Below are 56,073 nucleotides of genomic sequence, written 5' to 3'. Positions count from 1 at the left end.
GGGTGATTGCGCTTTTCGATGGCGGCATAGAAGGCGTCGCAGTCCACATGCGCCATGGTCAGCGTATCGCGCTCTGCATGGCGCAAAAGGCGGGTCGAACCGCAGGCGCCGCAGCGCCCGTCGCCGGCCGGCGTCAGACCGGCGCAGTCGCGACACAGGGCCGCAATCGCGGCATCCGACGTCGGTTCGGCCATGATCGGTTCTCTGTGTGGCGGCATTCTTGGTTGTGGACGGGGCTGTGGATCGGACTGTGGCGGCACCTTACGCTTCGTTAACCATTCTTGCATAACCTAGTGCGGCGCGGCTGTCGCACGCGCATATCCCGCCGTGTCTGGGCGGCAGGCGACCGGCTGAGGGGCGGATAATGGCCAAGAAGGTGCTCATTGTTGAGGACAACGAACTCAACATGAAGCTCTTTAACGATCTGCTGGAGGCGCACGGCTACACCACGCTGCAGACTCGTGACGGGCTGAACGCGCTGGCCATGGCCCGCGAACACCAGCCGGATCTCATCCTGATGGACATTCAGCTGCCGGAGGTTTCCGGCCTGGAGGTAACCCGCCAGCTCAAGGATGATGCGGAGCTGAAGGCGATTCCGGTGGTGGCTGTCACGGCCTTTGCCATGAAGGGCGATGAAGAAAAGATACGCCAGGGCGGATGCGAGGCCTATATCTCGAAGCCCATCTCCGTCGCCCAGTTTCTGGAAACCGTTGCCCGCTATGTCCAGTAGCCTTCAGCGGCACCCAGCAGCATAGCGTCAGCCAGCCCACCGGACCTGATTCATGTCGGCCAGAATCCTCGTTGTTGATGACATCCCGGCCAATGTTCGCCTGCTGGAGGCAAAGCTGCAGGCGGAGTATTTTGAGGTCATCGCTGCGGAAGATGGCCCGTCGGCGCTGACCATCGTGGCCCGCGAGATGCCGGACATCATCCTGCTGGACGTCATGATGCCGGGCATGGACGGGTTCGAGGTATGCCGCCGCATCAAGCATGACCCGTTGGCTCAGCATATCCCCATCGTCATGGTGACGGCGCTCAGCGAGCCGGAAGATCGTGTGCGCGGCCTGGAAAGCGGCGCCGACGACTTTCTCACCAAACCCATAGATGACAAGGCCCTGTTTGCCCGCGTTCGCTCGCTTGTCCGACTGAAGATGATGACCGACGAATGGCGTATGCGCGAAGAAATATCCCTTACCCTCGGCGATGGCGACGGTGATGTCCGGCCGGTTATGGAGATTGACGCCAGCGATGCCCGTGTCGCGGTGGTTGGCGACCGCGATGGGTCATTTGACCGTATGGCTCAGGCCATTTCTCGCGACAGTGACCGCCTTGTTCATGTGCCCGTCATCAGCGGCGGCGGCGCCGACCTCGACATTGCCCTTGCCGAATCCTGCGAGGCGGTGGTTATCAACTGTACGCCTGGTCGCGGCGCTGATCCGTTGCGTGTGCTGGCGCACCTTCGCTCACAGGAACAGTCGCGGACGATTCCGGCCATTGTGGTGGTGGATGACCACGACTCCGATGTCATCGCACGCTGCCTTGATCTCGGCGCCAGTGATTATCTGACCCGGCCGGTGGATGCCAACGAGGCCATCGCCCGGATTCGCACTCAGGTTCGCCGCTTTCGCTATCAGCACAGGTTGAAGCTCAGTTACCGGCAGAACCTGTCCATGGCCTATCGCGACGAGCTGACTGGGGTCTACAACCGGCGCTACCTGGCTACCCACCTCAATGCTGTGGTCGGCCGTATGCGCGATGCGGGCAAGCCGCTGTCACTGCTGATGCTGGATATCGACCACTTCAAGGCGACCAATGACCGGTATGGCCATCTTGCGGGCGATCAGGTCCTGGCGGAAGTGGCAGACCGGGTCACGTCATCATTGCGCGGTTTCGATACGGTGGCGCGCTTCGGCGGTGAAGAGTTCGTCGTTGTCATGCCGGATACCGCGGCTGAGCCGGCCTTCATGGTGGCCGAGCGCCTGCGCCGGCGGGTGGCGGATAAGCCCGTTGTTCTGGCCGATGGCGAAGCCGTATCCGTGGCTATCAGCATCGGCGTTGCGACGGCGCCATTGAGCAACGCTACAGGGGAATCGCTGCTCGAACTGGCGGACACCGCGCTGTATCAGGCCAAGGCCGCCGGTCGCAACCGGACGGTGGCTGCGGCGCCCGGTTCCGCGCCCGCTTCGGCGCGGCGCACGGCCTGAGCCCCAAGCCCGAATCAAAACGCCCGCCGGGCAGGCGGGCGCTGACGCTTGAAAAGCCGTTCAGGCCTACTTCATGCGGCCTTCCTTGAACACCACATGCTTGCGCGCCTTGGGGTCGTACTTGCGAAACTCAAGCTTGCCTTCGGTCTTGCGCGGGTTTTTCTTCGCCACATAGAAATAGCCGGTATCGGCTGTGCTCTCCAGCTTGACGAGAATGGTCGCCGGTTTCGCCATTGCGCTGTTCCTTTGATCATTGGCCCGTCAGGCGCTGGCCATGGGTGGCCTGCGATCCTGGCTGACCAGGGGCATGAGACTGTCACCGGCCCGACCGGGCCCGGCGACGCAGCGCGCAGGATAGGGCCGGCCGCGCGCCTGTCAAGCGTGGCGTGGTGGTGGCTATCGGGCTATCAACGCCGGCCGGGACACCGCCGGCCAGCGGCTGGCGGTCAGCGGCTGGCCGCCTGATGGCTCGCCGCCAGCAACCGGTTGTACAGGCCGCGGTCGTTCAGCAGGCCAAGCGCCACCGCCATATCGCTGTCGCGCAGGCTGGGGTCGGCGGTGCAGTAGCTGCGCAGCACCGCCCGCCGTTCCGCCGTGGCCACCGGTTGAATTCGCCACTGGGTTGCCTGGATGACATGGCTTTCCATGGCCCGTGTCGCGGCGGCGATCTGGGCCGATGCCGGCCCCTCATTGCCGGCCGTACATATGTCGGGCAACAGGCCAAGGCCATGGATGGCATAGCCCGATGGGGCGACGAAGCGCGCCCAGGTGAGGGTCAGCTCGCCATCATTGGGCAGGCGGGTAATGCTCTGGATCGATCCTTTGCCGAAGGAATTGGTGCCGACGATCAGGCCGCGGCCCCGGTCCTGCAGGGCGGCGGCGACCACTTCGGCGGCGGACGCCGAATTGCCGTTGATCAAAACCACCAGGGGCAGGCCGCGCGCAAGGTCCTGGCCGCCGGCGGCGAAGTTCTGGTCGGCGTCGGGATGGCGGCCGTCTGTGGTCAAAATCACGCCGCTGGACATGAACAGGTCGGCCACTTCAATGGCCTGGTCGAGCAGTCCGCCAGGATTGCCACGCAGGTCAAGCACCAGACCCTTCAGCGCCGTGTCACTATGGTCAATGCCGCCCAGAACACCGGCCAGGCGACGGGCCGTTTCCTGGTTGAATCCGGTCAGGTGAATGTGCAGCACGTCGTTGGTTCGACGGGCTTCCACGGTCGGCAGGACAATATGCGAACGCTCAACCGCCACATCAAAGGGTTCAGCTACGCCGTCCCGTAGCACCTTAAGCGTCACGATGGAGCGCGGCGGGCCACGCAGCAGATTGACCACTGTCGTCGGCGACAGGCCGGCCAGCGGCCGCTCATCCGCCGCCAGAATCATATCGCCTGGTACCAGCCCGGCGGCGGCGGCCGGAGTCTCCGCATAGACCAGCCCCACCCGTACGCTGTCTTCGCCGACGACGACGGCGATGCCGATACCGTCAAACCCTTCACGCTGGGCGCGCTCTTCCCGTGCCCTGGCCGGGCTGTCATAGCGCGAGAACGGGTCGAGGATCGAAACCGCGTTCTGCAGAATGGCGTCATACAGCGTTTCCGCATCCACCCTGGCCAGAATGTCTGATGACTTGCGGCCGTCCTGCAGGATGGCGATGGTCATTTCGGCCCACTTTTCGGCGCCGGCGCGGGCCGAGGGCTTGGCGCGGAACGATATTTCGCTGCCCTTGTAGTAGACCGTGTAGCCGCCGGCCGATTCGGCCAGTCGCAGATCGGGATCGATGTCGTGAAGACCGCTCAGTCCCGCCGTGGCGATGGCCTCCAGGGTCACGGGCTCCAGGTAGCGCGTGGTGATCTGGCTGTAGCCGGCGCCGATCATGCGCTCAGCCGAGGCGCGGTTGAATCCGTCGCCGCCGAATCCGCCGGCACAGGCCGCCAGCAGCAGGCTGACGGCGACGCCGGAAAACGCCACGCGAAGGCGCATGTCCTGGATAGCTTTCATGGGCGCGCGGATCATAGCCGTCAATTCATAGTCCTGGGTTAATACTCTGCCGTGCAACCGGGCTCATGAACAGGCGCTTAGCGGCCGCGCGGCCGCCGGCCGCCGGTGTTGGTGCTGCGCCGCACCCGAGCCGGGCCGCGGCGGTGCCGCGACTGTCGTCCGCCGCCCTCGCCAACGATCTCGCAGATGATGGATCCGGTCACCGGGTTGGCCTCGATCAGGCGGACCGTCACCGCATCGCCCAGAATATAGTCCGCCGCCCCGCCGCGTCCCACCAGGCCGTGGGGTGCGGCGATATAATCTCCGGCCGGCAGGCGTGAACGTGGCACAAAGCCGTCCGTGGCGTGGTCGCTCAGGCGCACATACAGGCCCGCCGGCGATGCGCCGGCGACCCGCCCGTCGATCTCCGTGCCGGTGGCCGATGTCAGCATACGCGCCGCATAGCGCGTAATCGCCTCGCGCTCGGCCACCGCTGCCCGCCGTTCGGTGGTGGACAAGTGCGCGCCCAACGCCTCCAGATCCGCCGTGCTGTCGCCTGGCGTCACCGGCTCGCCGGCTGTCGCCAGATCCAGGCTGGCGATCAGGCCCCGATGCACCAGCAAGTCCGCATAGCGGCGGATCGGCGAGGTAAAGTGGCAATAGCGGGCCAGGGCCAGACCGAAATGACCGCTGGCCTTGGGTGTATAGACCGCCTGACTCTGGGTTCGCAGCACCATCATGTTTACCGCGTCGGCCAGCGCCGTGTCGCTCACCCGCTGCAGCAGATCGTTGAATTGTGCCGTGGTTGGCGTGGCTCGTCGCGGGAAAGGCACATCCAGCGTGGTCAGCAACTCGCCAAGGGCCAGGACCCGGGCGGCGTCCGGCGCATCATGCACACGATAGAGCGTCGGCCGCCGCCTGGTCTCCAGGGTCACCGCCGCCGCCACATTGGCCGCGACCATGAACTCCTCGATAAGCCGGTGGCTGTCATGGCGCGGCCGCTCGCGCAGGGCCCGGATACGGCCGTGCTCGTCCAGCAGAACCTGGCTCTCCGGCAGGTCGATTTCCAGGGCGCCGCGGCGCTCGCGATCATGTCTCAGGGCATGGAACGCCGCATAGAGCGGGGCCACCGCCGGTGCCAGCGCGACTTCCTCGCCATCCCCGTCGGCGGCGCGCTGCACCTGTTCATAGGTCAGACGGGCCGACGACCGCATGACCGCTCGGACAAAACGATGACGCAGCGCCTTTCCCCGGCGGTCGATCCACAGATGGACCGCCACGCATGGCCGATCCTCACCGGGCCGGAGCGAACACAAATCGGTACTCAGCCGCTCCGGCAGCATGGGGATGGCGCGATCTGGCAGATAAACAGAGTTACCACGCTCCTGCGCGGCGGCGTCCAGGGCGGAGCCGGGCCGCACGTACCAGGCCACGTCGGCGATGGCGACGACTAGGTGAAAGCCGCCGGTATTGTCTGCTGACGGATCGGCCTCGGCCCACACCGCATCGTCGAAATCCCGCGCGTCCGCGTCGTCAATGGTGACCAGGGGCAGCGATCGCAGGTCTTCGCGCGCCGTGTCGTCCGGCGGGGTAGCGCTGGCCGCTTCGTCCACAGCCGCCGGACTGAATTCGCTGGGGATATCGGCGGACAGCAAGGCTATCAGGCTCGGCCCGTGTGGTCCGGCGCTGTCGCCCAGACGCTCGACCACCTCCACTGTGACAGTCCGGCCACGGGTCGGGCCGCGCAGCACCGCGCGTACCAGTTCGCCGTTGACGCCGCCGCCGGTCCTGCCGCGTGGCACGCGAAAGCGGCCCTTGGCCCTGCGGTCGAGCGGTTCGATCTCGCCGGGGCCGTCATCGCGCGCGCCCTCGTCCAGGGCCAGTACGCCAACCACAACATCGGGGCGCGGTGTCTCCAGCCGGCGCATGACACTGGCCTCATAGCCGGAGTCGACCGCACTCAGCTTGGCCAGGACGCGGTCGCCGATGCCGGCGCTGGTCGCCCCCGGCGCCTCGCTGACCACCACGATCATCGGCATCGCTTGTTTGTCCGGCCAGTCCACCGGCTCGGCGATCAGGTCGCCGTCCGCCGTCATGCCGGTCAGCCGCAAGACCGCTACATCCGGCAGCGTTCCCGACACCGGGCGCCGGCGGCCACCGCTGCGCCCGTTCCGCCGGCCACCGTCCGGTCTGTGGGGCCGCCGGCTCACGAGGGCGTCGGGTCGCCGCCCGACGCGTCGCCTGACCTCGTCTGCTGCGGCGCGGCGGAACCAGGTGCGCTGGCCGTCGCCTTGACCGCGGCCTTTGTCTTGGGTTTGGCCTTGCTCTTGGCTTTCGTTTTGCTCTTGGCTTTCGCCTTCGCCTTGGGACCGGCTTTTACTTTCCCTTTTGCTTTCACTTTGCTCCTGGTCTTGCCCTGGCGCGCCTGCCGCGCGGCCAGCAGGGCAACCGCTTGCTCCATGGTCAGGGTGTCCAGATCAAGGTCGCCCGGTATGGTGGCGTTGGTTCGGCCGTGTTTGACATAGGGTCCATAGCGGCCTTTATGAATCGTCACCGGCTTTTCGTCGTCGGGATGGCCCCCAAGGTCACGCAGCGCCGCCGCCTGGCCGCGACCGGCCGGTGCGCTGGCCAGAAGGTCCACCGCGCGGTTGATGCCGATGGTCAGCACATCGTCGTCGCCTTTCAGCGAGACATAACGACCGTCATGGCGGATATAGGGGCCGAAGCGGCCGATGCCGGCATCTATGGCCTTGCCGCTCTCAGGGTGGGCGCCCAGGGTGCGGGGCAGGGCCAGCAGCGCCTGCGCCTCTTCCAGGGTCACCTGATCCGGCTCCAGGTGCTTAGGCAGGGACACCCGCTTCAGTGATGCTTTGTCCTCGGCGTCGCCCTGCTGCAGATACAGGCCATAGGGACCACGGCGGACGGCGATCACGGCGCCGCTCTCGGCCTTGCCCAGCTCACGCGGCAGGGCTTCCGTTGTGGCGCTGTCCTTGCGCCGGACGTGCAGCGGTTCGGTGTGGCGGCATTCGGGGTATTTCTCGCAGCCGATGAAGGCGCCGTTGCGGCCAAGCTTGAGGGTCAGGCGGCCGCCGCACAGCGGACAGGCGCGCGGGTTGAATGTGCCCTCCTCGTCGGCCGGAAAGAAATGCGGCCCCAGATCGCCATCCAGCGCATCCAGCACTTCGGTGATGGTCAGACCGCTGGTCTGCTCCACCGCCTGGGCAAAAGCCTCCCAGAAGCGCCGCAGCACGTCCTGCCAGTCCTCGCGCCCGCCGGACACATCGTCAAGCTGTTCTTCCAGATCGGCGGTGAAGTCGTATTGCACATAGCGTTGGAAGAACCGCTCAAGGAAGGCGGTGACAAGGCGGCCGCGGTCCTCCGGCACGAAGCGGCGGCGGTCCAGCCGCACATAGTCGCGATCCTGCAGGACCTGCATGATGCTGGCATAGGTGGATGGCCGGCCGATGCCCAGCTCTTCCATGCGTCGCACCAGGCTGGCCTCGGTAAAGCGCGGCGGTGGCTGGGTGAAGTGCTGCGTTGGTGTGACCTCGCGCGTCGCCAGGCTTTCGCCGCGGGTCAGCTTGGGCAGGCGTGCGCCGTCGTCATCTCCGTCGCCCTGTGCCGGCGTATCGTCACGGCCTTCTTCGTACAACCGCAGAAAACCGTCGAAGACAAGCGTCTGGCCGGTGGCCCGCAGGGTCACCTGACCATCGCCGCCGGCAATATCAACGCTGACCTGGTCAAAGACGGCATTCTCCATCTGGCTGGCCAGGGTGCGACGCCAGATCAGGTCATACAGCCGGCGCTGGTCGTTATCCAGCGCGCCGGCAACGCTGCCCGGTTTGCGCCGCAGGTCCGCTGGCCGGATGGCCTCGTGGGCCTCCTGGGCGTTCTTTGCCTTGGTGCGATAGGCGCGGGCCACGGCGGGCAGGTAGTCCTTGCCAAAATCGCTGGCGATCAGGCTGCGGCACTGGCCCACCGCATCGCCGGACAGGGTGATGCTGTCGGTCCGCATATAGGTGATCAGGCCGGTCCGCTCACCGTCCACGACCACGCCCTCATACAGACGTTGCGCCACCCGCATGGTGTGGGTGGCGGAGAAGCCGAGTTTGCGGGACGCTTCCTGCTGCAGTGTAGAGGTGGAGAAGGGCGGCTGCGGCGTTCGCCGCACCTGCCGGGTTTCGATCTCGCCGGTGCGCAGCGCCGCGCCGCGGACCATGGCCGCCGCCGCTTCGGCCGCCTCGCTGTTGTCCAGGTCGAAGCGGTCCAGTCGTTTGCCGTTAAGGTGAGTCAGGCGCGCGGCGACGGTTTCGTCGCTCCGCGTCGCCAGCGTGGCCTCGACGCTCCAATATTCGCGGGCCTTGAAGGCTTCGATCTCCGCTTCCCGGGTACAGATCAGGCGCAGCGCCACCGACTGCACACGACCGGCCGACCGGCTGCCTGGCAGTTTGCGCCACAGAACTGGCGACAGGGTAAAGCCCACCAGATAGTCCAGGGCGCGGCGTGCCAGATAGGCGTCGATCAGGCGCTGGTCCAGGTCGCGCGGCTCCGCCATCGCCTCCAGAACGGCCTTGCGCGTAATCTCGTTGAAGGTGACCCGGGCGACGGCCTTGCCGGCCAGCGCGCCGCGCCGGCGCAATTCCTCCAGCACATGCCAGGAAATTGCCTCGCCTTCGCGATCCGGGTCGGTGGCCAGAACCAGCCGGTCCGCGCCCTTCAGCGCTTTGATGATGTCGGCGATATGTTTGTCGGAGCGGCCGTCCGTCTGCCACGACATGGCGAAGTCGTCATCCGGCCGGACGGAGCCGTCCTTGGGCGGCAGGTCGCGCACATGGCCATAGCTCGCCAGGACGTGAAAATCGTCGCCCAGATAGCGATTGATGGTGCTCGCCTTGGCTGGCGATTCGACAACGACAACGTCCATGGCTTCCGTCGCGAGACCCTAAAGTGGAGGTGTATGCAAACCGTTAGCGAGTACAGAGCGCCGTTCTTCCGGTGGCGCTAAACTCCCGTCAGGCGCCGGTTTGCGGCTCCGCCACCAGGCTGACCCGGCCGCCGGCGTGCCGCTCAAGCCGTCCCGCAAGCTCCAGTTCAAGAAGCGCGGTGAGGACGGCGGGGGCACTCAATTGGCACTCACGAATGAGTTCGTCAACTACGACCGGTGCCGGACCGAGCAGCGATTGCAGGCGCTGATGGGCCGAATCCACCTCGATTTCCGTTACCGCAGCAGGCTGTCCGGCAGGCGCAGCGACGGCTGGCGGCTCGTCCAGGCGCGGCTGCAGGGCGCCGGCCAGGGCCTCGATCACATCCTCCGCCCGGGTGACCAGCGTGGCGCCCTGGCGGATCAGATGGTTGGGCCCTTCGGCTCGCGGGTCGGTGGGCATGCCGGGGACGGCCATGACTTCGCGCCCCTGTTCCAGAGCAAGGCGGGCCGTAATCAAAGAGCCGGAGCGGCGCGCCGCCTCGACCACCACCACCCCAAGGCTCATACCGGCGACCAGGCGGTTGCGCGGTGGAAAGTGGCGCGCCTGCGGCTGCACGCCCGGCGCCATTTCGCTCACTGCTGCGCCTTCGGCGCAGACGCGCTCGAACAGCGCCTCGTGTTCGCGCGGATAGACCTTGTCCAGGCCGCCGGCCATGACCGCCACCGTGCCGCTGGCTAAAGCTCCTTCGTGCGCCGCGCCGTCAATGCCGCGGGCCAGGCCCGACACTACCACCAGATCATGGCGCCCCAGTTCGCCGGCCAGGCTGCGGGCAAACCGCAGGCCATTGGCCGAGGCGTTGCGCGCACCGACGATGGCCACCATCGGCCGCCGCAGCAGATGGCGGTGGCCCATGACGCTCAGCAGCGGCGGCGCATCCTCCGTCGCCGCCAGCGCTTCAGGATAGTCCGGCTCCACGGAGGCGATCAGGCTGGCACCCAGCCGCTCGACGGCGATCAGTTCCCGTTCGGCGGCGGCGCGTGAGGGTATGCGCAGCGCACCGCGCCGGCCACCGCGTCGGCTGAGGTCGGGCAGGGCGGCCAATGCCGCCGTGGCGCTGCCAAACCGATGCAACAGGGCATGAAAGGTGATGGGCCCCACATTCTCCGTACGAATCAGACGCAGCCAGTCGCGTCGCTCTTCGTCGGACAGGGTTTGGTTGCGCTCCATTCCGCTGGCCATCCGGCTGGCCGCTCAGGTCCGCCGGAGGTGGATGTGTGGCTCCTCACCGCGCGCCAGCCTTACCAGATTGCCGCGGTGGCGGGCCCAGACCAGCAGCGCCAGTACCCCGGCCAGCTCCGTCGCCTGAAAGGCGACCACGCCTTCTGTCGCCAGCCAGCGGCCGATGACCGCCGTTGCCGCCACCGCCACCAGACCGGCCAGCGAGGAATAGCGAAAGGCCAGCGCGGTCGCCAGCCACAGGCCGGCGAACACCGCGCCAAGCGGCGGCGCGACCACGGCCAGCACTGCGAAGGTGGTGGCCACCCCCTTGCCGCCACCGGTCCGTCCCGTGGCGAACAGGGCCGCCACCAGGGTCCAGGCGACAAACAGCCAGCCGCCAATGGGGGCGCCGCCGGCGCTGACATTGTGGGCCACAATGACGGCGCCCACCGTACCCAGGGCCAACCATGACCTGAGATGCAGCCAGGCCGGCATCACATGGCCGAGCACCGCGAAATAGCCGGCGATGATGGCCATGTCCGGGCTGAACGCCCCGCCCACTACAACCGCGGCCGCACCTTTGCCGGCGTCCAGAAGCACGGTCAGCGCGGCCAGTCCGGTGCGGCCGGTGCGCAGCACGTTGGTTGCCCCGAAACTGCCGGAACCGATGCGCCGCAGATCGCCGGCGCCGGCCAGCCGCGTCAGGATCAGTCCGAAAGGGATGCCGCCGATCAGCCAGGCGCCCACGGCGGCGGCATAGAACGGCCAGAGCTGCCCCACCGTGCCCTGCAGATCGGGCATGGGGTTGGCCGCCGGTCGCTCAGCGCCCGGCCGCCGTCGCCGCCGCGCCGTCGCGGCTGGCACCGGTGGCGGGGGCGTCGGCAGCGGCGTCGGCGTTGAAGTGGACGTTTCCGGCGATCGCCGTCATGGCGACGGTGCCTGGCAGTTCCCAGTCCTCGAAGGGCGTATTCTGCGTCTTGCTGTGCAGCCGGTCGGGGTCCACCCGCCAGCTAGTGTCCGGATCAAACAGCACCAGGTCGGCCGGTTGCCCGCGCGTCAGGCGTCCCCCCGGCAGGCCCAGAATGCGCGCCGGGTGGCTGGACAGGGCGGCCAGCGCCGCCGTCAGCGACAGGTGGCCGTCGCGCACCAGCGCCAGGCTCAGCGACAGCAGGGTTTCAAGCCCAAGGATGCCCGGCTCGGCGATGGCGAAAGGAACCCGCTTTGAATCCGGGTCCTGCGGTGCGTGATCGCTGGCAATGGCGTCTATGGTGCCGTCGGCCAGTCCGGCAATGATCGCCAGGCGGTCAGCCTCGCCCCGCAGGGGCGGCGACACCTTGGCGAAGGTGCGGTATTCGCCCACCGCATCCTCGGTCAGGGTGAAGTAGTGCGGTGCCGTGTCGCAGGTGACCGCCAGGCCCTGCGCCTTGGCCTGCCGCACGGCGGCGACGGCGGCGGCGGTGCTTAGATGAGCGGCGTGATAGCGCCCGCCGGTCAGGGCCACCAGGCGCAGGTCACGCTCCAGCAGGATCACCTCCGCCGCTGCGGGGATGCCGGTCAGGCCAAGCCGCGTCGCGGTCAGCCCTTCATTCATGTGGCCTTCGTCGGCCAGCGCCGGATCTTCCGGGTGCTGCAGGATCAGCGCGTCATAGGTCCGCCCATAGCTAAGCGCCCGGCGCATGACCAGACTGTCGGCGACGGCTCGTGTGCCATCTGTGAAGCCGGCTGCGCCGGCGGCCAGCATCAGGCCCATTTCGGTCATCTCGCGACCGTCGGCATTCTTTGTCACCGTGCCGTAGGGGGTGACGCGCACCGGCGTCGACTCCCGGGCCCGGCTCAGCACATAGGACAATAGCGAGGGGTCGTCGATTACGGGATCGGTGTTGGGCAGGCAGGCCATGGCCGTCACCCCTCCGGCCAGTGCCGCCGCTCCGGCCGAGGCGATTGTCTCCTTGTGGGCGTCGCCCGGCTCGCGCAGGGCCACCCGCATGTCCACCAGCCCCGGCGCCAGGATCCGGCCGGCCGCCTCGACGACCTGGCATCCGTCCGCCGCGGCGCCGTCCAGCAGGTTCAGGCCCATGTCCCGGATGACGCCATTCTCGACGATCAGATCGCCGGTTTGATCCGTGCCGCTGGCCGGATCAATCAGCCGCGCGTTGCGAAAGGCGAGGCGACTCACGGCGCGGCTCCGCCGCCGGGCTGGTCATGCCTGGACTGGTTGTGCCCGGACTGGTTGTGCCCGGACTGGTTGTGCAGCGACCGTGTGACCAGGTCGAGGCACGCCATTCGCACGGCAACGCCTGTTTCCACCTGTTCGGCGATGACGCTGCGACCGATATCATCGGCCACCACGCTGTCGATCTCGATACCGCGATTCATCGGTCCCGGATGCATGATCAGGGCGTCCGGCCGGGCGAAAGCCAGTTTCTCGCGATCCAGCCCGAAGTAATGAAAATACTCGCGGATGGACGGCACGAAGGCGCCGCGCATGCGCTCCGCCTGCAACCGCAGCATCATGACGATGTCGCAGTCGCTCAGCCCTTCGCGCATGTCGTGATAGACATCGGCGCCAAGACCCTCGACGCCCGCCGGCAGCAGGGTTGGCGGCGCCACGACCCGCACCCGGGCGCCCATGGTGGTGAGCAGTTGAATATTGGAGCGCGCCACCCGGCTGTGCGCCACATCGCCGCAAATGGCCACGGTCAGGCCGGCGATGCGGCCCTTGCGGTGGCGGATGGTGAAGGCGTCCAGCAGAGCCTGGGTCGGGTGGGCATGACTGCCATCGCCGCCGTTGATAACCGCGCAGTTCACCTTGTCCGACAACAGGCTGACCGCGCCGGAATCCGGATGGCGTACCACCAGCACATCCGCATACATGGCGTTCAGCGTCATCGCCGTATCAATCAGCGTCTCGCCCTTCTTTATGGAGCTGGCGGCCACATTCATATTGACCACATCACCGCCCAGCCGCTTGGCGGCAATCTCGAACGATGTGCGGGTGCGCGTGGAGCTCTCGAAGAACAGGTTCATGACCGTGCGGCCCGAGAGCTGTTTCAGCTTCGGTCCGCGTTCGCGGTTGTGGGTGAAGTAGATCGCCGACAGGTCAAGAATGCCGGTGATGGTACGCTCGTCCAGTCCGTCGATTCCCAACAGGTGGCGGCTTGGGAGTCGGATATCTGGCGGCGCTGTCATTAAAGCGGCAGATTACACGGAGCTTTGCCATGGCGGCAAGCCGCGCCGGGACGGCCAGCGTCCGTTATCTGTATGGTCATGACGCCAGCGTATAGTGTGGCAAAGCCGGCGGCGGCGCGCCGCCGGGCGCCGGGAAACAACAGGCACACATGACCGGACAGGCCGGATTTATCGAAGAGACCCTGCTTTTTCTGCTGGCGGCGGTGATTATCGTGCCGCTGTTTCAGCGCGTGCGGGCCAGCCCCGTGCTCGGCTATCTCATCGCTGGCGCGATTATCGGTCCGTTCGGCTTCGGCCTGGTCCACGACACCGGCGGTGCCCGGGCTCTGGCCGAGCTGGGCATCGCCTTTCTCATGTTCACGGTCGGCCTGGAGCTGTCGCTGGAGCGTCTGCGCACCATGCGCCACCTCATTTTCGGCATTGGCCTGGCCCAGGTGGCCATAACCACCGTGGCGGTGGCGGCTGTCGCCTGGGGGCTGGGCCTGCCGGTGGAAACCGCGGTGATCATCGGCGCCGCCCTTGCCTTGTCGTCCACCGCGATCGTCCTGCGGCTGCTCAGCGACAAGGGCGAGCTGCTGTCGCGTTCCGGCCGCGTCGTCCTGTCCATCCTGTTGCTGCAGGATCTGGCGGTGGTGCCGTTCCTTGCCTTGCTGCCGGCCCTGGCCGATCCGACCACCTCACTGCCGGTGGCGGTTGCCCTGACCATGGTGCGCGCGGCCGCCGCGCTCGTCGTCATCCTCGTTCTGGGCCGGCTGGTGTTGCGGCCGCTGCTGCGCACGGTTGCTGCCGCCGGCAATCCGGAGATTTTTTCCGCCCTCGTCCTGCTGGTGGCGCTGGGCACCGGCTGGGCGACTCATCAGGCTGGCCTGTCCCTGGCACTGGGCGCCTTCCTGGCCGGCCTGCTGCTGGCGGAAACCGAATACCGCCATCAGATCGAAGCCGACATAGAGCCCTACCGCGGCATACTCCTGGGCCTCTTCTTCATGACCATCGGCATGCTGGTGGATGGCGCCACGGCCATCGCCTCCGCCGGCCTCATTGTCCTGGCGCTCATCGGTCTTTTGCTGGGCAAGGCGGTGCTCATCACCGCTATTGCGCTGGCCTTTCGCCAACCCCTGGCCATCGCCGCGCGGACCGGGATTGTGCTGGCCCAGGGCGGCGAGTTCGCTTTCATCCTGTTTGCCCTGGCCCTAAGCCAGGGGCTGATGGAGCCGGCTCTTGGCCAGATTCTGGTGGTCGTCGTGGCCCTTAGCATGATGCTCACGCCGGGCCTCGCCCTGCTGGCGGAGAGGGTGGCGCGATTGCTGGAGCGACGGCGCGGCTTCGGTCCGGCCGATATGGCTGAGGAAATGCAGGGCCTGACCGACCACACCATCGTCGCCGGCTTTGGCCGGGTCGGCCAGACCGTGGTCAGCTTCCTGGTTGCCCGCGAGCTTCCCTATGTGGCGGTGGATATGGATGCGGCGCGCGTCACGGCGGCCCGCAGCCGTGGCCTCAACGTGTTTTATGGCGATGCCAGCCGCCAGTCCGTGCTGCGCGCGGCCGGGGCGGAGCGGGCGCGGTCCATCGTCCTGACGCTGGGTCCGCGGGCGACGGAGCGGGCCATCGGCGTCCTGCGGTCTCACCATAAGGGACTGCGCATTCTGGCCCGCGCCCGCGAGCGTGAGCATGGCCGCGACCTGTCACGGGCCGGCGCCGACATCGTCGTGCCGGAGACCCTGGAAAGCAGCTTACAACTGGGCGCCGCCACACTGCGCAGTCTTGGCGCCGCGCCGGAGGATGTCGCCGGCCTGATGGAGGAGTTTCGTCGCAACGACTATGCCGGGCTCGGTGACATCATCTCCGGCGGCCGCGCCTCGGGCAGTCGCGCAGGTGGAAAATCCGGCGACGGTCAGGCCGGCGGCTGAAGCGCGTCCAGCACTCCCTGCAGGATGTAGGCGGCGGCAAGGCTGTCCACGGCCGCCGCCCGCCGCCGTCGTGACACATCGCCCTGCTCGATCATCAGGCGCTCCACGGCGCGGGTCGACAGGCGCTCATCCCACAGCAGAGTCGGCAGGCCGAGGATGGCGTAGAGATTGCCGGCGAAGGCGCGGCTGGCCTGACAGCGCGGTCCTTCGCTGCCATCCATGTTTACCGGCAGGCCGATGACCACGCCGCCGATAGCGTCGGCCGCGACCATGGCGGCCAGTTTCGCGGCATCGTCACGCAGGCGGCCGCGCCGCAGCGTCTGGCGCGGGCTGGCCAGGACCAGCCGCGGGTCACTGATCGCCAGGCCAAGGGTCTTCTCGCCAAGATCGATCCCCAGCAGACGCTGGCCCGGCATCAGCAGCGCTTTCAGGTCGGCCGGAGTCTCTGCCAGGACGGGAGTGGTGCTCATGGCCTGGGCGATACGCCCGGTGACGGAGAATGGCAAGGGCAAGGGGCGGCGCGGCCGCCAGCCCGCTGCCGGACTGCCGCGGGACTGGCGCGGGACTGGCGCCGGCTCGGCGTGGTCGTGTTGCCGCTGTCGCGTGGCCGGTGATAGGGTCCGCCCGCTCGCTTGTTCTGCTTCACCCTGTGCTTCGCCTTACACTGTGCTCCGCCCATGGCTCTCGACACCGCTACCGTTGCCCGCATCGCTCGTCTGGCCCGTATCCGGGTCGGTGCTGAGGAGTTGGACTCCCTGCGTGGTGAGTTGCAGCAGATCATCACCTGGGTGGAGCAATTGGCGGAGGTGGCCACCGACGACGTGGCGCCCATGACCAGCGTCGCCGCCATGGCCCTGCCACAGCGTGACGACACGGTCAGCGACGGCGGCTATGCCGACCGCATCCTGAAGAACGCGCCGGACAAGGTCGGTGAGTTCTTTACGGTGCCGAAGGTTGTCGAGTGACGGTTCCGGCCGATCCAACCCGGCTGACCGTCGCCCAGGCCCGCGACTGCCTGGCGGCCGGTGATATTTCGGCCCGCGAGCTGACGGCGGCGCACATCGCTGCCATGGACAGTGCGCGTCACCTCAACGCCTTCATCACTGAGACGCCGGACCTGGCCATGGCCCAGGCCGATGCCGCCGACGCCCGCCACGCCCGGGGCGCCTCCCATGCGCTGGACGGCATTCCTATGGCCATCAAGGATCTGTTCTGTACTGAGGACGTGCTGACCACCGCCGCCAGTCATATCCTCGACGGCTACATCCCGACTTACGAGTCCACCGTCAGTGATCGGCTGAAGGCGGCCGGTGCGGTCATGCTGGGCAAAGCCAACATGGATGAGTTCGCCATGGGCTCGGCCAATATCACCAGTCACCACGGCGCCGTGCACAGCCCGTGGCGGCGGCCGGGCGACGACCGGCCGCTGGTGCCTGGCGGCTCGTCCGGCGGCTCCGCCGCCGCCGTCGCCGCCCGCATTGCCATGGCCGCCACCGGCACCGACACCGGCGGCTCCATCCGCCAGCCTGCCGCCTTTACCGGAATAGTGGGTCTCAAGCCCACTTATGGCCGCTGCTCGCGCTGGGGCATCGTCGCCTTCGCCTCGTCGCTCGATCAGGCTGGCCCCATGGCCCGCACGGTCGAGGACTGCGCCATCCTGCTGCAGGTCATGGCCGGCCATGACCCGAAGGATTCCACCTCCGTGGATCGTCCCGTGCCGGACCTGCGGGCGGCGCTCACCGGCGACATCCGGGGACTGCGGATCGGTCTGCCAAAGGAATATCGCGCCGATGGCATGAGCGATGAGGTGGATCGCCTGTGGCAGAGCGGTGCGGCGTGGCTGCGTGCCGCCGGTGCGGATGTGGTGGAGATCAGCCTGCCGCACACCCGTTATGCCCTGCCCACCTACTACATTGTGGCACCGGCCGAAGCCTCGTCCAATCTGGCCCGCTATGACGGGGTGCGTTATGGCCTGCGGGTGGCGGTTGACGGCGGCGATCTGACCGACCTTTACGAGGCAACCCGGGCCCAGGGATTCGGCGCCGAGGTGCGTCGCCGCATCATGATCGGCACCTACGTGCTGAGCGCCGGCTACTACGACGCCTACTACCTGAAGGCGCAAAAGGTGCGCAGCCTCATCGCCCGCGACTTCAGCCAGGCCTTCGATTCGGTGGACGCCATCCTGACGCCGACCGCGCCCACAGCCGCCTTCGCCATCGGCGAAAAAATGGACGATCCCATCGCCATGTATCTCAACGACGTGTTCACCGTCCCGGCCAGCCTGGCCGGGCTGCCGGCCTTGTCCTTGCCGGCCGGCCTCAGCGGCGATGGTCTGCCGCTCGGCCTGCAACTCATTGGTCGCGCCTTTGACGAAGAGACGGTGTTGCGCATCGCCGGCGTCATGGAGCAAGCCGCCGGCTTCACCGCCCTGCCAACCAGCCTGTCCACCGGTTCGGACGGGGAGGCCTAGGCCATGGCCGAAACCGCACCGGTTCTGTTGCAGGGCCGCACCGGCCCGTGGGAAGTGGTCATCGGCGTCGAGGTGCACGCTCAGGTGGTATCGCAATCCAAGCTGTTCTCCGGCGCCGCCACGGCCTTCGGCGCGCCGGCCAACAGCCAGGTCAGCCTGGTGGACGCGGCCATGCCCGGCATGCTGCCGGTCATCAACCGTGTGTGTGTGGAGCAGGCGGTGCGCACCGGCCTCGGCCTGCAGGCCAAAATCAACCTGACCAGCGTTTTCGACCGCAAGAACTATTTCTACCCCGACCTGCCGGCGGGTTATCAGATATCCCAGTTCGCCCACCCCATTGTCGGCCAGGGACAGGTCATTGTCGACATGCCTGACGGCACCGTCCGCACGGTGGGCATCGAGCGTCTGCATCTGGAACAGGATGCCGGCAAGAGCCTGCATGACCAGAGTCCCGACCGCACCTTCGTTGATCTCAACCGGGCCGGCGTGGCGTTGATGGAGATCGTCTCCGGGCCGGACATGCGCGGCGCGGAGGAAGTCGGCCTGTATGTCACCAAGCTGCGCTCGATCCTGCGCTATCTGGGCACCTGCGACGGCAATATGGAGCAGGGCAGCCTGCGTTGTGACGTCAATGTCTCCGTGCGCCGGCCAGGCGAGCCGCTGGGCACGCGCTGCGAAATCAAGAACGTCAATTCCATCCGCTTTGTCCGTCAGGCCATCGAGTTCGAGTCCCGTCGCCAGATCGAAGTGCTGGAGGACGGCGGCGTCATCGATCAGGAGACCCGCCTGTTTGATCCTGGCCAGGGCGAGACCCGCACCATGCGCAGCAAGGAAGAGGCGCACGACTATCGCTATTTTCCCGATCCGGATCTGCTGCCGCTGGTGCTGGACCAGGCCTGGGTGGACCACATCCGGGCCGGTCTGCCGGAACTGCCGGACGCCAAGAAGGCGCGGCTGGTGAGCGATTACGGGCTTTCCGTCTATGATGCTGGCGTACTGGTGGCCGACCAGGCCATAGCCGCCTATTACGAATCGGTGGTTGGCGATGCCGGTGGTAAGCCGGTGCGCGATCCCAAGCTTGCCGCCAACTGGGTGATCAGCGAGTTGTTCGGCCGTCTCAACCGCGTCGGCACGCTGGTCACCGACTCACCGGTGACGGCGGAAGCGTTAGGCGGGTTGCTGGACCTGGTGGCGGACGACACCATCTCCGGCCGGACCGCCAAGGATGTTTTTGATGTCATGTGGGAGACCGGCCGTGATGCCGCCGCCATTGTCGAGGAAAAGGGCCTGCGCCAGGTCAGCGACAGCGGCGCCATTGATGCAGCTATTGACGCGGTGATCGCGGCCAACGCCGACAAGGTGGCGGAGTATCGCGCCGGCAAGGACAAGCTGCTGGGCTTTTTTGTGGGCCAGGTGATGAAGGCCACCGGCGGCAAGGCCAATCCCAAGATGGTCAACAGCCGCATGGCGGAAAAGCTGAAAGGCTGATGGGCCGTCGCGCACCTGTGATCGGGCGGACTCTGAGCGTCGGGCCATGAGTGATGGCGCCCTGGCCCTGCTGCTGGGCGGCCTGGTGCTGGCCCTGCTGGTGCTGCGGCGGCTTGTGGGGTTCGGCACCGGTTGCCTCTTCCGCCTGGTCGTTGTCGGTTTTGTGCTGGCCGCTGTGTGGTTTCTCTGGCGGCAGGTTTCCGGCTTTTAGGCTCGATTGAGACCGGCGCTGCGCCTGGGCTTGCCGGGCCGCTGCCTTGCCTGATCGCCGGTGGCGGCCTTATCTAGAGGTAAGAGCCGGCGGTTTGGCCCGGCGTGATCCACCCACAAAGGACAGGCGCCGCGGCAACGCGGCCGTCGTCGGGGAGTCTCAATCCATGATCGATCTCTATTCCTGGCCGACGCCTAACGGGCACAAGGTCCACATCATGCTGGAGGAAACCGGCCTCACCTATAACACCCACGCCATCAATATCGGCGAGGGCGATCAGTTCAAGCCGGACTTCCTCAAAATATCGCCCAACAACAAGATGCCGGCCATCGTCGATTCCGACGGTCCCGACGGCAAGCCGATCTCCGTCTTCGAGTCCGGCGCCATCCTCATTTACCTGGCCGACAAGACCGGCAAGTTTCTGCCGCAGGACAAACGCCGCTACTACAACGTGCTGCAATGGTGCATGTTTCAGATGGCCAGTGTCGGGCCCATGTTCGGCCAGGCCGGGCATTTCCGTCGCATGGCGCCGGACAATGAGTATGGGGTCAATCGCTATTCCAACGAGGCCGGCCGCATTTACGGCGTGATGGACCGTCGTCTGGCGGAAAGCGACTATCTCGGCGACAGCGAATACACCATCGCCGACATGCTGACCTGGCCGTGGTGCCGCTATCCGGAATCCCAGGGTCAGAAGGCTGGCCATGCGGACTTCCCAAACGTCAAGCGCTGGTTCGACGCCATCGCCGCGCGGCCGGCGGTGCAGAAGGGGGTTCAGGTTCTGGCCGACGCCAGCAGCGGGGCGCCCATGAGCGACAAGGCGAAGGAACTTCTCTACGGCAAGGGCCAGTATCAGCGCCGCTAGGCGCTGGTCGGGCAGGGGACGGATCATGCTCTATGAAGACGAACGGGACAGGCCTGAGCGCACCGGCAAGCGGCCGGAGACATGGGCGGCACGGGGGCTCGGCTGGATTGATGAGGACTCACGGTCCTTTGTGGAGCCGATCATTACCGGCACCACCTATCTGCGCGATCAGAACTATGCACTGCATAAAGAACGCAACTACACCCGCGACGTAAATCCCATCTATGAGCGGACGGAAGCTGTCCTGCGCAAGCTGGAGAACGGCAAGGAGGCGAAACTCTACGCCTCCGGCGCGGCGGCTACGGGCTGTGTCTTCCAGGCCCTCGATTCCGGTGACCATGTGGTCTCGCCGGAATCCTCTTACTTCGGCACCCGCAAGTGGCTGATGGAGGTGGGCGTTCGCCACGGCATCAGCCACACCTTCTATCGCAACAATGATCTGGCGGCCCTGGCCGCGGCCATCCAGCCGGGCAAGACCAGGCTGGTGTGGGTGGAATCGCCGGCCAACCCTACCTGGGAGGTGACCGACATCCGCGCCGCGGCGAAGTTGGCCCATGACGCCGGCGCGATCCTGGCGGTGGACAATACGGTGCCGACTCCGGTGCTGACCCGGCCGCTCGATCTCGGCGCCGACCTTTCGGTCCACTCCGCCACCAAGTATCTGGCCGGCCACAACGACGTCATGGCCGGCGCCATCGTCTCCGCCAGCGATGATCATCCGCTGTGGGTCAAGGCCCGCGATCTGCGCTGGATCGCCGGGCCGGTGCTCGGTCCGTTCGAAACCTGGCTGCTGCAGCGCGGCATGCGCACCCTCTTCCTTCGGGTGGAGCGGCAATGCGCCAATGCCCTGGCTTTCGCCCGTCATTTTGACGGCCATCCCAAGCTGGAGGCGGTGGCCTATCCCGGGCTGCAGAGCCATCCCGACCATTCCGTCGCCAGCGCCCAGATGATTGGTGGCTATGGCGGCATGGTGTCGGTCAGGGTCAAGGGCGGGCTGGAGGGCGCGAAGCGCTGCGTCGCCGCCATGCGGCTCTTCTTCCCGGCCACCTCGCTGGGCGGCGTGGAGAGTCTGGTGGAGCACCGCAAGATCGTCGAGGGTGAGGACAGCCCGGTGCCGGAGGACTTGCTGCGCCTGTCCATCGGCATCGAGAATGTGGACGACCTTGTAGAGGATCTGGAGCGCGGCCTTTCTGCCGTTTGAGGAAGGCGGCGATGTAAGCACCGGCCGTCCGGGACGGCCGGCTTGTCTGGCCGGCGGCTGCCGGCTGTCCGGTCAGGCCAGGGCAGCGACCCGCGCTTCGCGGCGCAGCGGCGGCCGGCTGCGTTCGGCTTGCCGTTCCGCCGGCCGGGGAATGACCGCTTGCTGGGCGGCAACCGGGGTGAGTGGCGCTGTTTTGGGTTTGCGGCCCCGGCGTTTGGCCGGTGGTGTCATCTCCGCGCCGGGTTGGGCGCCGGGTTGGGCGCCGCCGGCGAGCGCCAGCAATTCGCGGCGGGCAAACTCCAGAGTGGCCATTTCCCGGGCATCGTCGCGATCCATCACCTGCATGCAGCTCTGCTTGATGTCGATCAGGTCCAGCAGCACCTGGAGCGACCGGCCGGTCATCGTGCAGGCCGGCCTTGCGGGGAGGGGCTCAGTCATTGGTATTTCCCGTTCTAGTTGTATTTCAGACTGCGGCCAAACGCCACGATTTGCCTTTGGAACAGAAAAACCGAGGCTAAGTAACCCTGGTTAGTGCCGGGTTAACGTTAGCGGAGTGTTCCTGGGTGGGTGTAAGGCTTCACTTAATACACTGCGGAGTTGCAGAACCCGGTCGCCGGATTCAGGTCTGCTTGCGTTGACGCGGTGCTGGCCGGTGGATAGAAGGGCGGCGCATACGTCGTGTTCCCTGCGGAGGGATGGCCGAGTGGCTGAAGGCGGCGGTTTGCTAAACCGTTATACGGGGTAAACCCGTATCGGGGGTTCGAATCCCCCTCCCTCCGCCATTTCTACCCTGTCGAACGTTCTCCGCTCCCGAGATCGCGCCGAATATCGCGAGGAACCGCGCCATTCGGCGTGTGACCTCTGGACTGCCTTCTGCCGTCGCAGGCCACGTCGGCGTTCTCTCTCCGCTGTTTTCTCTCGACCTCTGGACTGCGGCCTGGTTCGTACAGTCCGGAGAGCGTTGAAACCAAAGGGGAAAATCAACGGGCTTGCGGCCCCGGTTCGAGGCATTGTCGGCAGCCGGAGACGACATCGATCCAACTCCACCAACGGGCTTCAGATAATCGACCTTTCCAAGAGATCCTTGCGGCGCTCCCAGTCGGGCATCAAGCGGTTCAGGAGGCGGAAAAACCGCGGCGAATGGTTCGGCTCGACGACGTGGCAGAGTTCGTGGACGATCACGTAGTCGATGCAGTCGCGCCGCGCCGCGATCAGCATGTCGTTCAGCAGGATGCGGCCCGACGACGTATGACTACCCCAACGCTTCTTCATGGGGCAGATCATCAACGGCGGCGGTTCGATCCCCAGGGCCGCCATGGTGGGGCGCGCTTCGTCATAGCGCTCTTTAAGCACTTCCCGCGCGCGCTGGCGCATCCAGCGGCGAACCAGCACCCGGGTCCAGTCGGGGTCGTCCGGGAATCGCGTCTCCACGACGAGGCGCCCGGATCGGATCAGAACCCGGTCCTTTCCGGCGGCGTCGATCTTCAGGCGGTATTGCCGGCCCAAGTAGCGATGGGTCTCTCCGCCGACGTACTGCCGTGGGGGCGTTCGCGGCCGAAACTCCGCGAAGCGCCTCTGCTGGCGCAGGATCCAGCGCGCCCGCCGTCGGACGCGCTCGTCGATCTCGTCCGGATCCGCCTCTTCCGGGGCAGTGACGGTGACGGCGCCATCGGGCATTACCGAGATCGAGAGGGACGAGCGCGGAGTTCGGGTGAGAGTGTATTCGATGACCGCGCTGCCATAGCTCGTCGACCTGATCATCACGCTGCCTGGCGGCGCGCGACCATCAACAGGCGATCGATGAGGGCGTCGATCGCTTCCGTCGAAAACGGTACGTTGTGCTCTCCGCGGATCACATCGAAGATGTAATCGTCGATGTCATTCTTCATGGCGTTCTCGACATCCGGATCCTGAGCCCAGTCCACACGCCGATGGCTGTTGATGATGCCGACCAGCTGCACGGCGGCTTCTGCGCTCAATGTCTCGGCATCGTCCCCGGAGCCCTGGACGTCAGACAAGGCTTCGCGAAGGCAGCCGTAAAAGGCTCGTCCGAGCGGGTCGTCCCTGATCGGTTCGGGGATATCCGTCGTATCCCGTCGCACCATCTGGTCGCGGATGTCGCGCACGCACTTGAGGTACTCGAGGTCGGAGATGCTCTTGGCCCGGAAATCCTCGATCACCTGGCGGATAAGCTCCGAGAACCGCTTGTAGTATGTCGGATCTTCCTCCCACCGCTCGTCGATGGTCCGCTTCGTTGCGTGGGCGATGGAGTCCGCGCGGCTAGCCGCTGACTCGTTGGAGTTCAGAACCTCGGCAAACGCATCTTCATCGAAGATGTTGACGAGGTCGGTCATCGGCCGGACGTCGTCCGCGACGACGTAGGTATCGAGCAGCTTTTCGATCCGCTTGCGGTACTGGCCGTAGTCGACCGCATCCTGGTAGCGTGTTCTCACGGCGCGGCGCAGGTTCTCGAAACGGCGAAGGTCGTCGCGATAGCCGGCGATGCGACGCTGGTTCGAGGGCTCGTTCGCGAACTCGTGGCTGGACAGCGCGATGGCCAGCGTCCTGGAGAAGGCATTGAGACGGTCGTAGAACTCGTCGCGCCGGGCCTCGTCGGCCAGATGCTGCTCCAGCGCCTCCTCATCTGCCGTGTTTGCGACGCCCCTGAAGACGTCCCACAATTCTGAATGCCGTTGGCCGAGCTTCTCGATCTCGGTGTTGATCGACGTGACCGTCCCAGCGAGGTCGGCCTCATCGAAGCCTTCGAGCGCCGAGTAGCTCGACAGGGCCTGGTTCAGTTCGCCGAGAACGCTGCAATAGTCGACGATGTAACCGTAGTCCTTGCCTTCCGCGACACGGTTCACGCGCGCGATCGCCTGCAACAGGTTGTGTTCGGTGAGCGGACGCGCCAGGTAGAGAACGGTGTTGCGGGGGGCGTCGAAGCCGGTCAGCAGCTTGGAAACCACAATCAGGATCTCGGGATCTTCTCGCTTCTTGAAGGCTTCGATGATGCGCGAGTTGTAGGTCGCCTCGTCGCCGTAGCGGTCCATCGCCGTCTTCCAGAACCGCTTTACCTCGTCCGACGAGGCCTCGTCGATCCGCTCTTCGCCTTCGCGGTCATCGGGCGCCGAGATGATGACTTCGGAGGTGACCACGCCCAGCTCGTCCAATGCGCGCTTGTAGAGGATGGCGGACCGCTTGGAGGGCGTGACCAGCTGGCCCTTGAACCCGGTCCCCTTCCATGTGCGGCGGAAATGCTCCGACACGTCGAACGCGATAAGCGCGATGGTCTGCTCCGTCTGGAACAGCCGCGCCGTCCTGGCGTATTTCCGCTTGAGGTCCGCCTTCTGGTCCTCGGAAAGGCCGGCGCACACGCGCTCGAACCAGGCGTCGATGGCGGTCTCGTCGACGCGCTGCTCGACATGACGGCCCTCGTACAGGAGCGGCACGACCGCCTTGTCCTTGACCGCCTGGTCGATCGCGTAGACGTCGATGATACCCCCGAACTTGGCGGCGGTGTTCTTCTCGGTCTTGAGAATCGGCGTGCCGGTGAAGCCCAGATAGCAGGCGTTTGGGAAGATCTTGCGCATCCGGGAATGCAGCCGGCCGTACTGCCCGCGATGGCTCTCGTCGACCAGCAGGAAGACATCCTCCGACGGGTCGGAGAAATCGCGGACGTTCAGGGCCGTGTCGAACTTGTTGATGAGGGTGGTGACGACCGCACGTTTCTCGGTCGCGACGAGATCGAGCAGGTTGCGGCCTGTGGTGGCCCGCTTGGGCTCAAGGCCGCATGCCTTGAAGGTGCCTTCGAGCTGTTCGTCCAGATCGATCCGGTCGGTCACCAGGACGATGCGAGGATCGGGGATCGACGGTTCGAGGCCGAGTGCGCGCGCCAGCATGACCATCGTCAGCGACTTGCCGGAACCTTGGGTGTGCCAGATCACGCCGCCGCGCCGCCGCCCATCGTCGTCACGTTCGCCGGTCACGCGGCGAAGGATCTTCCGCACGGCGAAAAACTGCTGGTACCGCGCGATCTTCTTCTCACCGGCGTCGAACAACGTGAAGCGGCGCGCCAGATCGAGCATGCGCTCCGGGCGGGCGAGCGACCACAACACCCGGTCCTGTTCGGTGACGAGTCTGTCGCCCTGTCCGAACCGCGCGTCGTAGGAGGCGCGGTCCTCGCGAAAGCCGTCGGCGAAGGTCTGGCGGTTCTGATCGGCATCGAGCGGCGCGTTGATCGCGGCCAGGACGTCGGCCTCGCGGTCCTCCAACTCGGCCCATTTCGACCAGAAGGATGCGGCAGTTCCGACGGTGCCATAGCGCACGTCATTCTTGTTGGTCGCAACGAGGATCTGGACCGTCCGGAAGAGGCCCGGAATCTCCCCATCCTGCTGGTTCCGGATGTGCTGCGAAACCGCCTGATCCACACCTGTCGATGGGCCCTTGCACTCGATCACTGCGAAGGGAATGCCGTTTACGAACAGCACAAGGTCCGGACGCCGCGTATCCGTCGTGTGCTCGCGCTCGACATCGAACTCGGCGCAGACATGGAACACGTTTGCCGACGGATCTGCCCAGTCGACGAACTTGACCTGGAACGCCCGCGTGATCCCGTCCACCGTCTGCTCCACCGCCGTGCCCAGGAGCAGCAGGTCCGTCAGCTCCTCGTTGATGCGGAGCAGGCCGGACGGGCGCGGCCGCTTTAGCCGCTCGATCGCTTCGGCAAGCCCGTTCTCGGTAAATGGGTAGGACTGGCCGCGGATCTCCACCCGGTTGATGCGCGCAAGGCTCTCCTTCAGGATGCCGTCGAGGTAGACGTTGGCGCGCTTGCCGCCCCGCTCGCGCTCCGCCTCCTCGCGTGTGAGCAGCCGCCAGCGGGGCTCCATCTTCTGGAGCAGGTGCAGTGCCGGAAGCTGCGACAGGTGCTTTTCGGTATCCTGGATACGGGGGTTCGGTGCCTTGGTCATTGGCAGGCTCCCGATCGGCTCGGATTCGCCTGATGAACCCGATAGCCGGGAAAATGATGTTTCAGTTCAGAGGGTTGAGCCGGTCCGATGGAATGGGTCCTACTGGCCTCGCCCTTGGACCGGGCCACCCGTCCATCAACAAATCCTTGACATTCGGGCGCTAAGCTCGCACGTATATCCGCGAGTTCACTGCCTAGCGGCTTTGAACCAATCGAGGCTTCGGGCGCTGAGCCAGCATGGCGAATCAGCGCCCAATTTCTTTCAGCGCAGCGCATTCAGGCAGGCCTCCCTTGTCCAGAGGGGCGAGGTGCGGATCTTGCCGATGCTGTTGTCAGCCTGGAAACAGGTGATGAAGTTCGCCCTCAGCGCCCCGGCGCGATTCAGGCCCAGCGCTAGGACCACCACGAAATCCTCATAGAGAAGATCGACCCTCCGCGCCGGGTCGTAGCTCCGCGTCCTGGCAACCCATCCCTGGTAACGGACCGCAGCCGGATCGGTCAGCGTGGCGCCGATCCAGTTCATGCGCTCGGCCCGCACCCACGAGAAGGCGTCCTTGGCGCCGTCGCGGTTGGTGCTCTCGTAGAAGGCGTGGTCAAACTGTTGCTGGCGGAAAAACACCCGGATGCCGTCATGCGTCTCGATCACCCCACGGCAATAGGTGCCCACGAAATGCTGTCGATAGGCGGCCTCGTCGGGCAGCTGGAGAAGCGGCGGCAACGGCATCACCAGCCCCCGTCCAGCCGGATTCTGAAGACGTTGAACTTCTCCTCGGTCCGGCGCGTGGGTCCGATGCGGCCGTGGATACTGAGCCGCTCTTCCAGCTTCCTGACCACGGCCTCCTTGGCCGTGCCTTGTCCGAGCGTGTCGTTCAGCCGGCTGCTCGCCGCCCCCAGCAGCACATCGCAAAGCTGAAGGAGGACGACCTCCGGCGATGGCAGCGACTGGATGTCGGTGATCGTGGCGGAGAGGTTCGAATAGTGCAGGCAGCGTTGCAGGTCATGCAGGCGCTTCCGGTCCCGATTGGTCTTCAGGTCGCAGAAGATACGGTACTCGTTGAAGTCCAGGATCCAGTGATGCAGGAGCTGGTAGTAGAACTTGTAGAAGCCAAGCTCGCCGTCGTTCTGATGCAGTGCGAGGTTCACCTGCTCGCGATCGACGGCGATGCAGCGGAAGCGCATGTCCATGCCGAAGGACATGAAGACGTCGATCAATTCCTCGTAGAATGCCTGCTTCGACGGCGAGATCTTTGTCCACTTCATCTCGCCCCACACCGCATGGTCTGCCCGCAGCGCGGCGATCCTGGCCTTGACCTCGTCGCGCATCTCGGCGGGCAGCCATAGGCTGCCGATCATCAGGTATCGGGCGCGCGGGCGCTGGGAGGTGAAAAGGTCCGGAAGAGCCTCGTCGCAGTAGACCTCGAACTTCATGACGCTGCCTCCGCCTGTGGCACCCGGAGGCGCCCCGTCAGCAGCTCGGTCGCGAGCGCGTCGCGCTGCCGGGCAAGCGCCGCCCGCTCGGCCTCGAGGGCGGCAATTTCCCGCTCCGCATCATCGAGCACTTCGACGATGGCGCGCTGCTCCCTGATTTCGGGAAGCTGCAGCTCGCTTGCCAGGAAAGTTTCCCGGTCGAAGTTTTTCCTCACAATGCTTGCCCGTTCGACGGCGGCATTCTTCAGCAATGTGACAAATCGAGCAGTACGCACCACATGCCGCATATACTTCGGATCTATGGATCCGTTGATTTTAAAAACCTTGTAGTCCGGTGAGATGCAGACGGGTTCATCTAGCGTACTTACATCCACCGAACCCAACCAGAAATTCAACCCACTCAGCGCAAGGTCTCCGGTGCGGACGATGATGTGTCGTGACAGATCGCTATTTGCGATCCGCTTGTTGAAGTGTTGCTCTTGAGGGAGCATCCCCACCTTCGTAATGGAGTAGACAGGAAGATCGGAGCCGTTCCCCACTCGCTCATTGTGGAGCTTAAGGAATGATCCTATGGTGACGGTCTGCCACGGACCGTCGAATCCATCGATACGCCTCGTGCCGTGAACTACAGCCTCACGAAGCGATGCGAACACTTCTGCCTTTCGCTCGATCTGCAGCGACAGGCGCGCCAGGGTTTCGTCCCACGTTGACAGAATCTCGGCGATGCGGGTCTGCTCCTCCAGCACAGGGGTGGGGATGAAAATCTTGTCGAAGGCGTCAAGCGTAAGGCCGAAGCGGGTGACACCGTTTGCTGAGCGCGTGAATTGTCGGCGGATGCCCGTTTCTTTCATCGCGTAGTAAAGAAAGCGGCCGTCGACATCCTTTTTCGGGCGCGCAATGGCGAGGTGATAGCCACAAACAACGCCGCTCAGATCCTCTGCCACGTAAGCCGGTTCAGCGATCTCCTCTGGCGTTTCAGAGTCCTTGGTGAAAACGACATCGCCCTGGAGCAGCTTGAAATTCGCTACCTCTCTCTCGGAGGCGGTCGCGGTCATGAAGTCGATACCGCTATGAATACGGTGGTTGTGGAAGACATCGACGTAATTGCAGAGGCGAACGGGAATCTCTCCGGGCGTTGTTTTCTTGTCGACGCCACTGAAGGAGACATCTGCCAATTCGGAAAATGACTTGCGCCGCCATCCATGGGGTAGAGAGGAAGAACGGTCAGCCATTGAGCCCCAGCTCCTTCAGATGCTCCCGCATCTTTGCGCGCAGGGTCGTGAGCTCCTCCTCTAGAGCGTCGATTTCCCTCTGAACTTCGGCAATGTCGACTTCCTCAGCCGGTTCGAACGTGTCGACGTAGCGGGGAATGTTGAGGTTGAAGCCGTTTTCCTTCACCTCGTCGACCGGAACGGCGCGGGCATAGCGCTCCACATCCTCGCGCGCGATCAGCGCCGAGATGATGCGGTCGACATGGCTGTCGAGGAGCTGGTTCTGGTTCTTGCCCTGCTGGAAATCCCGGCTCGCGTCGATGAAGTAGATGTCGCGCCGGTCCGCCAGCGTGCCGCCCTTCTCGCGCCGCCGGTCGAACAACAGCACCGCGACGGGGATGGTGGTGGTCTGGAACAGGTTCGCCGGCAGGCCGATGACGGCGTCGAGCAGGTTCTCCTCGATCACCGCCTTGCGGATGATGCCTTCCTTGCCGGCCCGGAACAGCACCCCGTGCGGGACGACCACCGCGACGCGACCCTCCTGCGTTTTCGCGGCCTCGATCATGTGGGTGATGAAGGCCCAGTCGCCCTTGGACTTCGGCGGCACGCCGCGCCAGAAACGGCCGAAGCGGTCGTTCTCGGCATTCTCGGCGCCCCACTTGTCGAGGCTGAACGGCGGGTTGGCGACGACGACGTCGAACTTCGTCAGACTGGCGCCGTCGACGAGTTTCGGGTCGTTGAGCGTATCGCCCCATTCCAGCCGCGCGCCATCGATGCCGTGCAGGAACATGTTGAGGCGCGCCAGGCCCCAGGTGCCGCGGTTCACCTCCTGCCCGAACAGGGCGAAGTCCCGCGAGCCGACTTCTTCCGCCGCCTTGATCAGCAGGGAGCCCGACCCGCAGGCGGGGTCGCAGATGCGGTCGCCCGGCTGCGGGGCAGCGATCCTGGCCAGCACGCGGGCGACCTGGCGCGGCGTGTAGAACTCGCCGGCCTTCTTGCCCGCCTCCGAGCCGAAGCGTTCGATCAGGTATATGTAGGCCTCGCCGATGACGTCCTCGGCGGTCTTGTGATCCGCGCCATCGCCGACCACGCGGGAGGGGCGCAGATCGAGCTTCGCGAAGTCCTCGATGAGCGACTTGAGCCGCCGATTGCGGTTCCGGGTGTCGCCGAGCTTCGTCTCGCTGTTGAACATGACGTCGGCGAAGGCGTCGCCGATCTTGGTCTTGTTCCGCTCGGCGATGGCGTCCAGCGCCTGATCGATCAGCTCGCCGATGTTGTCGGCGTTGCGCTGGCGAAAGAGGTCGTCGAAGCTGGCGCCCTTCGGGATGACGAAACGCTCGCGCGCCATCTTCCGCTCGACGCGAAGCTGATCGCCCTTATAGCGCTGGTCCGCTTCCTGGTAGTGCTCCTTCCAGACGTCGCTCACGTACTTGTAGAACAGGAAGACGAGGATGAAGTCCTTGTATTCCGAAGCGTCGATCACGCCGCGGAAGGTGTCGCATGCCGCCCAGGCGATCCGCTTGACGTCGTCGAGGGTGGTTCTGTCTGCCATGGTTTTCTCCTTGGGATGGGGCGGGCGCCTGCGCGCCCGCCCGTCCTCGATTGCTGTCAGCGTACGCCGCACACCGGGCTGAACTGCGCCCGGAGCTCCCGCTCGATCCGCATCCGCGCCGCCTCGTCGCAGTAGAGCGCCGCGACCGCGAGATTACCGTGGTTGTTGCGCCTCCACTGATCCCGCCGGTCGTGGTTGGCCACACGGTCCTGGATCCAGCCGGCCTCGCCGATGTCGATCACCGTGTAGCGGTCCGTGTCGGTCCGCCGGCTGAGGATCGCATAGACGCCGGAATTGTTGCGAAGGTCGGCCGTGTTGCCGAAGGGGCCCTCGAAGCTGTAGTTGCCGATCGTGATGGACATGCGTAGATTGCCTTTCGTCTAAGACAGTTGGACAAGGGACCTCAGGGTGTTGGCGCACCTTTGAGGCCCGGGATGGAGCCGGGAGCGCTAGCGCGCTTCCGGCTTTTCTTCGCGATCTCCCGCAGAGCCAGGTCGAAGAGCCGGCCCCGCGCTACGCGAAGGCGGTCCATCACCTCGATCTCGCGCCGTTCGAGCCGGGCGAGGTCGGCGAGCCTGATCTGGCTTGAGATGTCGGGAAGCTCGATGTGCAGGGCTTCGAGGGCCTGCCTGGGAATTTGCGGAACGTGAGTTCCGACGGCGTCCTGGCGCAATATGCTCTGGGTCGACGCCGCCTCGAGGAACGCGACGAGGAAGTCGGGATCGACGTCCTTGGCGCGGCGTCGGAGGATGTAGAGAGGCGCCGCCGCCACCGTAGGGCCGGTAACTTCGTCCATCTTGCCGACCGAGTAGCGGTTGCCGCGCGGCTGCAATATGACATCGCCCGGCTTCAGAAGCCCCCTTGTCGAACTGGGCGGAGCGGCGATGCGGGCGGCGCCTACAAGGTCGACCGTGCCGTCGCCGACGAGGTCGCGCGCCTGCACGACGATGCAGGCGCCGTTCTTTTCGCTCTCGATGCGAGAGCGGAACGGAACCCCGGGCAGGACCTCGACGACTTCGGAAAGATACATTTCTCCACCACGCCAACGCTTGTCTGCGCAGAATATAAGCGCCGGAAGGCAGTCCGTCAATCCTGTTGCAGCAATGGCGTTGCTGCAATGACAAAACGCGGGGCCGTTTTAGGTGGGCAGCACGGCGATGCGCCGATAACACTATGATTTAATGTAATTTTCTGAGGAAAGCGCCTTCCGTTGCTCTGACCAATCGCCGGGAAATGGCTTCAGGAGCAGTTCGAGTTGCCAGGTCGACGGCTGCCGCCCGTCGAGAATCGCTTCGACGATGTCCGGCGCCAACAGGGTCAGACGAAGCACCCGGCCCAGGTAGGACAGATTGATTTTCTCGGCCCGGGCGAGTTCCGTCAGGCTGTCATAGTCGCCCTGCTCCAGCATACGCTTCCAGCGATGCGCCCGGGCGAGCGCCTTGACCAGCGTGCTGTCGATACGCGGCTGCGCCGGTGCGGAGGCGCCATCCGGAGAGACCATCAACTTCCGGCCGCCGTGTTTGCGGATGCGGAACGGGACGCGCACGGAGAGGGTCTCGCGGCTCGTCATGCGGCCGCCCTCGCGAAGCCGCTGACCTCGTCGACCAGCGTGGACAAGCCGTCGGCGCGAAGCCGGATGTCGAGTTCGTTTTCACCGATCTCGACCCGTTCGACGAGCAGCTGTACGAGGCGGGCCTGTTCGGCGGGGAACAGCTCGTCCCAAAGTGGATCGAGCTGCTGCAGCGCGTCGCGAACTTCGGCCTCCGTCACCTCGGCGTCATGGCCGCGTGCGGCGCGCCACGTACCGACGACGATCTCCGGCTGGCGGAAGACGGCTCGGAGCTGATCGATCACCGCGCTCTCGATCTCCCCGGCGGGGACGCGGCCGACCGGACAGGCATCGCGCCCGCGCTTCAACACGGCCTGACTGACGTAGTAGCGGTACAGCCTGTCGCCCTTGCGGGTGTGTGTCGGCGAGAAGGCCGCGCCACCGGGGCCGAACAGCAGCCCTTTCAGGAGGGCGGGCGTCTGGGCGCGTGTCTGCGCGGCGCGCTTCCGAGGGCTCTCGGCGAGGATCGCATGCACCTTGTCCCAGAGGGCCCGGTCGATGATGGCGGCATGCTCGCCGGGGTAGCTCTTCCCCTTGTGCACCGCCTCGCCGATATAGACCCGGTTGTTCAGCAGCTTGTAGAGTGCACCCTTGTCGATGGGCTTGCCGCGCTTGGTGACGACGCCCTCGGCGCGAAGCTCCCGCGCCAGCGCGGTCGCCGAGCCGCTGGTCACGAAACGCTCGAAGATCATGCGGATTGTCGCGGCCTCGGCGGCGTTCACGATCAGCTTCCGATCCTTCACGTCGTAGCCCCAGGGCGCCCAGCCACCCATCCACATACCCTTCTTTCGGCTGGCGGCGACCTTGTCGCGGATGCGCTCGGCGGTGACCTCGCGCTCGAACTGGGCGAAGCTGAGCAGGATGTTGAGGGTGAGCCGTCCCATCGACGACGTCGTGTTGAACGACTGCGTCACCGAGACGAACGTCACGCCGTGCCGGTCGAACACCTCGACCAGCTTGGCGAAATCGGCGAGCGAGCGGCTCAGGCGGTCGATCTTGTAGACCACCACCACGTCGACGAGCCCGTCCTCGATGTCGGCGAGGAGACGCTTGAGACCCGGTCGCTCCAGCGTCCCGCCCGAATAGCCGCCGTCGTCGTAGCGGTCGCGAACCAGAGCCCAGCCCTCGGATTTCTGGCTGGCGACATAGGCCTCGCAGGACTCGCGCTGGGCGTCCAGGCTGTTGAATTCCTGCTCCAGCCCTTCTTCGGAGGATTTCCGGGTATAGACGGCGGCGCGGAGCTTGCGAAGAACCGGCTTCGTCATGCGCCGCCCCGCCGGTTCTTCAGCCCGAAGTACACCCAGCCGTTCCAGCGGGTGCCGGTGATGGCGCGGGCGATCGCGGAGAGCGATTGGTAGGGACGGCCCTGCCATTCGAAGCCGTCGCCGGTGACGGTGACGACATGCTCGACGCCCTGCCACTCCCGGATCAGCTTCGTGCCGGCGATCGGCTTGCGGTCGTGCCGGATGCGGCGGGTGGTGATGTTGCCGCCGTCGAGCTGCTCGCCGAGGGCTTCCAGCCGCTTCACCGTCTCGGGCTTCAGCCCGCCATAGGCGAGTTCCTGGATGCGATAGGCGAGCCGGCTTTCGAGGAAGCGGCGGTTGTAGGGCGGCGGCTCGGTGTCGAACAGCTCTCGCCACTGCGCCTTCAGGTCGGGCGTCTTCATGGTCTTCAGGGCGGCCAGGCGCCCGGGAATCGGATCGGTCGTCATGCGCTCTCCTCGGTCAAGTTCGGGGTCGCATGACGGCATCGGTCGGCCGATATGTGTAGGCAAATTTCTCCAGTATCGTCAGATAGTTGACGCTCACGCGCCCGGAGCCGGATCAGTCCCAGCGCAAGGATCTCACATGCTTCGGCGATGCGCTCCCGGCTGGTCATCCGGTCCGGATGCAGGGCGTTCGATCGGTTCACGCCGCGCTCCGAGCCGCGTCCCGCAGAACGGCCGCGCGGATGGCGCTCCGATTCCAGCGGAAGTTCAGATGGCAGTTGGCGGCGTACTTCGACAGACCGAAGTCGAGGCCGTCGGCCGGTTGGCCGGCACGATGCAGCAGCTCGATCTGTCGCATGGTGGCCGGGTCGTTGAGCCAGCGCCTGCTCTTGGCCGAGGCGCTGGTGGTCTCCGTCTCCCGCAGGAAGTCGTCGGCCGCGGCAAGCGCCTGGACGCGGGTGCCGATGGCGAGGGTGCGGAGCGCTCTCCCCTTCGGGTGGCCGAGAGCGTGCCAGAGCGTGCCGTCGTGGAAGACGCCCGCCCACCCCTGAAACCCGCTCGCCATTAGAGCCTGGCCGTCGCCGTGCAGGTCGCACCATGAGAACGGGGATCGATCGAGCAGATCGATCTCGGTCATCTCGAAGGACGCGAGCAGCCGCTTCTCGCCGGTCTCGCGGGTGAAGACGTGACCGCAGAAGTCGCAGACGGACGCGCCGAGCGGCAGCTCCGCCTCGCAGGAGGGGCACGTCTTCCAGGGTTGCTCGCCGGCGGACGGCTCGTCGTCTTCGAGCCCGATGTCCTGTTCGAGCGTACCGTGGCGCAGCGCGGCGCCGGCGAAGTCCAGCACGATGCAGTCGGTCTTGACGATACCGGGAAAGCGCTCCGGATCGACCCGGCGCAGCCCCCGCCCGACGGCCTGAACGAACGTACCCTTGTGGAGCATCGGGCGCAGGATGCCGATGCAGCCGACGGGCTGACTGTCGAAGCCCTCGGTCAACACCATGCAATTGGTGAGTACCTGCACCTCGCCGCGGTCGAACCGCGCGATCAGATCCGCACGCGCCCGAGGCGCCATGTCGCCGGTGATCGTCTCGGCCGAGGTGCCGTCGGCTCGGAACGCCTCGGCCACGGCCTCGGCATGGGCGACCGTCGAACAGAAGAAAATGCTGCGCCGGTCCGCCGCCTTGTCCTTCCAGTGCTCGACCACCGTCTCGTTGAGGACGGAACGGTTCAGCACCTTGTCCGCCTGGCGCATGTCGAAGTCGCCGGCGGTGCTGTCGATGCCGGCGAGCTCGTCCTCCACACCGAGATCGATGGTGAAGGTCCGCGGCGGGACCAGCAGGCCGCGCGCGATGAGCGTGCCGATCCGCAAGTGGTAGCCCACATTGCTGAAGGTCTTGCGCAGGCTCCGGCCGTCGCCGCGGCCGGGGGTGGCGGATAGCCCCAGCAGCTTGAGTCCCGGGTTCAGGTCCCGGGCATGCGCGATGATCGACTGGTAGCTCTGGGCCGCCGCCCGATGGCACTCGTCGATGACGAGATGGGTGAATTCCGGCATAGACTGCCGCCGGTTCGTCCGCGCCAGCGTCTGGACGCTGCCGAAGACGACCTGGCCGTCCCAGCAATCCTGTTCGGCCTTTACGACGGAGGTCGCGAGGCCGGAGACCTTGCCGATAGCGGTGCGGTTCTGGTCGATGAGCTCGTCCGTGTGCTGCAGGACGAGGGTGCGGGACTCGCGGCGTCGCTCGGCCTGCTCGCCCACGAAGAAGCCCGCGATTGCCGTCTTGCCGGCGCCGGTCGGCAGCACGAGCAACGTGTTGCCGTGTTCGGCTGTCCGGTCGTGGGCCGCGTCCACGGCCGCCCTCTGATAGTCGCGCGGGATCATGGCGGATGCCCCCTCAACGAGCCCAGAAGGGTGCGCCGCCTTGGGCCGGCGCAGACGCGTTGCCATAGGGATCATCGACCATGCGGGAAGTGGGCGCGGCCTGCGGCGTGCCCACGGCGGGCGGCGTGGTGGGCGCGCCACCCATGATCGAGACATACTCCGCGTGATCGGGGCCGATCGCGGCCTTGATGACGTTGCGGCCGCTGTCGTCGGGGTTGTCGCGGTCCTTCTCGATCCCGATCTTGGCCACGAAATCGAGGCCGTTCAGGTCGCCGAGGCTGCGGATCTTCCGCGCCGCGCAGGCGCCTTCCGACTGGTCGCCTGCCTGGATGCCGCGCGCCGATTCGAGGATCCCACGGATCAAGGCCCGGCCCCGGTTGGCGTAGGTGTCGTCGCCGCGTTCGTTGACGCTCTTCCCCTTGAAGCCGATGCGCGTGTAGATGCGCCGCCGGACATAGGGACCGTCGAGCACCACTGCCTCGGTGTTCAGATAGAGCGCCGTGCTCGTGCGGCTCTGGGTGAGCCAGCCCTCAGGCCCGGCGCCGCCGGGACGGATCGTCAGGGACACCTTGGCGAGCGTGTTCGCCGGGATGAGATCGAACGCGGCGTCCTGGCTGTCGGCGCCGTTGAAATCCATGTTGTCCGACATGGGTTCAAGCTCCTTTCGTCATGGAATGGGATTGGGCGGTTGCCGTCTCGGGCAGCCGGAAATCGAGGGCGTCCGCCGACGTGGCGCCGTGACCCGCGCGGATCTTCGCCATCAGGCGGCCGAGATGGGCCTGCTCGATCATGGCCAGCCGGCCGCTGCGATCCTTGGCGGGAAAGCCGAAGTCGTTGATCGTGGTGCACACGAAGGCGCGGAACGGGTCGCCGTCGGCGGGACGGATCTCGGCGAGCGTGATCACCTCGTCGACGATGCCCGGCAGCTCGAGCCCGGTCTTCGCCCCCTCGATCTGCATGGCGAAGTAGGGCTTGCCGAAATCGTCGATCTTCCGATCGAGCAGACCGACCAGCCAGATGTTCTTGTGCGGCGTGTGCTGGAGGTGGGTCAGCCAGCCGATCATCTCCTGACCGAGCAGACCATACGCGCCGCGCAGGTCGAGTTTGCCGCTGCGATCGGACTGCGCCTGAGGCTGCCCCTTGCACCACTGCATGCAGATGCGGGACGCGACCGAGATGCTGTCGACGAAGACGGTCTCGTACTTGTCCAGCACGGTCGGGGCGCCGAAGGCAGCGCAGACGCGCTCGTAGTCGCGGTGGCTGTAGGGCTGGTCGTCGCGCATGGCGGGGTTGGGGCCGCCGATCCAGCAGGCGAGGTCGCGGGCGCGTTCCCAATCGCGGATGCGGATCTCGTCGCCGGGCCAGCCCTGGACGGCAAGCTCGCCGGCCTCGAGATTGAGGAACAGGGTGCGCTCGGGATCGAGCGTCCAGAGCTGGCTGGTCTTGCCGATACCGGAGATGCCGGTGAGCACCCCCTTGATGCCGCGAACCTCCTTCAAGCGCTCGTCGGCGGTGATGATCCTGAGCGGAGTAGGCGTATAGGGCGCGCTCATTTGCGCGCCTCCAGCTCGCGGGCCGCGGCCGACACCGCCGGATCCACGCCGGCGGCGCCCTGATTGCGCGCCATCGACATCACTTCCTCCAGCGCGCAGATGGTCCGCGTGAGATCGGAACGCTCGCGGTTCAACGGCAGCAGCGCGAAGGCGATGTCGTCGATGGTGGCCTGCTCGATCGGCACCGTGCGCGCCGGCGTATCGCCGCGGGCCGGTACCGAGATCGTGTCGGGGATGGCGCCCAGCCAGGTCGACTCGCGCAGGCGTTTCAGAGGCGTCTTGAACATCGGAATGCTCCTTTCCGTCCTGCCCAGGGGTCGTCGCGATGAAGCTGCTGCCGGGCCCGACGCCGCCCTGGAGCTTGCGGTCGGGGTGTTTCCCGAAGGGTTTTGCATTCCCCCGAAGGCCCGGCATGAATTCGCTTGATTGCTTGCCGTCACTTACCGGCGGGCAGCCGCGACTGTCGGGGCCCGCTCAAAATACTCGGCGAGTCCTAGGTCCATGGCCGTCCGGCGGATGGCTGCAAGGTGCTGGTAGACGGTGCTTCGGTGGAGCCCCAGCTCACGCGCCGCTTCGGCGACCGAGAGGTGGGAGACGGCGATCGCGATCTGCCGCGCTGTCGGGCAGAGCCTTGCCAGGAGCTTTGCGATGTCGCTCCGCAGACCCGGCCCGTGGATCTTTGCGAGATCGTCGCTCGCGTGCAGCGCCGCGCTCTCCGGAAGCACATCGGCGAGGGTGAGGTCGCCGTCTACGTCGTCGCCGGCGCCGATCGGTATATCCAGCGACTGCATCGTGCGTTCGGCACGGCTCGCCTGCGTCGCGCTGGCGAGGCTGGCGATGCGGTTGGCGACGATGCGATCGGCGAAGGTTTCGAACGACGCCTTGGCGGGGTCGTAGTTCGGCGCTCGCCGGATGAGGTCGAGCCTGAGTTCCTGCTCGATATCCTCGACGTCCATCCCCGGCACGGCATTCGATCGCGCCAGCCGTGCGGAACGGACACTGATGTTACGGGAGATGCGGGAATTGGGGCTGGTTAGCTCCTGAAGCTGCTCCATGGTTTTCGCCTTCGTCCAGGTGGACGGGCACGCGGCCCGAGTACCCGGCACCGGCGAAAATTCGTCGGCGAGACGGTTGGAGCGGTATCAGCGCAATGAAAAACCGCCGAACCTGGCGGGTTTCAGCGGTTTTTGGGCGGCGATTTTTTTGAGATTTTTTCAGAGGCTGTCAGCGAAATTTCGTCGGGACTGCCCCTGCTTTCCTTGTTGGAGGTCGTCCGCGTTGATCACGAAGCGGGTGACATAGTCGCCGCCTTCGGTCGGGATCGGCTCGTCCGGAATCCCGAAGGCCTGTCGAAGCGCCTTCGACAACGCCTGCTTCTGCTTCTGGAGCTTGTTCGTGTCCTCGCCGTTCGCGGGTTGCACTGGCAGACGGCCGGAACGGGATCCCAGGAGCTTCAGGTAGAGCCATTGCTTCGTGGCTTTGCCGCTCTTGCCGTTCTTCATGCCCAGCGAATCGGGTTCGAACCTGCGTGTCTCGCCGCGGAAGCTTACATTGATGACCTCGTCGGCGATGAACCGGATGCCGAGTTCCTCCCATCGCGCATCGGGCGGCAGCTGCCACGCGAGGTTGGACGGACTCGTGCTGGAGGATGCCTCGACTCGGGCGCGGAGCTCGGAAAACAGGGTATCGGGCGGCTGTGCAGGCTCCAGGCTTCCTTGATCGTTCACCACGAGAAGATCGCCCAAGGCGAATAGGGTGACGTCGGCCCGTTGCAGGTTCCCGATGACGCTTGCCGGCAACGAGGCGTTGGTGGGCGTCAGGACCACCTTGGGACCCGGGAGCCCGATGACGTCGTCGAAGGGGGTCGCATCGTCCGTCGGCGCAGGACCCGGAACGGTCAAGAAGACGGGAAACCCGCGACCGGCGAAGACGTCGTGCGAGCCGATCCTGAACACCTTCTGGCGTTCGAACTTGGCGGGGGTGTTGAGAGCGAGGGCGGTCGCGACTGCGGCAGCCAATCCCGTCCGATCGAGACCGAGGATGGCGATGTCGTCCCGGCTGAGGTCGAGATCTGCGCATGCTTTCGGTCTGTCGCCGCAGATCGCCCGTATGGAGCCGTCGTCATGCCGGACGACCTTGCGCGGACATCCCTCGCCTCCGGGAGACGGGCAAGCGATGCTGGTGGCCAGTGTCCCGGTCGACGTCAGGAACCGAGAGACAAGGTCGAATTCGCTGCCGAGGATAGCCTGCCATTCGCGTCGGTCCGTCGCGGCGTCCGCGAGATCGTCAAGCGCTTGCCAGAACTTTGGTATCTGCATCATCTGCCGCAGCGGCCGGGATAGACCAGAAGCCGCGCGCCTTCAGCCAGCTTTCGATAACCTCCGCGTCCGACTCCCTTTCGTACCTCGCGATATTCGCCGGGCGGATCGTCACCGAACGCTCACGCTTGGTGCCGTCGAAGGCGAACTTGAACGTGGCGTGGGTGAACGAACCGCCGCTCAACCGCTTCTCCCAGTTATCGCCGTAGGACTTGAAAAGATCCTCTGACTTTCGGATTTCCAGCTCCGCGATCTTGCCAGGCCAGCGCCGGCCGAACTCGACGAGACGGACGCCCGCCAATCCCTCAATGTCCTCGTGCGCGAGCGCGTCGGGGCCATGTTCCCGCAGCGGATCGAGCGTATAGCGCTCCGAGCGATCGAAATAGTCCTCGTTGCCGAACAGCACCAGGCCGAACGTCTTCAGATAGAGCTCCCGCTCGCCCTTGGTTTCGGCGTTGACGGCAATCTCGTCGGAAGCGCTGTCGTAGATCAGGACGTCGTGCTTTTGCGGGCGATAGAACGCGATCCCGCTCTCGCCGTCTTCCTGGTGCTTGCCTTCCCGGCGCATGGGCATGCCGTGGCGGACAAGAAGCCAGATTTTCTCGCCTCTTGGAAAGGCAAACACCCGGCTGTTCCGCCCGCGGCGCTTCGCCTCGAACCAGTTGTCCATCCGGCTCTGCATAGTCTTGGCATCGGCCTCGGAGACGGATGAGATGACGGCTGCCGGCTTCTTGGGCGCCGAGCCTGCGAAGTACATGAAATTGGAGCGCTTCAACGCGACCGTCTCGGCGTGCTGGCGCTGCAGCAGCATTGGTTGGGCGAGCCAGATCTGGACAGCGACATCGGCAGCCGACGCTTCGTAATCCTTTTCGATGTCGATTCCCGCGGCTTCGGCGCGGTCGAGCAGCTCCTCCATCGCCTCGTGCGTGGCGGTCTCATGGACGTAGTAGAGCGCGTTGACCATGTCCTCGGGCACCGAGGCATCCGGGTTCATCAGTACGTGAGCGATATCGCCGAGCGGCATGTCATCGGTCGAAGCGGACGCAATATCGAGACCGCGGGCTTCAAAGTAATCCTGCCACTGCCCAAGGAATGTTTTTAGCCGTTCGGGCGAAATGTGTTTCAGGCGATCGGGACTTGTAAAAATTCTCGGGTTGAAAGCAGGCATCGGCTTCGATTCTCCAGCAATTACCTTCGAGTTGCAAAATTAGGCCGGCACTTCTCCCGCTACAAGAATCAAGTCTACGGGATGGTTGTCCCACCTTCCGACAGACAGCCCAGCGTCTCGGTATGTGAGGGGGTCAGCTGGAGCTTGCCCCCAATGATACAAAGATTCGCGCGAATCCGCCGCACACCATTGCCTACTGACCGCCCGGATCGCGTGCTCCGGAGGCGATCGACATGATCGATCCTGACGAGCGCGAGAAGACCGCCCTTCGCCATGCCCTGAAGTTCATGGCGGAGCTGATGGGCGAGATTGGCTGGGAGAAGCGGCTCAATGAGCTGACAGCCGAGGATGCGGCGGCGCTCGCCGAATCGGCGGTCGACGGCTTCCAGGAGGCGATGCGCGCGAGCGCCGACCGGCCCGACCAGGACGTCCCGTTCTGATGGAGGCGTTGCTCGACTTCAATCACCGGGAAAAGCCGCCTTCCTTCGCCGATGGCGTCAATGCGCTGATCGACCGGGCGCTGGTGGCGGAGCAGGCGTCTCGCCCCGAACGGGACTACCTCGGAGGCAGCCGGCTCGGGGATGCGTGCCAGCGGCGGCTCCAATACGAATACGTCAAAGCGCCGAAGGACGAGGACGCCGATTTCAACGGTCAGTCGCTCCGCATCTTCGCGCTCGGACACGTGCTTGAGGATCTGGCGATCGACTGGCTGCGCCGGGCCGGCTTCGACCTGCGTACGCGCGACCGGCATGGAGAGCAGTTCGGCTTCTCGGCGGCGGACGGACGCATCCGCGGGCATGCCGACGGTGTCGTCGTCGCCGCCCCTAACGACATGGCGGTTCCCGCACTCTGGGAGTGCAAGTCCGCAAACGCAAAGAACTGGCGCGAGATCGCGAAGCGGGGCGTGGTCAAGGCGAAGCCCGTCTATGCCGCTCAGATCGCGCTCTACCAGGCCTATCTCGGGCTTACCGAGGCGCCTGCGCTCTTCACCGCGATCAACAAGGATACATGCGAGATCTGGCATGAGCCGGTGCCGTTCGATGCGGGGCGTGCACAGGCGGCGAGCGACAAGGCGGTTCGCATCCTCCGTGCCTGCGATGCCGGCGAATTGCTGCCCCGCCACACGGAAGACCCCGACCATTTCGAGTGCCGGTTCTGTGCCTGGAAGAACAGGTGCTGGCCGTGATGGAACCGCAATCGACACCGGCGGAGCCGGGAGAGGTCGGTCCCGACCTCGACCTGATCGCGACCTACACCGAGGTCGTGTTCGGCTATTGCGAACATTGGGCGCCGGTTCGGGCGCTTGCCGAGAAGGGCAACCCCGACGCGCCCCCGCATACGCCGTTCCTGGAGGCCGACGCCGACCTTGCGATCAAGATCGGGCAGCAGGCGAACTGGGCCGCCGCGGCGGGGATGGCGCTCTTCGTCGTACCCGGCACGGTCCTCGCCCCGGGCGACGCGAGTGCGGGGCATATCGTCCAGACGCAGGTCGTCCTCGTCGACCTCGATCACGGCGACATCGCGGCGAAGCGCGCGCATCTGGAACGCCACCTCGGGCCACCCACCCTCGTGGTGGCGTCGGGCGGCATCACGCCCGAAGGCGCGCGAAAGCTTCATCTGTACTGGCGCCTGACGGAGCCGGCGGAGGGCGAGGACATCGCCGGGGTCTGCCGCGCGCGACAGATGATCGCCGCCAAGGTCGGCGGCGATCGATCCTTCAAATCCGCGCACCAGCCGATTCGCGTCGCCGGCTCCGTCTATGCGAAATCCGGCCAAAGGCGGCTCGTCGAAATCCTCCACCACAAGCCGGTCGAGTATGAGTTGTCGGACTTGGTGGAGGCCATCATCGCCATGCCGCCGATGGACGGCGCCGGTGATCCCGATCTCGACTTCAACGGCGCGGATGCCGCGACCGGCGCCGTGCCCGAGCTGTTCGCCCGCCCGATCCGGGAGGGCGGCGTCGACGGCACGACGCGATTCGACGCGCTCTCCCGCGTGATCGGCTACTGGATCCGGCGATGTCGGGAGGGCCACGTCTCCCCAGCCGGGGCCTGGGAAGAAATCAAGTCCTACAATCTCGCGCGCATCGATCCGCCCTGGCCGGAGGAACGGCTCCGCAAGGAGGCGGAACGTCTATGGAAGCGCGATCTTAGCCGCAATGGCGAGATCGAGGAGGCCGACGATCCTGGCGCCGCGGACGGCGGAGACGATGGCGGGGATGGCCCCATGCCGGTGCGCTTCACCGAGGATGCGCTGGCCACGATATTCGCCGACCGTCACTCCGATCGTTGGCGCTATGTCGCGGGCTGGGGTCAGTGGCTTACCTGGACGGGATCCGTCTGGCGACGGGAAGAGACGCTCCAGGCCTTCGATCTGGCGCGACAGATCTGTCGCGAGGCGGCCGTGCAGGCCCCGTCCGGGCGCATCCGGACCAAGCTGTCGACGGCGGCGACGGTCGCAGCCGTGGAGCGGCTGTCCCGGAGCGATCGTCGGCATGCGAGCACCACGGAGATCTGGGATCGCGACCCTTGGCTCCTGAACACGGCCGATGGCGTGATCGATCTGCGCACCGGCGCCCTTGCACCCCACGATGCCGGCCTGTTCATGACCAGGATCGCCGCCGCCGCGTCGTACGGCGACTGCCCGACATGGCAGGCGTTCCTCCACACGGTCACCGGCGGGGACGCGGAACTCCATGCCTATCTGCGGCGGGTCGCCGGATACTGCCTGACCGGCGTCACCACCGAGCACGCGCTGTTCTTCCTCTACGGGACGGGGGCGAACGGCAAGTCGGTCTTCGCCAACACGCTGACGGCGATCATGGGCGACTACGCGACCGTCGCGGCGATGGACATGTTCATGGCGACCCACGGCGATCGCCACCCGACCGACATGGCCGGGCTTCGGGGCGCGCGGATCGTCACCTCCATCGAGACCGAACAGGGGAGCCGCTGGGCCGAGAGCAAGCTCAAGGCCCTGACGGGCGGCGACAAGATCACCGCCCGCTTCATGCGGCAGGATTTCTTTGAGTTCATCCCGCAATTCAAGCTCCTCGTCGTCGGCAATCACAAGCCGTCGATCCGGAACGTGGACGAGGCCATGCGCCGGCGTCTGCACATGGTGCCGTTCACGGTGACGATTCCGCCCTCGAAACGGGATCGCCGCCTGCCCGACCGGCTGTTGGCGGAACGCGACGGCATCCTCGCCTGGGCCTTGCAGGGCTGTCTCGAATGGCAGCAGACCGGGTTGAAGCCCCCGGATGCCGTCATGGCGGCGACAGAGGATTACTTCGAGGCCGAGGACGCGCTCGGTCGCTGGATCGACGAGTGCTGCCAGACGGGCGCAGCGCACTGGAGCGGCTCGAGTGCGCTCTTCGCCAGCTGGAAGGCATGGGCGGAGGCGAACGGCGAGTATGCCGGCTCAATGAAGCGCTTCTCGGAGAACCTGAGCGTGCGCGGCTTCGAAAAACAGAACACCAGCAGGGCCCGGGGATTCCGCGGCCTGGCCCTGCGCGAGAGCAACGACGAGCTGTTCGAGGGGTGAGGCAGATGCCCAGAAAACCAACGGCCGTGACGGGTGTGACGGGTTGTCCCCATATAAGCGTTACGCGTGCGCGTACGCGCGCCCGTGACCGGGTTACGGAGCAACCCGTCACATCCGTCACACCCGTCAGCGTCGGCGTGGTCCTCGACGGCGACGGTCTCCCCGATGCCGTCCTTGCGCTCGACCTTGGTACGTCCACGGGATGGGCGATCCGCGGCGCCGACGGGTTGGTGGCCAGCGGCACGGTCAGCTTCCGGCCCGGCCGCTATGACGGCGGCGGCATGCGTTACCTGCGCTTCGGCAACTGGCTGACCGAACTCGACCGGCTGAGCGGACCGCTGTCCGGGATCTGGTTCGAGGAGGTCCGCCGACATTTTGGAACCGACGCTGCGCATGTCTATGGCGGACTGATGGCGACGCTCACGAGCTGGGCGGAGCTGCGTGGCGTGCCCTACGAGGGCGTCCCGGTCGGCACCATCAAGCGACACGTCACGGGGCTGGGCAACGCGCCGAAGGCCTCGGTTGTCGCGGCCATCCGTGATCGAGGTTTCGCGCCCGAGAACGACGACGAGGCCGACGCGTTGGCGCTCCTGCTGTGGGCGATCGAGACGAAGGGCGGCTTGCGATGAACGCGCAGGCCAACCGGGCGATCGTCAGGTGGACGCCCAGCCTGGTCGAGGCGCGGCTGTCCGAGGCTGCCTTCGTCCTGAAGCGCCTGCCCGAGCCCCGGCTCTTCGGGTACTTCAGCACCTGGCCGGAGATCCGGCACACCTTCGCCGACCAGGTCGGCCAGGAGCCGCGTCGCCTCCGGGTGCTCCCGTCTCCCCAGGCGATCAGTCGGATGGAGGAGACGCTGAGCTGGACGGTCTGCCTCGAACCCGTCGACGGCAAGATCGTCTGGATGCGCGCCTTCGGCTCGCGCTGGCGCGAGATCTGCCGGACGGTCGGGCTGCAACGGGCCTCGGCTCATCATCACTGGATCTACGGGATCTGTCGGATCTCGCATCACCTCAACCAGCAGAGGCTCAATCCGCGTCTGTCGATGCAGCAGGTCATCGACCTCGCGCGGGCAGATGATCCTGCCTTCTGAGGGGGCGTCGCCGGTCTGATATTTTCTGCCAGACACTTTTCGCGTCCAGCCGGTATGTGAGCGGTAAGTTCGGGAAGTGCGCCGACTGGCCGCCGCCTTCTACCGCCGAGTTCACGGGTCCTTCCTGGCGACTTCGTATGCTGGCGGGCGAAGCGCGGCATTTCGCCAGCGACAGGGCCGGATTTTTGGGAAGCCACCCGGAGTCCACCCCGGCCGCCGCTTCCCGATACCTGCGATAAATCAAAGCCTTCGCGCCACGCCCAGGTGGATGCCGCTGGACTCCGACGGACACCAGCGCCGGATCCAGTGATGGACTCCGGTCCCGGCGTCCGGCTTCGCTCGAACAGGAACGTTCATGATGCTCAGCTTCGCGCCCGACGCGATCGAGACCTGGCCGCTCGATCGCCTGAAGCCCTATGCGCAGAACGCGAAGACGCACGGGGACGATCAGGTCGCGAAGATCGCCGCCAGCATGGCGGAGTTCGGCTGGACGGTCCCGGTGCTCGTCGCCGAGGACGGCGAGGTAATCGCCGGCCATGGGCGCATCCTGGCGGCGACGCAGCTCGGGCTGACCGAGGCGCCGGTGATCGTGCTCGGTCATCTGACCGAGGCTCAACGGCGCGCCTACCGTATCGCCGACAACAAGCTCACGGAGATGGGCGGCTGGGACGAGGACCTATTGTCGGCTGAACTGAAAGGCTTGCTGGCCGAGGAGTTCGATCTCTCGCTGATCGGCATCGCCGACGGCGAACTGGATCGACTGCTCGCGGAAACGGGAGCCGATGACGGCGCCGGCGGCGGTGGCCAGCCGCCGGTCGTCGTGCCGGAGCCGCCGCGCAATCCGGCGTCGAGGCCGGGCGATCTCTGGCGGCTCGGGGACCACCGGCTGCTCTGCGGAGATTCGACCAATGCGGAGGACGTGCGCCGCCTGATGAACGGCGAGCGCGCGGTGTTGTTCGCAACCGATCCGCCGTACCTCGTCGACTATGACGGCTCGAACCATCCGACACGGAACAAAGACTGGTCGGCCTCCTATGGCACGACATGGGACGACAGCAGCCAGGGCGCCGAGCTCTACGACGGGTTCATTTCTGCCGCCGTCGCCGAGGCGATCACCGAGGACGCGGCCTGGTACTGCTGGCACGCTTCGCGCCGCCAGGCGATGCTGGAGGCCTGCTGGGAAAAGGCAGGTGCCTTCGTCCACCAGCAGATCATCTGGGTCAAGGACCGCGGGGTGCTGACCCGGTCCCATTACCTCTGGAAGCACGAGCCCTGCTTCATGGGCTGGAACAAAGGAAAGCGCCCGCCGAAGGTCGCGGACGAGACACTGCCGTCGACCTGGGAGATGCCGAGCTTCGCCAAGGACGAACGGCCTGACCATCCGACGCCGAAGCCGCTCGACGCGTTCGGGATCCCAATGCGCCAGCATGTCGAGCGCGGCGGTCTCTGTTACGAGCCGTTCGCGGGTTCGGGTTCGCAGATCATGGCTGGCGAAGCCAACGGCCGCCGCGTCTATGCGATGGAGATCAGCCCGGCCTATGTCGATGTCTCCGTGGAGCGCTGGCAGGTTGAGACCGGCCGTGATGCTATTCTCGATGGCGACGGTCGGACCTTCGCGGAGGTTCGGGAAGAGAGGCTGGGTGCATCCGATGCGGCGGATGCGGCATGAAGCAGTCGCGCGCCATGTCGCTCGTCGAGGCCGTCGCCAACGTCGCCGTGGGCTTCGGCGTTGCCGTCGTCACGCAGATCCTGATCTTCCCGGTCTTCGGGCTGCAGACGACGCTGGTACAGAACCTGAAGATGGGCGCGGTGTTCACCGTGGTGAGCATCGCACGGTCGTTTGCTCTGCGGCGGCTGTTCGAGGCGATCCGGCTGCGCGGCGTCCGATGAGAAACCGCCGCCCCGAAGGACGGCGGTCTCCGCGATGGAAGATGCTGCCGCGTCAGGCGGGCGGCAGCTTGTAGACCCGCCCGCGCCCCTCGACCTTCTCAGAGGTGACGTCGAGGCCGAGCTTCTTCTTCAGTGCTCCGGCGATGGCGCCCCGCACCGTGTGCGGCTGCCATCCGGTGGCTTCGACGATCTCGGCGATGGTCGCGCCACCCTCGGCGCGGAGCATCTCGATCAGCAGCGCCTGCTTGGTGCCCTCGCGCGCTGTCCGCGCCTTGGGTGCGGACTTCGTGGCGGCGGCGGCGTCAGATGCGGCGTCGTCGGCCGGCGTCTGGGTGGCGCCCGTGGGCGCGCGGTCGGCGCCATCCGGCTCGACCCCGATGGCGGCAAGGCCTGCATCGGTGATCTGCAGGAGGACCGCGCGACCGTCCTCGTCGTTCCGCCAGATGCGGTTCAACGCCGGGTCGGCCTTGGTCTGCGCATCGGTGACGCGCTCGGCGATCAACCCGCGGGAGAGGAGTGCGCCGACCACCTTGGCGGCGGCGTTGCCCCGCAGCGATCCGGGAAGCGGCAGGACATTGCGATCGTCACGCTGAGCGGCAGCGCTCAGGATCACGAGCTGGGTATCGGAAAGTTTCGGCATTTGTCGTCTCCGTCGTATCGGGGCGCGCGGGATGCGGGCCCTTCTACGAGGTCGAGCCCGCCATGCGGCGGGCGGGACCCGGAGACGCGGCGTCTCAGGCGTCGGAGAGGATCTCGAAGTGGGTGGCGAAGCCCGTGAGGTAGGGAAGCCCGGTGGGGATTCCGGTGTCTCGGCTCGTGCGCCGGTCAATGGTCCAGCCCATCCAGCGGGCGACGGCGGCATCGATGGCGTCCTTCAGCGTGTCGCCGCGGGCGAGCCAGTTGGCGACGTCGTTGGCGAAGTGGCGGCCGTGGCGGCTGTCGAGGAAGTCGCGCACCCCTTCGGGGGAGACGCCCGTGGCGGCGGCGATGGCTTGCGAGGCTTGCGTCCAAGCCTTGGGTGCGTCGGCGGCCAGATCGTCGTCGATCCGGTCGATGGTGCCCCAGAAGCCCCATTCGGTGTTGCGGGTGGGAAGGATCGTGGTGGCCATCGTCTGGCTCCTGGCTTGATCGTGCTGGCCCCATACAGGCTCCGATGCGCGCCGCTATCAAGCGGATAAGTGCATCATTTCATTGCTGTTTTAGAGGTCGCATGCAGGGCATGAGCGAGCGCCGTTATGCCGCCCATGTCGGGCTGTCGCGCGGCGCGATCCAGAAGGCGAAGGCCGCCGGCCGGCTCGTCCTGCATGCCGATGGTTCGATCGACGCGGCGGCGAGCGACGCGAAGCGGGCCGAGACCACCGACCCGTCGAAGAGCCGCCCGAAGTCCGCATCGGCGCAATCCGGAATGAAGCCCGTGCCGGAGGCGGCTGTCTCGGCGGTGGGCGATACGCTCAAGGAACAGGGGATGTCCGCGCCCGTGACGGGCGGCGGCACGACCTTCCTGCAGGCGAAGACCGCGCACGAGGTGTTGAAGGCGCAGGAGCGACGGATCCGGCTGGCGAAGCTCAAGGGCGAGCTCGTCGATCGCGACCGCGCCACCGCGCTGGTGTTTCGGCTCGCGCGCGAGGAACGGGACGCGTGGGTCAACTGGCCGGCGCGGGTCGCCGCGCTGATGGCGGCGGAGCTGGGGACGGAGACGGCGGCCATGCAGAAGGTTCTGGAGGCCCATGTCCGCGCCCATCTCGACGAGCTCGCCCAGCCCCGCATCGCCCTCTGAAAAGATTGCCGGGTTCGACGGGGCGGAGGCGCTGATCCGGGCCTGGGGTCGCGGGCTGACGCCCGATCCCTGGCTCACGGTGTCGGAATGGTCGGACACGCATCGCTGGCTCTCGTCGCGGGCCTCTGCGGAGCCGGGCCGGTACCGGACGGAGCGTACGCCCTATATGCGCGCGATCATGGACGCGCTCTCGCCGAGCCATCCGGCGCAACGGATCGTGTTCATGAAGGCGGCGCAGGTGGGCGCCACGGAGGCCGGCAACAACTGGATCGGCTTTGTGATGCACCACGCGCCGGGGCCGATGCTGGCGGTCCAGCCGACGGTGGAGCTGGCCAAGCGCAACTCGCGCCAGCGCATCGATCCGCTGATCGAGGAGAGCCCGGCACTGCGCGAGCGCGTGAAGCCGGCGCGGGCGCGCGACAGCGGCAACACGCAGCTGTCGAAGGACTTCCCGGGCGGTGTGCTGGTGCTGACCGGCGCCAACTCGGCCGTTGGGCTGCGCTCGATGCCGGCGCGCTACGTCTTCCTCGACGAGGTGGACGCCTACCCGGCCTCGGCCGACGAGGAAGGCGACCCGGTGGGTCTCGCCGAGGCGCGGTCGCTGACCTTCGCCCATCGGCGCAAGGTCTTCCTGGTCTCGACGCCGACGATCCGCGGCGTGAGCCGCATCGAGCGCGAATACGAGGCGAGTGACCGGCGCCGCTTCTTCGTGCCGTGCCCGCATTGCGGGGAAATGCAGTGGCTCAGGTTCGAGCGGCTGCGCTGGGAGAAGGGGAAGCCCGAGACGGCCGCTTACCATTGCGATGCCTGCGAGACCGCGATCGCGGAGCACCACAAGGCCGCCATGCTGGCCGCAGGCGAATGGCGGGCGACGGACGAGGCCGACGATGGGCGGACGGTGGGGTTTCATCTCTCGGCGCTCTATTCGCCGCCGGGCTGGAAGAGCTGGGCAGACATCGCGCGGGACAAGGAGGCCGCGAAGGGCTCGGACGAAGCGGAGCGGGTGTTCCGCAACACGGTGCTCGGCGAGACCTGGATCGAGACCGGCGACGCGCCTGACTGGCAGCGTCTGGTCGAGCGCCGTGAGGACTGGCCGGCAGGCATTGTGCCCGCCGGCGGGCTGTTCCTGACCGCGGGCGCGGACGTCCAGAAGGACCGGATCGAGGTCGACGTCTGGGCCTGGGGTCGCGGACTGGAAGGTTGGCTCGTCGACCATGTCGTAATCGAAGGCGGGCCCGGCCAGCCCGACAGCTGGGCAGCGCTGACCGATCTCTTGGGCCGCAACTGGCGGCATGCCGGTGGCGCGGATCTCGGGCTTGCCCGGCTGGCCATCGACACGGGCTACGAGACCGCGGCGGTCTATGGCTGGGCGCGCGCGGCCGGCTTCGCGCAGGTTGCCCCGGTCAAGGGGCTCGAAGGATTCAACAGGGCGAGCCCTGTCTCGGGACCGACGTTCGTGGATGCGACCGCGGGAGGCAAGCGCCTGCGCCGCGGCGCGCGCCTGTGGACCGTGGCGGTTTCGACCTTCAAGGCCGAGACCTATCGCTTCCTGCGGTTGCCGCGGCCGACGCCCGAGGAGCTGGAGGCCGGCGCCGCCTTCGCCCCCGGCACGGTGCATCTGCCCGGCTGGGCCGACACCGAATGGATCAAGCAGCTCACCGCCGAGCAGCTCGTGACGGTCAGGAACCGGCGCGGCTTCGCCCGGCTGGAATGGCAGAAGCTCCGCGAGCGCAACGAGGCGCTGGACTGCCGGGTCTATGCCCGGGCCGCGGCCTGGATCGCCGGCGCGGACCGATGGTCCGAGGCGACATGGGCCGATCTGGAAGCGCAGCTCGGCGTCCCGACCGGCATGGATACGCCGGCCGGCATGATTGGGCGGCCGGTATCGCAACAGCAAGGCAAGCGGCGGTCCGACTGGCTCGGGCGGCGTGAAGGATGGTTCTGACAATGGCAGACTGGACGGAAGCGGAACTCGCGGCGCTCCGGCGCGCCTATGCGAGCGGGACCACGCGGGTGAGCTATGACGGCAAGACCGTCGAATACGGTTCCGCCGAGGATCTGCTCGGGCGCATCCGGACCATCGAGCGCCAGATCAATGGGGCGGTCAATCGCCCGATCGCCGGTTTTGCCGGCTTCGCGCGCGGGGACCGCTGATGTCGGTGTCCTGGTTCGACCGGGCCATCGCGACCGTCGCCCCACGGGCGGCCACCCGGCGCGTCCTGGCGCGGCAGGCCTTCGAGGGGCTTGCCCGCTCCTACGAGGGCGCGGCCCGCGGACGGCGCACCGATGGCTGGCACGCCCCGGGCAGCTCGGCGGACGCCGAGATCGGACGGGCCGGCGCGCTCTTGCGCGACCGGATGCGAGACCTGGTGCGCAACAACCCGCATGCGGCCAAGGCGGTCTCGGTACTGGTCAACAACATCGTCGGCGCCGGCATCATGCCACGCGCCGCCAGCGGAGACGCTGCACTCGACCGCGAGGTCGATCGGCTGTTCGAGATCTGGGCGCGGGCCTGCGACGCCGACGGCCAGCTCGACTTCTACGGCCTGCAGACACTTGCCTGTCGCGAGATGGTCGAGGCCGGCGAGGTGCTGGTCCGCCGCCGCCCGCGGCGCGCCGGCGACGGGGTCATGCCGCCGGTGCAGCTGCAGCTGCTCGAGGCCGATTTCCTCGACGCGACCCGCACCGGGCCGCTCGGCTCCGGTCAGGCGGTCCAGGGGATCGAGTTCGACGCGCTCGGACGGCGCCGGGCCTACTGGCTTTTCGGCGCCCATCCGGGCGACGCGATGCACGCCCTGACTGGCGGGTTTACCAGCCGCGCGGTCCCGGCGAGCGAGATCGCCCATATCTATGAGAAGCAGCGCACGCAGGCGCGCGGCGCGCCCTGGGGCGCACCGGTCATCCGCGCGCTTCGCGACCTCGACGATTACGAGGTCGCCGAGATCGTCCGCAAGAAGACCGAGGCCTGCGTCACCGCCATCGTGTTCGGCGAGGAGGAAGCGCAACAGGGGATCGCGCCCTCGGTCGTCGACGCCGACGGCAACCGGGTGGAGCAGTTCGAGCCCGGGCTCATCGCCTATGCCCGCGGCGGAAAGGACATCCGCTTCAACCAGCCGTCGGCGACCGGCGGCTACGGCGAGTACAAGCGCGCGAGCCTGCACACGATCTCAGCCGGGTTCCGCGTGCCCTACGAGTTGCTGACAGGCGATCTGAGCCAGGTGAACTACTCGTCGATCCGCGCGGGGCTCGTCGAGTTCCGCCGGATGATCGATGCGATCCAGTGGCAGCTCTTCATCCCGATGTTTTGTGCCCCGGTCTGGCGCTGGTTTACGGAGGCTGCATGGGCAGCGGGACGTATCCCGACACCTGACGTGCCGGTCGAATGGTCGCCGCCCAAGTTCGAGGCGGTCGATCCGCAGAAGGACGCGATGGCGGACCTGCTCGCCATCCGCTCCGGCACCATGACCCTCGCCGAAGCCATCGCTCGGCAGGGTCGCAACCCCGACGCGGTGCTGGCCGAAATCGCGGCCACCAACGCCAAGCTCGACGAACTCGGCCTCGTTCTCGACAGCGACCCGCGCCGCGTCACCAAGACAGGCAGCGCGCAAACGAACGACCCGTCCGAACCTGACCGTGTAGCCGATCCGGATGACCCGGACGACGACGAGACCTGATCCGAGGAAATCCTGATGGAGCAGATGATCGAACTGCCGGCCCTGCGCCGAGCGGCGGAGCTGTCCCCGAACACGATCGATCCCGAGGCCCGCAGCGTCGAGGTGATCTGGTCGACCGGCGCCCGGGTGCGGCGTCTCTCGCTCTTCGGCGATCCGCATGACGAGGAGCTGAGCATGGCGCCGGACCATGTGCGGCTTGAACGGCTGAACAACGGCGCGCCGTTCCTGAAGGTGCACGATGCGGGCGATCTCGATGCGGTGATCGGCTCGGTCGTGCCAGGCTCCGCGCGGATCGAGAACGGGCAGGGCATCGCCCGGATCCGGATCTCCGAGCGCGATGCGGTCGGAGACATCTGGCGCGACATCGAGGCCGGGCACATCCGCGCGGTTTCCATCGGCTACCAGGTCCACCGCTACGAGGTCTCGAAGCCCGAGGGCGGCCGCGAGCTTTGGCGCGCGGTCGACTGGACTCCTTTCGAGATCTCCGCCGTGCCGGTGGGCGCCGATCCCGCCGCCGGCTTCCGCGCCAACCAAAACCTCCATGACTGCGTCCTGCATCGCAGCGCCGCAGGCCAAATCCAGCAGAGGACCAATGTGATGCACGACACCGACCAGACCGACGAGAAGACCCGCGACGCGACCGACGCGCCTGCGGAAAAGGCGACCGAGGCGAAGGACGCCGAACTCCGGCAGAAGCCGAAGGAGACGGGCGCCCGCAGCGAGCCGAAGGCCACACCCGATCCGAAGCCCCAGGAGCAGACCCGCAGCGTCGACACGGATGCGCTGGTGACCGAGGCCCGTGCGCAGGAGCGCGAGCGCGTTTCCACGATCCACGGCCTTGCCGAGAAGCTGCACCTCGAGCGCGGCTTCGCCGACGACCTGATCAAGCGCGGTGTGTCCATCGACGAGGCGCGCCGCCTGATCCTCGACCAGGTCGCCGCACAGTCCGACGAGACCCGGACCTTCGGCCATGTCTCGGTCCCGCTGGGCGGACGCGATGCGACGGTGACCCGCCGCGAGGCCGTCGCCAACGCGCTGCTGCACCGCTACAGCCCGACGCTGTTCCCGCTGGAAGACGCGGCCCGCGAGTATCGGGGCATGACCTTGATGGAGCTTGCCCGCGAGAGCCTGGAGACCGTGGGGGCCAGCACGCGCGGGCTGTCGCGCGACGAGGTGGCGACCCGCGCCCTGCACTCGACCTCGGACTTCCCCGAGATCTTGGCCGCCGTCACTAACAAGACGCTCCGGCAGGCCTACGAGGCCTATCCGCGAACCTTCCCGCTCTTCTGCCGCCAGGTGCTCGCCACGGACTTCAAGGCCATGCACCGGGTCCAGCTGGGTGAGGCACCGCAGCTTCTCAAGGTGGGGGAGAGCGGCGAGTTCAAACGCGGCACGCTCGGCGAGTCGAAGGAGAGTTACCGCATCGAGACATACGGCCGCGTGGTCGCCATCACCCGGCAGGTGCTGATCAACGACGATCTCGACGCCTTCACCCGGATCCCGGCGATGTACGGCAACGCCATCGCCCAGCTGGAGTCCGACGTGGTCTGGGACATCGTTACCTCGAATCCGGCCATGGCGGACGGCACCGCGCTTTTCCATGCCAACCACAAGAACCTCGCCGGCACCGGCGCAGCCCTCGGCGTGGACAGTGTGGGCGCGGCGCGGGCGGCCATGCGCAAGCAGACCGGGCTCGACAAGAAGACGGTGCTCAACATCCGCCCCGCCTTCCTGATCGTGCCGGCGGCCCTCGAACTCAAGGCCGAGCAGCTGGTGGCGCAGAACCTTGTGCCCGCGCAGAGCGGGAATGTGGTGCCGCAGTCGATCCGGACGCTCGCACCCATCGCCGAGCCGCGGCTCGACGGGGCGAGCGAGACCGCCTGGTATCTGGCCGCCTCGCCGAACCAGATCGATACGATCGAGTACGCCTATCTCGAAGGCCAGCAGGGCGCCTACATCGAGACCCGAAACGGCTTCGACGTCGACGGCGTCGAGATCAAGTGCCGCCTCGACTTCGGCGCCAAGGCCATCGACTGGCGCGGTCTCTACAAGAACCCGGGCGCATAAGCCGGACCACCCCCTGACATCTGAACCCTGACGAGACGGGCGGAACCCCTCGTACTGCAGGCCTTCGACTGCGGGGAGCCGCCCTTCGCCTTTCAAGAGGACCCACGCGATGAAGAACTACGTCCAACCCGGCAACACGATCACCCTGTCCGCGCCCTATGACGTTGCGTCCGGCGACGGCCTGCTCGTCGGCTCCGTCTTCGGTGTGGCCGCCGGGGATGCCGCCAGTGGCGCAACCGTCGAGACCGCGCTCATCGGCGTCTTCGACTTGAAGAAGGTCGCGTCCCAGGCCTGGTCAGCCGGAGACAAGGTCTACTGGGACAACACCAACAAGGAGGCGACGAAGACCGCCACCGCCAACACGTTGATCGGCGTAGCGACCGAAGCCGTCGCCGGTGGTGCCGGCGACGTGATCGGGCGGGTACGCCTGAATGGCAGCTTCTGATGTCGGCCATCGCCGCTGCGTTCGAGACGCTGTTCGCCGACCCGAACATGGCGCGGGAGGCCTCCTTCACGCCCTCGGGCGGCAGCGCGGTCCCGGTCCGGGTCGTCCTACGCCGACCGGACCAGGTCTTCGAGTTCGGCGAGACCCGGCTTCATGCCGCCACGACGCTGCTCGACATTCGCGTCGCCGATGCGCCGCAGCTCGCCGAAGGCGACGGGTTCCAACTCGACGGCGTTTCCTACGTCGTCCAGGGAGAGCCGAGCCGGGATCCGGAGCGACTGATCTGGACGGCGGAGCTGCGCGAGGCATGAGGTTCTCGGTCACCACGATCGGCGATCTCGGCAAGCTGATGTCCGAAGAGGTCAAGGCCGCCGAGAAGGCCGTTACCATTGGGATTACTCAAGCCACCGACGGGCTGAAGACCGAGCTCCGGACGCAGGTCACCTCGGCGGGGCTGGGTGCTCGGCTGGCGCGCACCTGGCGGGGCGAGGTCTTTCCCAAGGGCGAGGACAGCATCCGGGCGGCGGGCCTCGTC

General features: G+C 66.4%; 55 protein-coding genes and 1 tRNA gene (2 of these 56 cut by a window edge). 25 read left to right on the top strand and 31 right to left on the bottom strand.

What is annotated here, in order from left to right:
* Positions 1-194, bottom strand: the 5' end (the start) of a protein-coding gene (locus tag RIE31_02380; protein MEQ8639448.1) for a DNA polymerase IV. 1,123 nt of this gene lie to the left of the window's left edge; 194 of the gene's 1,317 nt are visible here — the first part of the coding sequence; the start codon lies at positions 192-194; its stop codon lies off the left edge, out of view.
* A 170-nt stretch (positions 195-364) separates the two neighbouring features.
* Between RIE31_02380 and RIE31_02375 the strand changes: the two genes are divergently transcribed.
* Positions 365-730 carry a response regulator gene (locus RIE31_02375; GenBank protein ID MEQ8639447.1) on the top strand — a complete coding sequence of 122 codons (366 nt, stop codon included), beginning with the start codon at positions 365-367 and terminating at the stop codon, positions 728-730.
* A 52-nt stretch (positions 731-782) separates the two neighbouring features.
* Positions 783-2,204, top strand: a complete 1,422-nt coding sequence (locus RIE31_02370; protein MEQ8639446.1) for a PleD family two-component system response regulator — start codon at positions 783-785, stop codon at positions 2,202-2,204.
* Positions 2,205-2,270: 66 nt separating this feature from the next.
* On the opposite strand, the gene rpmG is transcribed toward RIE31_02370, so the two are convergent.
* The 8 genes from rpmG to RIE31_02330 form a co-directional block, all read right to left on the bottom strand.
* A complete protein-coding gene (rpmG, locus tag RIE31_02365; GenBank protein ID MEQ8639445.1) occupies positions 2,271-2,438 on the bottom strand; it encodes a 50S ribosomal protein L33 in 168 nt (55 codons plus the stop codon).
* 212 nt (positions 2,439-2,650) lie between these two features.
* Positions 2,651-4,204: a S41 family peptidase gene (locus tag RIE31_02360; protein MEQ8639444.1), complete on the bottom strand. Its 1,554-nt coding sequence runs from the start codon at positions 4,202-4,204 to the stop codon at positions 2,651-2,653.
* A 77-nt stretch (positions 4,205-4,281) separates the two neighbouring features.
* A complete protein-coding gene (locus RIE31_02355) occupies positions 4,282-6,279 on the bottom strand; it encodes a VacB/RNase II family 3'-5' exoribonuclease (protein ID MEQ8639443.1) in 1,998 nt (665 codons plus the stop codon).
* Positions 6,280-6,389: 110 nt separating this feature from the next.
* Complete coding sequence (gene topA / locus RIE31_02350; GenBank protein MEQ8639442.1) at positions 6,390-9,107, bottom strand: type I DNA topoisomerase; 2,718 nt, start codon at positions 9,105-9,107, stop codon at positions 6,390-6,392.
* Between the two features lie 88 nt (positions 9,108-9,195).
* Positions 9,196-10,347 carry a DNA-processing protein DprA gene (dprA, locus tag RIE31_02345; protein MEQ8639441.1) on the bottom strand — a complete coding sequence of 384 codons (1,152 nt, stop codon included), beginning with the start codon at positions 10,345-10,347 and terminating at the stop codon, positions 9,196-9,198.
* 12 nt (positions 10,348-10,359) lie between these two features.
* Positions 10,360-11,127: a glycerol-3-phosphate acyltransferase gene (locus tag RIE31_02340; GenBank protein MEQ8639440.1), complete on the bottom strand. Its 768-nt coding sequence runs from the start codon at positions 11,125-11,127 to the stop codon at positions 10,360-10,362.
* A 19-nt stretch (positions 11,128-11,146) separates the two neighbouring features.
* The gene (gene pyrC, locus RIE31_02335) at positions 11,147-12,502 is read right to left on the bottom strand and encodes a dihydroorotase (GenBank protein ID MEQ8639439.1); all 1,356 of its coding nucleotides are present in this window, start codon (positions 12,500-12,502) and stop codon (positions 11,147-11,149) included.
* Positions 12,499-13,515, bottom strand: coding sequence for an aspartate carbamoyltransferase catalytic subunit (locus RIE31_02330; protein ID MEQ8639438.1), 1,017 nt, complete (start codon positions 13,513-13,515; stop codon positions 12,499-12,501). Before RIE31_02330 ends, pyrC begins: the two co-directional genes overlap by 4 nt.
* Before the next feature lie 149 nt (positions 13,516-13,664).
* On the opposite strand from RIE31_02330, the gene RIE31_02325 reads away from it, so the two are divergent.
* Complete coding sequence (locus RIE31_02325) at positions 13,665-15,422, top strand: monovalent cation:proton antiporter-2 (CPA2) family protein (GenBank protein MEQ8639437.1); 1,758 nt, start codon at positions 13,665-13,667, stop codon at positions 15,420-15,422.
* Here RIE31_02325 and ruvX read toward each other — a convergent pair.
* Positions 15,407-15,892: a Holliday junction resolvase RuvX gene (ruvX, locus tag RIE31_02320; GenBank protein ID MEQ8639436.1), complete on the bottom strand. Its 486-nt coding sequence runs from the start codon at positions 15,890-15,892 to the stop codon at positions 15,407-15,409. The genes RIE31_02325 and ruvX overlap by 16 nt on opposite strands.
* Before the next feature lie 207 nt (positions 15,893-16,099).
* On the opposite strand from ruvX, the gene gatC reads away from it, so the two are divergent.
* From gatC to RIE31_02290, 6 genes are all read left to right on the top strand, one after another.
* Complete coding sequence (gene gatC, locus RIE31_02315; GenBank protein MEQ8639435.1) at positions 16,100-16,387, top strand: Asp-tRNA(Asn)/Glu-tRNA(Gln) amidotransferase subunit GatC; 288 nt, start codon at positions 16,100-16,102, stop codon at positions 16,385-16,387.
* Entirely contained in the window at positions 16,384-17,892 is a 1,509-nt protein-coding gene (gatA, locus tag RIE31_02310; GenBank protein MEQ8639434.1) for an Asp-tRNA(Asn)/Glu-tRNA(Gln) amidotransferase subunit GatA, read from the top strand. Before gatC ends, gatA begins: the two co-directional genes overlap by 4 nt.
* Positions 17,893-17,895: 3 nt before the next feature.
* Entirely contained in the window at positions 17,896-19,380 is a 1,485-nt protein-coding gene (gene gatB, locus RIE31_02305; protein MEQ8639433.1) for an Asp-tRNA(Asn)/Glu-tRNA(Gln) amidotransferase subunit GatB, read from the top strand.
* Between the two features lie 46 nt (positions 19,381-19,426).
* Complete coding sequence (locus RIE31_02300; GenBank protein MEQ8639432.1) at positions 19,427-19,591, top strand: hypothetical protein; 165 nt, start codon at positions 19,427-19,429, stop codon at positions 19,589-19,591.
* Between the two features lie 166 nt (positions 19,592-19,757).
* On the top strand, positions 19,758-20,456 hold the full coding sequence (locus RIE31_02295; protein ID MEQ8639431.1) for a glutathione S-transferase N-terminal domain-containing protein: 699 nt from the start codon (positions 19,758-19,760) through the stop codon (positions 20,454-20,456).
* A 25-nt stretch (positions 20,457-20,481) separates the two neighbouring features.
* Positions 20,482-21,657 (top strand): aminotransferase class I/II-fold pyridoxal phosphate-dependent enzyme, encoded by a 1,176-nt coding sequence (locus tag RIE31_02290; GenBank protein ID MEQ8639430.1) that lies wholly within the window; start codon positions 20,482-20,484, stop codon positions 21,655-21,657.
* Positions 21,658-21,729: 72 nt separating this feature from the next.
* On the opposite strand, the gene RIE31_02285 is transcribed toward RIE31_02290, so the two are convergent.
* Positions 21,730-22,095 carry a hypothetical protein gene (locus RIE31_02285; protein MEQ8639429.1) on the bottom strand — a complete coding sequence of 122 codons (366 nt, stop codon included), beginning with the start codon at positions 22,093-22,095 and terminating at the stop codon, positions 21,730-21,732.
* Positions 22,096-22,346: 251 nt separating this feature from the next.
* On the opposite strand from RIE31_02285, the gene RIE31_02280 reads away from it, so the two are divergent.
* Positions 22,347-22,439 (top strand) — tRNA-Ser (locus tag RIE31_02280).
* 274 nt (positions 22,440-22,713) lie between these two features.
* Here the strand turns inward: RIE31_02280 and RIE31_02275 are convergent.
* The 18 genes from RIE31_02275 to RIE31_02190 form a co-directional block, all read right to left on the bottom strand.
* Entirely contained in the window at positions 22,714-23,418 is a 705-nt protein-coding gene (locus tag RIE31_02275; protein MEQ8639428.1) for a SprT family zinc-dependent metalloprotease, read from the bottom strand.
* A complete protein-coding gene (locus tag RIE31_02270) occupies positions 23,418-26,624 on the bottom strand; it encodes an HsdR family type I site-specific deoxyribonuclease (GenBank protein ID MEQ8639427.1) in 3,207 nt (1,068 codons plus the stop codon). Before RIE31_02270 ends, RIE31_02275 begins: the two co-directional genes overlap by 1 nt.
* Positions 26,625-26,885: 261 nt before the next feature.
* Positions 26,886-27,347 carry a hypothetical protein gene (locus RIE31_02265; GenBank protein ID MEQ8639426.1) on the bottom strand — a complete coding sequence of 154 codons (462 nt, stop codon included), beginning with the start codon at positions 27,345-27,347 and terminating at the stop codon, positions 26,886-26,888.
* Positions 27,347-28,051, bottom strand: coding sequence for a DUF3800 domain-containing protein (locus tag RIE31_02260; protein MEQ8639425.1), 705 nt, complete (start codon positions 28,049-28,051; stop codon positions 27,347-27,349). The genes RIE31_02265 and RIE31_02260 overlap by 1 nt, the downstream gene beginning before the upstream one ends.
* Positions 28,048-29,283 carry a restriction endonuclease subunit S gene (locus RIE31_02255; protein ID MEQ8639424.1) on the bottom strand — a complete coding sequence of 412 codons (1,236 nt, stop codon included), beginning with the start codon at positions 29,281-29,283 and terminating at the stop codon, positions 28,048-28,050. Before RIE31_02255 ends, RIE31_02260 begins: the two co-directional genes overlap by 4 nt.
* On the bottom strand, positions 29,276-30,814 hold the full coding sequence (locus RIE31_02250; protein MEQ8639423.1) for a type I restriction-modification system subunit M: 1,539 nt from the start codon (positions 30,812-30,814) through the stop codon (positions 29,276-29,278). The genes RIE31_02255 and RIE31_02250 overlap by 8 nt, the downstream gene beginning before the upstream one ends.
* 56 nt (positions 30,815-30,870) lie before the next feature.
* Positions 30,871-31,176 carry a hypothetical protein gene (locus tag RIE31_02245; protein ID MEQ8639422.1) on the bottom strand — a complete coding sequence of 102 codons (306 nt, stop codon included), beginning with the start codon at positions 31,174-31,176 and terminating at the stop codon, positions 30,871-30,873.
* 41 nt (positions 31,177-31,217) lie between these two features.
* Positions 31,218-31,844 (bottom strand): hypothetical protein, encoded by a 627-nt coding sequence (locus RIE31_02240; GenBank protein ID MEQ8639421.1) that lies wholly within the window; start codon positions 31,842-31,844, stop codon positions 31,218-31,220.
* A gap of 141 nt (positions 31,845-31,985) precedes the next feature.
* Positions 31,986-32,384 (bottom strand): hypothetical protein, encoded by a 399-nt coding sequence (locus tag RIE31_02235; protein MEQ8639420.1) that lies wholly within the window; start codon positions 32,382-32,384, stop codon positions 31,986-31,988.
* On the bottom strand, positions 32,381-33,688 hold the full coding sequence (locus tag RIE31_02230; GenBank protein ID MEQ8639419.1) for a recombinase family protein: 1,308 nt from the start codon (positions 33,686-33,688) through the stop codon (positions 32,381-32,383). The genes RIE31_02235 and RIE31_02230 overlap by 4 nt, the downstream gene beginning before the upstream one ends.
* Positions 33,685-34,134 carry a DUF2924 domain-containing protein gene (locus RIE31_02225; GenBank protein MEQ8639418.1) on the bottom strand — a complete coding sequence of 150 codons (450 nt, stop codon included), beginning with the start codon at positions 34,132-34,134 and terminating at the stop codon, positions 33,685-33,687. The genes RIE31_02230 and RIE31_02225 overlap by 4 nt, the downstream gene beginning before the upstream one ends.
* Before the next feature lie 196 nt (positions 34,135-34,330).
* Positions 34,331-36,013, bottom strand: coding sequence for a DEAD/DEAH box helicase (locus RIE31_02220; protein MEQ8639417.1), 1,683 nt, complete (start codon positions 36,011-36,013; stop codon positions 34,331-34,333).
* A 13-nt stretch (positions 36,014-36,026) separates the two neighbouring features.
* On the bottom strand, positions 36,027-36,662 hold the full coding sequence (locus RIE31_02215) for a hypothetical protein (protein MEQ8639416.1): 636 nt from the start codon (positions 36,660-36,662) through the stop codon (positions 36,027-36,029).
* 4 nt (positions 36,663-36,666) lie between these two features.
* On the bottom strand, positions 36,667-37,566 hold the full coding sequence (locus tag RIE31_02210) for an ATP-binding protein (protein MEQ8639415.1): 900 nt from the start codon (positions 37,564-37,566) through the stop codon (positions 36,667-36,669).
* Positions 37,563-37,853, bottom strand: coding sequence for a hypothetical protein (locus RIE31_02205; protein ID MEQ8639414.1), 291 nt, complete (start codon positions 37,851-37,853; stop codon positions 37,563-37,565). Before RIE31_02205 ends, RIE31_02210 begins: the two co-directional genes overlap by 4 nt.
* Before the next feature lie 153 nt (positions 37,854-38,006).
* On the bottom strand, positions 38,007-38,621 hold the full coding sequence (locus tag RIE31_02200) for a sigma-70 family RNA polymerase sigma factor (protein MEQ8639413.1): 615 nt from the start codon (positions 38,619-38,621) through the stop codon (positions 38,007-38,009).
* Between the two features lie 159 nt (positions 38,622-38,780).
* Entirely contained in the window at positions 38,781-39,887 is a 1,107-nt protein-coding gene (locus RIE31_02195) for a hypothetical protein (protein MEQ8639412.1), read from the bottom strand.
* A complete protein-coding gene (locus RIE31_02190) occupies positions 39,853-41,052 on the bottom strand; it encodes a hypothetical protein (protein ID MEQ8639411.1) in 1,200 nt (399 codons plus the stop codon). Before RIE31_02190 ends, RIE31_02195 begins: the two co-directional genes overlap by 35 nt.
* A 233-nt stretch (positions 41,053-41,285) precedes the next feature.
* On the opposite strand from RIE31_02190, the gene RIE31_02185 reads away from it, so the two are divergent.
* From RIE31_02185 to RIE31_02155, 7 genes are all read left to right on the top strand, one after another.
* On the top strand, positions 41,286-41,492 hold the full coding sequence (locus RIE31_02185; protein ID MEQ8639410.1) for a DUF6511 domain-containing protein: 207 nt from the start codon (positions 41,286-41,288) through the stop codon (positions 41,490-41,492).
* An 8-nt stretch (positions 41,493-41,500) separates the two neighbouring features.
* Positions 41,501-42,238, top strand: coding sequence for a hypothetical protein (locus RIE31_02180; protein MEQ8639409.1), 738 nt, complete (start codon positions 41,501-41,503; stop codon positions 42,236-42,238).
* Positions 42,199-44,595: a phage/plasmid primase, P4 family gene (locus tag RIE31_02175; GenBank protein MEQ8639408.1), complete on the top strand. Its 2,397-nt coding sequence runs from the start codon at positions 42,199-42,201 to the stop codon at positions 44,593-44,595. The genes RIE31_02180 and RIE31_02175 overlap by 40 nt, the downstream gene beginning before the upstream one ends.
* 137 nt (positions 44,596-44,732) lie before the next feature.
* On the top strand, positions 44,733-45,224 hold the full coding sequence (locus tag RIE31_02170) for a hypothetical protein (protein MEQ8639407.1): 492 nt from the start codon (positions 44,733-44,735) through the stop codon (positions 45,222-45,224).
* A complete protein-coding gene (locus RIE31_02165) occupies positions 45,221-45,685 on the top strand; it encodes a DUF6362 family protein (GenBank protein MEQ8639406.1) in 465 nt (154 codons plus the stop codon). The genes RIE31_02170 and RIE31_02165 overlap by 4 nt, the downstream gene beginning before the upstream one ends.
* A 355-nt stretch (positions 45,686-46,040) precedes the next feature.
* The gene (locus tag RIE31_02160) at positions 46,041-47,354 is read left to right on the top strand and encodes a ParB N-terminal domain-containing protein (protein MEQ8639405.1); all 1,314 of its coding nucleotides are present in this window, start codon (positions 46,041-46,043) and stop codon (positions 47,352-47,354) included.
* Entirely contained in the window at positions 47,351-47,575 is a 225-nt protein-coding gene (locus tag RIE31_02155) for a hypothetical protein (protein ID MEQ8639404.1), read from the top strand. Before RIE31_02160 ends, RIE31_02155 begins: the two co-directional genes overlap by 4 nt.
* Positions 47,576-47,627: 52 nt before the next feature.
* Here RIE31_02155 and RIE31_02150 read toward each other — a convergent pair whose 3' ends face one another.
* On the bottom strand, positions 47,628-48,215 hold the full coding sequence (locus RIE31_02150; protein MEQ8639403.1) for a DUF3489 domain-containing protein: 588 nt from the start codon (positions 48,213-48,215) through the stop codon (positions 47,628-47,630).
* Between the two features lie 94 nt (positions 48,216-48,309).
* A complete protein-coding gene (locus RIE31_02145) occupies positions 48,310-48,684 on the bottom strand; it encodes a hypothetical protein (protein MEQ8639402.1) in 375 nt (124 codons plus the stop codon).
* Between the two features lie 101 nt (positions 48,685-48,785).
* Here RIE31_02145 and RIE31_02140 point away from each other — a divergent pair, with 101 nt between their 5' ends.
* The 8 genes from RIE31_02140 to RIE31_02105 form a co-directional block, all read left to right on the top strand.
* Entirely contained in the window at positions 48,786-49,352 is a 567-nt protein-coding gene (locus tag RIE31_02140) for a hypothetical protein (protein MEQ8639401.1), read from the top strand.
* Complete coding sequence (locus RIE31_02135) at positions 49,303-51,297, top strand: phage terminase large subunit family protein (protein MEQ8639400.1); 1,995 nt, start codon at positions 49,303-49,305, stop codon at positions 51,295-51,297. Before RIE31_02140 ends, RIE31_02135 begins: the two co-directional genes overlap by 50 nt.
* A 2-nt stretch (positions 51,298-51,299) precedes the next feature.
* Positions 51,300-51,506: a hypothetical protein gene (locus tag RIE31_02130; protein ID MEQ8639399.1), complete on the top strand. Its 207-nt coding sequence runs from the start codon at positions 51,300-51,302 to the stop codon at positions 51,504-51,506.
* On the top strand, positions 51,506-53,026 hold the full coding sequence (locus RIE31_02125) for a phage portal protein (GenBank protein ID MEQ8639398.1): 1,521 nt from the start codon (positions 51,506-51,508) through the stop codon (positions 53,024-53,026). The genes RIE31_02130 and RIE31_02125 overlap by 1 nt, the downstream gene beginning before the upstream one ends.
* A 15-nt stretch (positions 53,027-53,041) precedes the next feature.
* Positions 53,042-55,093 carry a Mu-like prophage major head subunit gpT family protein gene (locus RIE31_02120; GenBank protein ID MEQ8639397.1) on the top strand — a complete coding sequence of 684 codons (2,052 nt, stop codon included), beginning with the start codon at positions 53,042-53,044 and terminating at the stop codon, positions 55,091-55,093.
* A 109-nt stretch (positions 55,094-55,202) separates the two neighbouring features.
* Positions 55,203-55,538: a DUF2190 family protein gene (locus RIE31_02115; protein ID MEQ8639396.1), complete on the top strand. Its 336-nt coding sequence runs from the start codon at positions 55,203-55,205 to the stop codon at positions 55,536-55,538.
* Positions 55,538-55,849 carry a hypothetical protein gene (locus RIE31_02110; protein MEQ8639395.1) on the top strand — a complete coding sequence of 104 codons (312 nt, stop codon included), beginning with the start codon at positions 55,538-55,540 and terminating at the stop codon, positions 55,847-55,849. The genes RIE31_02115 and RIE31_02110 overlap by 1 nt, the downstream gene beginning before the upstream one ends.
* Positions 55,846-56,073 carry the beginning of a DUF6441 family protein gene (locus tag RIE31_02105; GenBank protein ID MEQ8639394.1) on the top strand. 432 nt of this gene lie beyond the right edge of the window, so the window shows 228 of its 660 coding nt (coding positions 1-228); the start codon lies at positions 55,846-55,848; the stop codon falls past the right edge of the window. Before RIE31_02110 ends, RIE31_02105 begins: the two co-directional genes overlap by 4 nt.

The organism is Alphaproteobacteria bacterium, assembly GCA_040218575.1.
Taxonomy (GTDB): domain Bacteria; phylum Pseudomonadota; class Alphaproteobacteria; order JAVJRE01; family JAVJRE01; genus JAVJRE01.
The sequence above is the reverse complement of the archived record's forward strand: the minus strand, read 5'-3'. Positions and strand labels throughout refer to the sequence as shown.

Excerpts from the sequence above, each read along its gene's own strand:
- RIE31_02200 (MEQ8639413.1), bottom strand. The coding sequence starts at position 38,621 with ATGGAGCAGCTTCAGGAGCTAACCAGCCCCAATTCCCGCATCTCCCGT.
- RIE31_02330 (MEQ8639438.1), bottom strand. The coding sequence starts at position 13,515 with ATGACAGCGCCGCCAGATATCCGACTCCCAAGCCGCCACCTGTTGGGA.
- topA (MEQ8639442.1), bottom strand. The coding sequence starts at position 9,107 with ATGGACGTTGTCGTTGTCGAATCGCCAGCCAAGGCGAGCACCATCAAT.
- RIE31_02140 (MEQ8639401.1), top strand. The coding sequence starts at position 48,786 with ATGCAGGGCATGAGCGAGCGCCGTTATGCCGCCCATGTCGGGCTGTCG.
- dprA (MEQ8639441.1), bottom strand. The coding sequence starts at position 10,347 with ATGGCCAGCGGAATGGAGCGCAACCAAACCCTGTCCGACGAAGAGCGA.
- gatB (MEQ8639433.1), top strand. The coding sequence starts at position 17,896 with ATGGCCGAAACCGCACCGGTTCTGTTGCAGGGCCGCACCGGCCCGTGG.
- RIE31_02205 (MEQ8639414.1), bottom strand. The coding sequence starts at position 37,853 with ATGTTCAAGACGCCTCTGAAACGCCTGCGCGAGTCGACCTGGCTGGGC.
- RIE31_02340 (MEQ8639440.1), bottom strand. The coding sequence starts at position 11,127 with ATGCCCGATCTGCAGGGCACGGTGGGGCAGCTCTGGCCGTTCTATGCC.
- RIE31_02235 (MEQ8639420.1), bottom strand. The coding sequence starts at position 32,384 with ATGACGAGCCGCGAGACCCTCTCCGTGCGCGTCCCGTTCCGCATCCGC.
- RIE31_02230 (MEQ8639419.1), bottom strand. The coding sequence starts at position 33,688 with ATGACGAAGCCGGTTCTTCGCAAGCTCCGCGCCGCCGTCTATACCCGG.
- RIE31_02150 (MEQ8639403.1), bottom strand. The coding sequence starts at position 48,215 with ATGCCGAAACTTTCCGATACCCAGCTCGTGATCCTGAGCGCTGCCGCT.
- RIE31_02125 (MEQ8639398.1), top strand. The coding sequence starts at position 51,506 with ATGTCGGTGTCCTGGTTCGACCGGGCCATCGCGACCGTCGCCCCACGG.
- RIE31_02355 (MEQ8639443.1), bottom strand. The coding sequence starts at position 6,279 with ATGACGGCGGACGGCGACCTGATCGCCGAGCCGGTGGACTGGCCGGAC.
- RIE31_02120 (MEQ8639397.1), top strand. The coding sequence starts at position 53,042 with ATGGAGCAGATGATCGAACTGCCGGCCCTGCGCCGAGCGGCGGAGCTG.
- RIE31_02260 (MEQ8639425.1), bottom strand. The coding sequence starts at position 28,051 with ATGAAGTTCGAGGTCTACTGCGACGAGGCTCTTCCGGACCTTTTCACC.
- RIE31_02110 (MEQ8639395.1), top strand. The coding sequence starts at position 55,538 with ATGTCGGCCATCGCCGCTGCGTTCGAGACGCTGTTCGCCGACCCGAAC.
- RIE31_02285 (MEQ8639429.1), bottom strand. The coding sequence starts at position 22,095 with ATGACTGAGCCCCTCCCCGCAAGGCCGGCCTGCACGATGACCGGCCGG.
- RIE31_02190 (MEQ8639411.1), bottom strand. The coding sequence starts at position 41,052 with ATGCCTGCTTTCAACCCGAGAATTTTTACAAGTCCCGATCGCCTGAAA.
- RIE31_02295 (MEQ8639431.1), top strand. The coding sequence starts at position 19,758 with ATGATCGATCTCTATTCCTGGCCGACGCCTAACGGGCACAAGGTCCAC.
- RIE31_02290 (MEQ8639430.1), top strand. The coding sequence starts at position 20,482 with ATGCTCTATGAAGACGAACGGGACAGGCCTGAGCGCACCGGCAAGCGG.
- RIE31_02240 (MEQ8639421.1), bottom strand. The coding sequence starts at position 31,844 with ATGTATCTTTCCGAAGTCGTCGAGGTCCTGCCCGGGGTTCCGTTCCGC.
- RIE31_02220 (MEQ8639417.1), bottom strand. The coding sequence starts at position 36,013 with ATGATCCCGCGCGACTATCAGAGGGCGGCCGTGGACGCGGCCCACGAC.
- RIE31_02245 (MEQ8639422.1), bottom strand. The coding sequence starts at position 31,176 with ATGTCCATCACGATCGGCAACTACAGCTTCGAGGGCCCCTTCGGCAAC.
- RIE31_02160 (MEQ8639405.1), top strand. The coding sequence starts at position 46,041 with ATGATGCTCAGCTTCGCGCCCGACGCGATCGAGACCTGGCCGCTCGAT.
- RIE31_02370 (MEQ8639446.1), top strand. The coding sequence starts at position 783 with ATGTCGGCCAGAATCCTCGTTGTTGATGACATCCCGGCCAATGTTCGC.
- RIE31_02185 (MEQ8639410.1), top strand. The coding sequence starts at position 41,286 with ATGATCGATCCTGACGAGCGCGAGAAGACCGCCCTTCGCCATGCCCTG.
- RIE31_02275 (MEQ8639428.1), bottom strand. The coding sequence starts at position 23,418 with ATGATCAGGTCGACGAGCTATGGCAGCGCGGTCATCGAATACACTCTC.
- RIE31_02255 (MEQ8639424.1), bottom strand. The coding sequence starts at position 29,283 with ATGGCTGACCGTTCTTCCTCTCTACCCCATGGATGGCGGCGCAAGTCA.
- RIE31_02375 (MEQ8639447.1), top strand. The coding sequence starts at position 365 with ATGGCCAAGAAGGTGCTCATTGTTGAGGACAACGAACTCAACATGAAG.
- RIE31_02360 (MEQ8639444.1), bottom strand. The coding sequence starts at position 4,204 with ATGAAAGCTATCCAGGACATGCGCCTTCGCGTGGCGTTTTCCGGCGTC.
- rpmG (MEQ8639445.1), bottom strand. The coding sequence starts at position 2,438 with ATGGCGAAACCGGCGACCATTCTCGTCAAGCTGGAGAGCACAGCCGAT.
- RIE31_02195 (MEQ8639412.1), bottom strand. The coding sequence starts at position 39,887 with ATGATGCAGATACCAAAGTTCTGGCAAGCGCTTGACGATCTCGCGGAC.
- gatC (MEQ8639435.1), top strand. The coding sequence starts at position 16,100 with ATGGCTCTCGACACCGCTACCGTTGCCCGCATCGCTCGTCTGGCCCGT.
- RIE31_02300 (MEQ8639432.1), top strand. The coding sequence starts at position 19,427 with ATGAGTGATGGCGCCCTGGCCCTGCTGCTGGGCGGCCTGGTGCTGGCC.
- RIE31_02215 (MEQ8639416.1), bottom strand. The coding sequence starts at position 36,662 with ATGTCGGACAACATGGATTTCAACGGCGCCGACAGCCAGGACGCCGCG.
- RIE31_02225 (MEQ8639418.1), bottom strand. The coding sequence starts at position 34,134 with ATGACGACCGATCCGATTCCCGGGCGCCTGGCCGCCCTGAAGACCATG.
- RIE31_02265 (MEQ8639426.1), bottom strand. The coding sequence starts at position 27,347 with ATGCCGTTGCCGCCGCTTCTCCAGCTGCCCGACGAGGCCGCCTATCGA.
- RIE31_02270 (MEQ8639427.1), bottom strand. The coding sequence starts at position 26,624 with ATGACCAAGGCACCGAACCCCCGTATCCAGGATACCGAAAAGCACCTG.
- RIE31_02115 (MEQ8639396.1), top strand. The coding sequence starts at position 55,203 with ATGAAGAACTACGTCCAACCCGGCAACACGATCACCCTGTCCGCGCCC.
- RIE31_02145 (MEQ8639402.1), bottom strand. The coding sequence starts at position 48,684 with ATGGCCACCACGATCCTTCCCACCCGCAACACCGAATGGGGCTTCTGG.
- RIE31_02155 (MEQ8639404.1), top strand. The coding sequence starts at position 47,351 with ATGAAGCAGTCGCGCGCCATGTCGCTCGTCGAGGCCGTCGCCAACGTC.
- RIE31_02325 (MEQ8639437.1), top strand. The coding sequence starts at position 13,665 with ATGACCGGACAGGCCGGATTTATCGAAGAGACCCTGCTTTTTCTGCTG.
- RIE31_02250 (MEQ8639423.1), bottom strand. The coding sequence starts at position 30,814 with ATGGCAGACAGAACCACCCTCGACGACGTCAAGCGGATCGCCTGGGCG.
- RIE31_02135 (MEQ8639400.1), top strand. The coding sequence starts at position 49,303 with ATGTCCGCGCCCATCTCGACGAGCTCGCCCAGCCCCGCATCGCCCTCT.
- RIE31_02165 (MEQ8639406.1), top strand. The coding sequence starts at position 45,221 with ATGAACGCGCAGGCCAACCGGGCGATCGTCAGGTGGACGCCCAGCCTG.
- RIE31_02210 (MEQ8639415.1), bottom strand. The coding sequence starts at position 37,566 with ATGAGCGCGCCCTATACGCCTACTCCGCTCAGGATCATCACCGCCGAC.
- RIE31_02130 (MEQ8639399.1), top strand. The coding sequence starts at position 51,300 with ATGGCAGACTGGACGGAAGCGGAACTCGCGGCGCTCCGGCGCGCCTAT.
- ruvX (MEQ8639436.1), bottom strand. The coding sequence starts at position 15,892 with ATGAGCACCACTCCCGTCCTGGCAGAGACTCCGGCCGACCTGAAAGCG.